This is a genomic window from Endozoicomonas montiporae CL-33, assembly GCF_001583435.1.
GTDB lineage: Bacteria > Pseudomonadota > Gammaproteobacteria > Pseudomonadales > Endozoicomonadaceae > Endozoicomonas_A > Endozoicomonas_A montiporae.
In genome coordinates, this window is sequence record NZ_CP013251.1 from 1552355 (window position 1) to 1607737 (window position 55383).

The 55383-nt window shown below is 46.6% G+C and carries 65 protein-coding genes and 1 pseudogene (2 of these 66 only partly in view); 34 read left to right on the forward strand and 32 right to left on the reverse strand.

Annotated elements, in window-relative coordinates; all coding sequences use genetic code 11:
- Positions 1 to 457, forward strand: the 3' end of a protein-coding gene (locus EZMO1_RS06790; RefSeq protein ID WP_236631993.1) for an FAD-binding protein. Its footprint begins 1388 nt before the window's first position; 457 of the gene's 1845 nt are visible here — the last part of the coding sequence; the start codon falls outside the window, past its left edge; its stop codon occupies positions 455 to 457.
- On the forward strand, positions 441 to 1304 hold the full coding sequence (locus EZMO1_RS06795) for an SDR family NAD(P)-dependent oxidoreductase (RefSeq protein ID WP_034874531.1): 864 nt from the start codon (positions 441 to 443) through the stop codon (positions 1302 to 1304). Before EZMO1_RS06790 ends, EZMO1_RS06795 begins: the two co-directional genes overlap by 17 nt.
- Before the next feature lie 57 nt (positions 1305 to 1361).
- Here the strand turns inward: EZMO1_RS06795 and EZMO1_RS06800 are convergent, their stop codons facing one another.
- Complete coding sequence (locus tag EZMO1_RS06800; protein ID WP_034874529.1) at positions 1362 to 3395, reverse strand: NADPH-dependent 2,4-dienoyl-CoA reductase; 2034 nt, start codon at positions 3393 to 3395, stop codon at positions 1362 to 1364.
- A 156-nt stretch (positions 3396 to 3551) separates the two neighbouring features.
- On the opposite strand from EZMO1_RS06800, the gene EZMO1_RS06805 reads away from it, so the two are divergent.
- The 3 genes from EZMO1_RS06805 to EZMO1_RS06815 all read left to right on the forward strand — a co-directional run bounded on the left by EZMO1_RS06805 (position 3552) and on the right by EZMO1_RS06815 (position 7197).
- Positions 3552 to 4298 (forward strand): SDR family oxidoreductase, encoded by a 747-nt coding sequence (locus tag EZMO1_RS06805; RefSeq protein WP_034874526.1) that lies wholly within the window; start codon positions 3552 to 3554, stop codon positions 4296 to 4298.
- Positions 4299 to 4341: 43 nt separating this feature from the next.
- Complete coding sequence (locus EZMO1_RS06810) at positions 4342 to 5424, forward strand: ferredoxin--NADP reductase (RefSeq protein ID WP_082211874.1); 1083 nt, start codon at positions 4342 to 4344, stop codon at positions 5422 to 5424.
- Between the two features lie 132 nt (positions 5425 to 5556).
- A complete protein-coding gene (locus EZMO1_RS06815; RefSeq protein WP_034874525.1) occupies positions 5557 to 7197 on the forward strand; it encodes an OTU domain-containing protein in 1641 nt (546 codons plus the stop codon).
- Positions 7198 to 7231: 34 nt separating this feature from the next.
- On the opposite strand, the gene EZMO1_RS06820 is transcribed toward EZMO1_RS06815, so the two are convergent.
- Positions 7232 to 7762, reverse strand: a complete 531-nt coding sequence (locus tag EZMO1_RS06820) for a hypothetical protein (RefSeq protein WP_034874523.1) — start codon at positions 7760 to 7762, stop codon at positions 7232 to 7234.
- Between the two features lie 94 nt (positions 7763 to 7856).
- Here EZMO1_RS06820 and EZMO1_RS06825 point away from each other — a divergent pair, with 94 nt between their 5' ends.
- On the forward strand, positions 7857 to 8324 hold the full coding sequence (locus EZMO1_RS06825; RefSeq protein WP_034874521.1) for a GNAT family N-acetyltransferase: 468 nt from the start codon (positions 7857 to 7859) through the stop codon (positions 8322 to 8324).
- 21 nt (positions 8325 to 8345) lie between these two features.
- Here EZMO1_RS06825 and EZMO1_RS06830 read toward each other — a convergent pair whose 3' ends face one another.
- Both EZMO1_RS06830 and EZMO1_RS06835 read right to left on the reverse strand, forming a co-directional pair.
- Entirely contained in the window at positions 8346 to 8783 is a 438-nt protein-coding gene (locus EZMO1_RS06830; protein WP_034874519.1) for a MarR family winged helix-turn-helix transcriptional regulator, read from the reverse strand.
- 97 nt (positions 8784 to 8880) lie between these two features.
- Complete coding sequence (locus tag EZMO1_RS06835) at positions 8881 to 9984, reverse strand: 3-ketosteroid-9-alpha-monooxygenase, oxygenase component (protein ID WP_051789727.1); 1104 nt, start codon at positions 9982 to 9984, stop codon at positions 8881 to 8883.
- Positions 9985 to 10378: 394 nt separating this feature from the next.
- On the opposite strand from EZMO1_RS06835, the gene EZMO1_RS06840 reads away from it, so the two are divergent.
- Positions 10379 to 11218, forward strand: coding sequence for an SDR family NAD(P)-dependent oxidoreductase (locus tag EZMO1_RS06840; protein WP_051789725.1), 840 nt, complete (start codon positions 10379 to 10381; stop codon positions 11216 to 11218).
- A 53-nt stretch (positions 11219 to 11271) separates the two neighbouring features.
- Here EZMO1_RS06840 and EZMO1_RS06845 read toward each other — a convergent pair whose 3' ends face one another.
- Positions 11272 to 12432, reverse strand: coding sequence for a MalY/PatB family protein (locus tag EZMO1_RS06845; protein ID WP_034874517.1), 1161 nt, complete (start codon positions 12430 to 12432; stop codon positions 11272 to 11274).
- Positions 12433 to 12498: 66 nt separating this feature from the next.
- Positions 12499 to 13320: a transporter substrate-binding domain-containing protein gene (locus EZMO1_RS06850; RefSeq protein ID WP_051789724.1), complete on the reverse strand. Its 822-nt coding sequence runs from the start codon at positions 13318 to 13320 to the stop codon at positions 12499 to 12501.
- A 231-nt stretch (positions 13321 to 13551) separates the two neighbouring features.
- On the opposite strand from EZMO1_RS06850, the gene EZMO1_RS06855 reads away from it, so the two are divergent.
- Entirely contained in the window at positions 13552 to 14481 is a 930-nt protein-coding gene (locus tag EZMO1_RS06855; protein WP_034874515.1) for an EamA family transporter, read from the forward strand.
- A 30-nt stretch (positions 14482 to 14511) separates the two neighbouring features.
- Here the strand turns inward: EZMO1_RS06855 and mnmH are convergent, their stop codons facing one another.
- Complete coding sequence (gene mnmH, locus EZMO1_RS06860; protein WP_034874513.1) at positions 14512 to 15630, reverse strand: tRNA 2-selenouridine(34) synthase MnmH; 1119 nt, start codon at positions 15628 to 15630, stop codon at positions 14512 to 14514.
- A 373-nt stretch (positions 15631 to 16003) separates the two neighbouring features.
- Between mnmH and EZMO1_RS06865 the strand changes: the two genes are divergently transcribed.
- A complete protein-coding gene (locus EZMO1_RS06865; protein WP_145912507.1) occupies positions 16004 to 16765 on the forward strand; it encodes a hypothetical protein in 762 nt (253 codons plus the stop codon).
- A gap of 42 nt (positions 16766 to 16807) precedes the next feature.
- On the opposite strand, the gene EZMO1_RS25345 is transcribed toward EZMO1_RS06865, so the two are convergent.
- Complete coding sequence (locus tag EZMO1_RS25345) at positions 16808 to 18358, reverse strand: transposase (protein ID WP_082211531.1); 1551 nt, start codon at positions 18356 to 18358, stop codon at positions 16808 to 16810.
- Positions 18359 to 18699: 341 nt separating this feature from the next.
- On the opposite strand from EZMO1_RS25345, the gene EZMO1_RS25350 reads away from it, so the two are divergent.
- Entirely contained in the window at positions 18700 to 19242 is a 543-nt protein-coding gene (locus EZMO1_RS25350) for an IS1/IS1595 family N-terminal zinc-binding domain-containing protein (RefSeq protein WP_222842207.1), read from the forward strand.
- Here EZMO1_RS25350 and EZMO1_RS06880 read toward each other — a convergent pair.
- A complete protein-coding gene (locus EZMO1_RS06880) occupies positions 19214 to 20299 on the reverse strand; it encodes an IS3 family transposase (protein ID WP_145912508.1) in 1086 nt (361 codons plus the stop codon). The genes EZMO1_RS25350 and EZMO1_RS06880 overlap by 29 nt on opposite strands.
- 248 nt (positions 20300 to 20547) lie before the next feature.
- Here EZMO1_RS06880 and EZMO1_RS06885 point away from each other — a divergent pair, with 248 nt between their 5' ends.
- Positions 20548 to 20769 carry a hypothetical protein gene (locus EZMO1_RS06885; protein WP_061509316.1) on the forward strand — a complete coding sequence of 74 codons (222 nt, stop codon included), beginning with the start codon at positions 20548 to 20550 and terminating at the stop codon, positions 20767 to 20769.
- A gap of 84 nt (positions 20770 to 20853) precedes the next feature.
- Here EZMO1_RS06885 and istB read toward each other — a convergent pair whose 3' ends face one another.
- Both istB and istA (EZMO1_RS06895) read right to left on the reverse strand, forming a co-directional pair.
- A complete protein-coding gene (gene istB, locus EZMO1_RS06890) occupies positions 20854 to 21615 on the reverse strand; it encodes an IS21-like element helper ATPase IstB (protein WP_034873160.1) in 762 nt (253 codons plus the stop codon).
- Entirely contained in the window at positions 21615 to 22793 is a 1179-nt protein-coding gene (istA, locus tag EZMO1_RS06895) for an IS21 family transposase (protein ID WP_034874476.1), read from the reverse strand. Before istA (EZMO1_RS06895) ends, istB begins: the two co-directional genes overlap by 1 nt.
- Before the next feature lie 132 nt (positions 22794 to 22925).
- Here istA (EZMO1_RS06895) and EZMO1_RS06900 point away from each other — a divergent pair, with 132 nt between their 5' ends.
- Complete coding sequence (locus EZMO1_RS06900) at positions 22926 to 24056, forward strand: transposase (RefSeq protein ID WP_222842208.1); 1131 nt, start codon at positions 22926 to 22928, stop codon at positions 24054 to 24056.
- A gap of 105 nt (positions 24057 to 24161) precedes the next feature.
- Here EZMO1_RS06900 and EZMO1_RS06905 read toward each other — a convergent pair whose 3' ends face one another.
- A complete protein-coding gene (locus EZMO1_RS06905) occupies positions 24162 to 24575 on the reverse strand; it encodes a transposase (protein WP_061509320.1) in 414 nt (137 codons plus the stop codon).
- A 57-nt stretch (positions 24576 to 24632) separates the two neighbouring features.
- On the opposite strand from EZMO1_RS06905, the gene EZMO1_RS06910 reads away from it, so the two are divergent.
- A complete protein-coding gene (locus tag EZMO1_RS06910) occupies positions 24633 to 25109 on the forward strand; it encodes an IS1595 family transposase (RefSeq protein ID WP_061509321.1) in 477 nt (158 codons plus the stop codon).
- Here the strand turns inward: EZMO1_RS06910 and EZMO1_RS26125 are convergent.
- Positions 25079 to 25327: a hypothetical protein gene (locus EZMO1_RS26125; RefSeq protein ID WP_145912510.1), complete on the reverse strand. Its 249-nt coding sequence runs from the start codon at positions 25325 to 25327 to the stop codon at positions 25079 to 25081. The genes EZMO1_RS06910 and EZMO1_RS26125 overlap by 31 nt on opposite strands.
- An 11-nt stretch (positions 25328 to 25338) precedes the next feature.
- Positions 25339 to 25599, reverse strand: coding sequence for a winged helix-turn-helix domain-containing protein (locus EZMO1_RS06915; RefSeq protein ID WP_034874508.1), 261 nt, complete (start codon positions 25597 to 25599; stop codon positions 25339 to 25341).
- 371 nt (positions 25600 to 25970) lie between these two features.
- Between EZMO1_RS06915 and EZMO1_RS06920 the strand changes: the two genes are divergently transcribed.
- Positions 25971 to 26327 (forward strand): hypothetical protein, encoded by a 357-nt coding sequence (locus EZMO1_RS06920; protein ID WP_034874507.1) that lies wholly within the window; start codon positions 25971 to 25973, stop codon positions 26325 to 26327.
- A 157-nt stretch (positions 26328 to 26484) separates the two neighbouring features.
- On the opposite strand, the gene EZMO1_RS25355 is transcribed toward EZMO1_RS06920, so the two are convergent.
- On the reverse strand, positions 26485 to 27765 hold the full coding sequence (locus EZMO1_RS25355; RefSeq protein WP_034873193.1) for an ISKra4 family transposase: 1281 nt from the start codon (positions 27763 to 27765) through the stop codon (positions 26485 to 26487).
- A 127-nt stretch (positions 27766 to 27892) separates the two neighbouring features.
- Entirely contained in the window at positions 27893 to 28921 is a 1029-nt protein-coding gene (locus EZMO1_RS06930; RefSeq protein ID WP_034874506.1) for an IS630 family transposase, read from the reverse strand.
- A 152-nt stretch (positions 28922 to 29073) separates the two neighbouring features.
- Here EZMO1_RS06930 and EZMO1_RS06935 point away from each other — a divergent pair, with 152 nt between their 5' ends.
- Positions 29074 to 29340, forward strand: a complete 267-nt coding sequence (locus EZMO1_RS06935) for a hypothetical protein (RefSeq protein WP_061509323.1) — start codon at positions 29074 to 29076, stop codon at positions 29338 to 29340.
- 405 nt (positions 29341 to 29745) lie between these two features.
- On the opposite strand, the gene EZMO1_RS06940 is transcribed toward EZMO1_RS06935, so the two are convergent.
- Entirely contained in the window at positions 29746 to 31047 is a 1302-nt protein-coding gene (locus tag EZMO1_RS06940) for an ISKra4 family transposase (RefSeq protein ID WP_034874099.1), read from the reverse strand.
- A gap of 145 nt (positions 31048 to 31192) precedes the next feature.
- Between EZMO1_RS06940 and EZMO1_RS28015 the strand changes: the two genes are divergently transcribed.
- The 5 genes from EZMO1_RS28015 (at position 31193) to EZMO1_RS06960 (ending at position 33792) form a co-directional block, all read left to right on the forward strand.
- Positions 31193 to 31354 carry a hypothetical protein gene (locus tag EZMO1_RS28015; protein ID WP_420809939.1) on the forward strand — a complete coding sequence of 54 codons (162 nt, stop codon included), beginning with the start codon at positions 31193 to 31195 and terminating at the stop codon, positions 31352 to 31354.
- Between the two features lie 108 nt (positions 31355 to 31462).
- On the forward strand, positions 31463 to 31711 hold the full coding sequence (locus tag EZMO1_RS06945; RefSeq protein ID WP_145912511.1) for a hypothetical protein: 249 nt from the start codon (positions 31463 to 31465) through the stop codon (positions 31709 to 31711).
- 130 nt (positions 31712 to 31841) lie between these two features.
- Positions 31842 to 32606 (forward strand): hypothetical protein, encoded by a 765-nt coding sequence (locus tag EZMO1_RS06950; RefSeq protein ID WP_034874505.1) that lies wholly within the window; start codon positions 31842 to 31844, stop codon positions 32604 to 32606.
- Between the two features lie 532 nt (positions 32607 to 33138).
- Entirely contained in the window at positions 33139 to 33435 is a 297-nt protein-coding gene (locus tag EZMO1_RS06955; RefSeq protein WP_034874499.1) for a hypothetical protein, read from the forward strand.
- Positions 33436 to 33543: 108 nt separating this feature from the next.
- Positions 33544 to 33792: a hypothetical protein gene (locus EZMO1_RS06960; protein ID WP_034874351.1), complete on the forward strand. Its 249-nt coding sequence runs from the start codon at positions 33544 to 33546 to the stop codon at positions 33790 to 33792.
- Positions 33793 to 33893: 101 nt separating this feature from the next.
- Here EZMO1_RS06960 and EZMO1_RS06965 read toward each other — a convergent pair whose 3' ends face one another.
- The gene (locus tag EZMO1_RS06965; RefSeq protein ID WP_034874503.1) at positions 33894 to 34529 is read right to left on the reverse strand and encodes a GyrI-like domain-containing protein; all 636 of its coding nucleotides are present in this window, start codon (positions 34527 to 34529) and stop codon (positions 33894 to 33896) included.
- A 123-nt stretch (positions 34530 to 34652) separates the two neighbouring features.
- On the opposite strand from EZMO1_RS06965, the gene EZMO1_RS06970 reads away from it, so the two are divergent.
- Positions 34653 to 34922: a hypothetical protein gene (locus EZMO1_RS06970; protein WP_034874501.1), complete on the forward strand. Its 270-nt coding sequence runs from the start codon at positions 34653 to 34655 to the stop codon at positions 34920 to 34922.
- 726 nt (positions 34923 to 35648) lie between these two features.
- Here EZMO1_RS06970 and EZMO1_RS28020 read toward each other — a convergent pair.
- A pseudogene (locus EZMO1_RS28020) lies at positions 35649 to 36496 on the reverse strand (ATP-binding protein).
- A gap of 58 nt (positions 36497 to 36554) precedes the next feature.
- Positions 36555 to 38087, reverse strand: coding sequence for an IS21 family transposase (gene istA, locus EZMO1_RS06990; RefSeq protein WP_145912490.1), 1533 nt, complete (start codon positions 38085 to 38087; stop codon positions 36555 to 36557).
- Between the two features lie 384 nt (positions 38088 to 38471).
- Between istA (EZMO1_RS06990) and EZMO1_RS07000 the strand changes: the two genes are divergently transcribed.
- Positions 38472 to 38699 (forward strand): hypothetical protein, encoded by a 228-nt coding sequence (locus EZMO1_RS07000; protein WP_034874492.1) that lies wholly within the window; start codon positions 38472 to 38474, stop codon positions 38697 to 38699.
- Positions 38700 to 38813: 114 nt separating this feature from the next.
- On the opposite strand, the gene EZMO1_RS07005 is transcribed toward EZMO1_RS07000, so the two are convergent.
- Both EZMO1_RS07005 and EZMO1_RS07010 read right to left on the reverse strand, forming a co-directional pair.
- Positions 38814 to 39170, reverse strand: coding sequence for a hypothetical protein (locus EZMO1_RS07005; RefSeq protein ID WP_145912512.1), 357 nt, complete (start codon positions 39168 to 39170; stop codon positions 38814 to 38816).
- Between the two features lie 35 nt (positions 39171 to 39205).
- A complete protein-coding gene (locus tag EZMO1_RS07010) occupies positions 39206 to 40153 on the reverse strand; it encodes a hypothetical protein (protein WP_145912513.1) in 948 nt (315 codons plus the stop codon).
- Between the two features lie 228 nt (positions 40154 to 40381).
- Between EZMO1_RS07010 and EZMO1_RS07015 the strand changes: the two genes are divergently transcribed.
- Positions 40382 to 40654 carry a hypothetical protein gene (locus EZMO1_RS07015; RefSeq protein WP_061509329.1) on the forward strand — a complete coding sequence of 91 codons (273 nt, stop codon included), beginning with the start codon at positions 40382 to 40384 and terminating at the stop codon, positions 40652 to 40654.
- A gap of 199 nt (positions 40655 to 40853) precedes the next feature.
- Here the strand turns inward: EZMO1_RS07015 and EZMO1_RS07020 are convergent, their stop codons facing one another.
- A complete protein-coding gene (locus EZMO1_RS07020) occupies positions 40854 to 41117 on the reverse strand; it encodes a hypothetical protein (protein WP_061509331.1) in 264 nt (87 codons plus the stop codon).
- Between the two features lie 35 nt (positions 41118 to 41152).
- Between EZMO1_RS07020 and EZMO1_RS07025 the strand changes: the two genes are divergently transcribed.
- The 3 genes from EZMO1_RS07025 to EZMO1_RS07040 all read left to right on the forward strand — a co-directional run bounded on the left by EZMO1_RS07025 (position 41153) and on the right by EZMO1_RS07040 (position 44746).
- Positions 41153 to 42553, forward strand: coding sequence for an IS1380 family transposase (locus EZMO1_RS07025; RefSeq protein WP_034873155.1), 1401 nt, complete (start codon positions 41153 to 41155; stop codon positions 42551 to 42553).
- Positions 42554 to 43096: 543 nt separating this feature from the next.
- Positions 43097 to 44204, forward strand: a protein-coding gene (locus EZMO1_RS07035; RefSeq protein WP_145912483.1) for an IS3 family transposase whose coding sequence is annotated in 2 segments (ribosomal slippage) — positions 43097 to 43365 and positions 43364 to 44204 — 1110 coding nt in all. Because the reading frame shifts where the segments join, the coding sequence is not laid out codon by codon here.
- Between the two features lie 110 nt (positions 44205 to 44314).
- Positions 44315 to 44746, forward strand: coding sequence for a hypothetical protein (locus EZMO1_RS07040; protein ID WP_034874498.1), 432 nt, complete (start codon positions 44315 to 44317; stop codon positions 44744 to 44746).
- 75 nt (positions 44747 to 44821) lie between these two features.
- Here EZMO1_RS07040 and EZMO1_RS07045 read toward each other — a convergent pair whose 3' ends face one another.
- Entirely contained in the window at positions 44822 to 45247 is a 426-nt protein-coding gene (locus EZMO1_RS07045) for a helix-turn-helix domain-containing protein (RefSeq protein WP_034874497.1), read from the reverse strand.
- Positions 45244 to 45576, reverse strand: a complete 333-nt coding sequence (locus EZMO1_RS07050; RefSeq protein WP_236631991.1) for a type II toxin-antitoxin system HigB family toxin — start codon at positions 45574 to 45576, stop codon at positions 45244 to 45246. The genes EZMO1_RS07045 and EZMO1_RS07050 overlap by 4 nt, the downstream gene beginning before the upstream one ends.
- A 435-nt stretch (positions 45577 to 46011) precedes the next feature.
- Here EZMO1_RS07050 and EZMO1_RS07055 point away from each other — a divergent pair, with 435 nt between their 5' ends.
- Positions 46012 to 46233 (forward strand): hypothetical protein, encoded by a 222-nt coding sequence (locus EZMO1_RS07055; protein WP_034874494.1) that lies wholly within the window; start codon positions 46012 to 46014, stop codon positions 46231 to 46233.
- Positions 46234 to 46360: 127 nt separating this feature from the next.
- Here EZMO1_RS07055 and EZMO1_RS07060 read toward each other — a convergent pair whose 3' ends face one another.
- Positions 46361 to 46672 (reverse strand): hypothetical protein, encoded by a 312-nt coding sequence (locus EZMO1_RS07060; RefSeq protein ID WP_145912514.1) that lies wholly within the window; start codon positions 46670 to 46672, stop codon positions 46361 to 46363.
- 198 nt (positions 46673 to 46870) lie between these two features.
- On the opposite strand from EZMO1_RS07060, the gene EZMO1_RS07065 reads away from it, so the two are divergent.
- Entirely contained in the window at positions 46871 to 48307 is a 1437-nt protein-coding gene (locus EZMO1_RS07065) for a hypothetical protein (protein WP_034872942.1), read from the forward strand.
- 20 nt (positions 48308 to 48327) lie between these two features.
- Here EZMO1_RS07065 and EZMO1_RS26130 read toward each other — a convergent pair whose 3' ends face one another.
- Entirely contained in the window at positions 48328 to 48684 is a 357-nt protein-coding gene (locus tag EZMO1_RS26130) for a hypothetical protein (RefSeq protein WP_145912515.1), read from the reverse strand.
- Positions 48685 to 48985: 301 nt separating this feature from the next.
- Between EZMO1_RS26130 and EZMO1_RS07075 the strand changes: the two genes are divergently transcribed.
- Positions 48986 to 49189, forward strand: coding sequence for a hypothetical protein (locus EZMO1_RS07075; protein ID WP_034874490.1), 204 nt, complete (start codon positions 48986 to 48988; stop codon positions 49187 to 49189).
- Between the two features lie 137 nt (positions 49190 to 49326).
- Positions 49327 to 49614, forward strand: a complete 288-nt coding sequence (locus EZMO1_RS07080) for a hypothetical protein (RefSeq protein WP_061509336.1) — start codon at positions 49327 to 49329, stop codon at positions 49612 to 49614.
- Positions 49615 to 49737: 123 nt separating this feature from the next.
- Here EZMO1_RS07080 and EZMO1_RS07085 read toward each other — a convergent pair whose 3' ends face one another.
- Together EZMO1_RS07085 and EZMO1_RS26135 are read right to left on the reverse strand one after the other, a co-directional pair.
- Entirely contained in the window at positions 49738 to 50463 is a 726-nt protein-coding gene (locus tag EZMO1_RS07085; RefSeq protein WP_034874489.1) for a hypothetical protein, read from the reverse strand.
- A gap of 7 nt (positions 50464 to 50470) precedes the next feature.
- On the reverse strand, positions 50471 to 50734 hold the full coding sequence (locus tag EZMO1_RS26135; RefSeq protein WP_145912516.1) for a hypothetical protein: 264 nt from the start codon (positions 50732 to 50734) through the stop codon (positions 50471 to 50473).
- A gap of 288 nt (positions 50735 to 51022) precedes the next feature.
- On the opposite strand from EZMO1_RS26135, the gene EZMO1_RS07090 reads away from it, so the two are divergent.
- The 3 genes from EZMO1_RS07090 to EZMO1_RS07100 all read left to right on the forward strand — a co-directional run bounded on the left by EZMO1_RS07090 (position 51023) and on the right by EZMO1_RS07100 (position 52066).
- Entirely contained in the window at positions 51023 to 51310 is a 288-nt protein-coding gene (locus EZMO1_RS07090; protein ID WP_034874484.1) for a hypothetical protein, read from the forward strand.
- Positions 51311 to 51437: 127 nt separating this feature from the next.
- Positions 51438 to 51725 carry a hypothetical protein gene (locus tag EZMO1_RS07095; RefSeq protein WP_034874484.1) on the forward strand — a complete coding sequence of 96 codons (288 nt, stop codon included), beginning with the start codon at positions 51438 to 51440 and terminating at the stop codon, positions 51723 to 51725.
- A 77-nt stretch (positions 51726 to 51802) separates the two neighbouring features.
- Complete coding sequence (locus EZMO1_RS07100) at positions 51803 to 52066, forward strand: hypothetical protein (RefSeq protein WP_034874482.1); 264 nt, start codon at positions 51803 to 51805, stop codon at positions 52064 to 52066.
- 75 nt (positions 52067 to 52141) lie between these two features.
- Here EZMO1_RS07100 and EZMO1_RS07105 read toward each other — a convergent pair whose 3' ends face one another.
- The 3 genes from EZMO1_RS07105 to EZMO1_RS25370 form a co-directional block, all read right to left on the reverse strand.
- Positions 52142 to 52519: a metallophosphoesterase family protein gene (locus EZMO1_RS07105; RefSeq protein ID WP_051789717.1), complete on the reverse strand. Its 378-nt coding sequence runs from the start codon at positions 52517 to 52519 to the stop codon at positions 52142 to 52144.
- Positions 52520 to 52585: 66 nt separating this feature from the next.
- Positions 52586 to 54013, reverse strand: a complete 1428-nt coding sequence (locus EZMO1_RS07110) for a transposase (RefSeq protein ID WP_145912468.1) — start codon at positions 54011 to 54013, stop codon at positions 52586 to 52588.
- Positions 54014 to 54164: 151 nt separating this feature from the next.
- Complete coding sequence (locus EZMO1_RS25370; RefSeq protein ID WP_082211860.1) at positions 54165 to 54533, reverse strand: metallophosphoesterase family protein; 369 nt, start codon at positions 54531 to 54533, stop codon at positions 54165 to 54167.
- Positions 54534 to 54649: 116 nt separating this feature from the next.
- Between EZMO1_RS25370 and EZMO1_RS07115 the strand changes: the two genes are divergently transcribed.
- Positions 54650 to 55383: the 5' portion of a transposase gene (locus EZMO1_RS07115; RefSeq protein WP_145912517.1), read on the forward strand. 607 nt of this gene lie beyond the right edge of the window; 734 of the gene's 1341 nt are visible here — the first part of the coding sequence; it begins with the start codon at positions 54650 to 54652; its stop codon lies off the right edge, out of view.

Below are 55383 nucleotides of genomic sequence, written 5' to 3' on the forward strand. Positions count from 1 at the left end.
TAAAGAAGGTCTTCTGAATACGGTCAGGGAGTACAACGCCAACGCTCAGAAGGGCATTGACCCTGAATTCAATAAAGGCAAGTCGCTGTTTGACCGTTATTATGGCGACCCGACCAGTCCGTCGAGCCCCTGCAATGCACCGCTGGAGAAAGGTCCGTTTTATGCCATCAAAGTCAATGCCGGCGATATCGGTACCAAGGGTGGTTTGCGTACCGATGTTCATGCCCGGGTGCTGGACAGGCAGGGACAGGCGATTCCGGGGCTTTACGCCACCGGTAATACCTCGGCCTCGCCCATGGTGCAGACTTATCCCGGTGCCGGTGCCACTCTTGGTCCGGCCATGACCTTTGGCTATCTGGCTGCTAACCATATCAAGAATGATATGCAGTTGGCCCAGGCGAATGTCAGTGTGCAACAGAACAATAAGAAGGAATCTCAAAATGCCGTTGAAGTCTGATCGTGTCGTGCTGGTCACCGGAGCCAGTCGTGGTGTAGGCAAGGGTATTGCGTTGGCTTTGGCTGAACCGGGAACGACGGTTTATGTGACCGGAAGAACCCTGCAGGAAGGCGATGCTCCTTTGCCCGGAACGTTACAGAAAACAGCAGATGAAATCACTGCCCGGGGCGGTAAAGGGGTTGCCGTGATTTGTGATCACGGTGATGACCAGCAGGTGGAACAGCTGTTCAAACGGATACAAAGAGACAGTGGTCGTCTGGATATTCTGGTGAACTCGGCCACTGCCTTGCCTGACCGGCTGGTAGAGCCGGGCCCGTTCTGGAACAAAGGGTTATCCATGCTGGATATTCTGGATGTTGGCATGCGCTCGACGTATGTAGCCAGTTATTACGCAGCACGTATTATGTCTGAACAGGGTGAGGGGCTGATGGTTAACGTGTCGTCTTTTGGAGCCCGCTGTTATATGCATGGTCCGGCTTATGGCGCTGGTAAGGCTGCGGTTGACAAGTTTGCGGTGGATATGGCGATTGATCTGAAGCCTTACAATGTTGCTTCTGTCTCTTTATGGATGGGGCTGGTCAGAACCGAGCGGACTCAGGCAGTGTTCGATGCCGAACCCGACAAGTATGCGGATATTGTGGCAACGGCTGAAAGTCCCGAGTTTGGCGGGCGGGTTGTTGCCGCCCTTGCTGAATCCGAAAACCTGATGGAGCGCAGTGGCAGAGTATGGATTGCAGCGGAACTTGGTGAAGAGCTTGGCGTGAAAGATATTGATGGCAGTCAGCCACCGTCGCACAGAGCCTTCCTGGGGGAACCGGCGGAACCTAGTCCGGCTATTGTTGAATAATTTAATAAACAGGCTGGGCAACGGGTTGGGTTAAAACCCAACTCGTTGCATTCGGTATTAAATAGCCGCTGCCAGATGACATCCCTGATTAATCGCACGCTTTGCATCCAGCTCGGCAGCAACATCAGCGCCGCCAATGGTATGCACAGGCTTGTCAGTGATGTTGTCTGCCAGAGTTCTGAGAGGCTCCTGACCGGCACAGATGATGACATGATCAACCGGCAGAATGTCTGACTTGCCTTCTACTTTAATGTGCAGCCCCTGATCGTCAATCTTTTCATATTCGCAGGAGTGCAACATTTTGACGCCGCGCTTGGTTAATGTAGAGCGGTGAATCCAGCCAGTGGTTTTGCCCAGATTACTGCCCGGCTTATGGCTTCTGCGTTGTAGCAGATAGACCTGACGTGCCGGTTGCTCAACGGGTTGTTTCGTTAACAGGCCTCCCCGGTGTTTTACGTCAAGGTCTACGCCCCACTCTTCCATGAAGGCACTGGTACTCAGGCTGGTGGATGGGCCGTTCTGGGTCAGAAACTCGCAGAGATCAAAGCCGATACCTCCGGCGCCGATAATGGCAACACTTTTACCCACTTCGGCTCCCCGGAAAGCTTCGAGATAACTCAGCACCTTAGGGTGGTCGATGCCTTCTATATCCGGTGTTCTCGGGGTGACACCGGTGGCAACAATGATTTCATCAAAGTCACTGCTGTTGAGTTCTTCTGCCGCTACTTTGGTGTTGAGCTTCAGTGTGACGCCGGTCAGCTCGATCTGTCGCTGGAAATAACGCAGGGTTTCATTGAACTCTTCTTTACCAGGTACGGTTTTGGCAATGTTGAACTGCCCGCCAATACGGTCGGAAGCTTCAAAGAGCGTGACCTGATGGCCTCTTGATGCGGCGGTAGTGGCAAATGCCAACCCCGCGGGGCCAGCCCCGACAACAGCCAGTTTTTTGGGGGTTTCAGTGGGAAGGTAGTTCAGCTGTGTTTCGTCACAGGCTCTTGGATTGACCAGGCAGCTGACCGGCTTTAGCTGGAAGACGTGGTCGAGGCAGGCCTGGTTACAACCAATACAGGTGTTAATTTCATCGGCTCTTTGCTGTTCTGCCTTGTTTGCCCAGTCTGGATCGGCAAGGAATGGGCGAGCCATGGATATCAGGTCAGCGTCGCCTCTTGCCAGTACTTCTTCAGCAGTGTCCGGCATATTGATCCGGTTAGAGGTAATAACAGGAATAGACAGTTCGGAACGGATTCGGGCTGTGACGGCAGTAAATGCTGCGCGGGGTACCATGGTAGCAATGGTTGGAATACGGGCTTCGTGCCAGCCGATGCCGGTGTTGATGATGGTGGCACCGGCCTGTTCAACGGCCTTGCCCAGCGCTACGACCTCATCCCAGGTGCTGCCACCTTTCACCAGATCAAGCATGGACAGGCGGTAAATAATAATAAAGTGTTCACCGACAGCTTCGCGTGTACGACGTACGACCTCTATAGGCAGCTTGATCCGGTTACTGTACTCGCCACCCCATTCATCGTCTCTCTGGTTTACTTCGCTGGTAATAAACTGATTCAGGAAATAGCCTTCAGATCCCATGATTTCGACACCATCGTAGCCTGCCTTTTGTGACAGTACGGCGCAGTTTACAAAGTCATCAATTTCCTGTCTGACTTCTTCGCTGGTCAGGGCTCTGGGAACAAAGGGATTAATGGGCGACTTTTTGGCACTGGGTGCAATGTTTTCAGGGTGAACGCCATAGCGACCGGTATGCAGAATTTGCATACAGATCTTACCACCTTCGTCGTGTACTGCTTTGGTCAGGGGCAGGTGGTGGTCTACATCGGCCTCGGTGCTCATTACTGCGGCTCCGGGCATACCACCGGCTGCCTGGTTGGGTGCAATACCTCCGGACACGATAAGGCCAACACCGCCTTTCGCGCGTTCTGCGTAATAGGCTCCCAGTTCTTTAAACTTGCCCTGCTCCTCAAGGTAGGTGTGCATGGAACCCATGAGAATGCGGTTTTTCAGTGTGGTGAAGCCCAGATCCAGGGGCAGGAACAGGTTTGGGTAGAGTGGGTGAACGTCGGCTGACATAGTCATTCCCCGGTGGTTATTGTTATTTTTTGTATGCAGGCAGCTTGCCGGACCCTGAGTGACGATTCCGGTTAATGGCTTAAGTGGATAGTGTTGATGGACGATGATCCGCTTGCAGTGGATCGACAAAATGCTGCATAAGCCTAGTTGCAGGATTAAACCATGGGACGAGTACAAGATAAAGTTTGTGTCATCACCGGTGCTGCCAGTGGAATGGGACGGGAAGATGCTTTGCTGCTGGCAAAGGAAGGCGCCCGGGTGGTTCTGACGGATCTGAATGAAGAGACAGGGCAGCAGCTGGCGGATGAAATAGGTGATCAGGCGATCTTTATAAAGCAGGACATTGCCAGTGAAGTAGACTGGAAACGGGTGATGGCTGCAACACTCGAAGCCTTTGGTCGTATTGATGTTCTGGTGAATAATGCAGGCATTCTGCAACTGTTGCCTATTGAACAGACGACACTGGAAATCTGGCAGACCATTCAGCGTGTAAACAGTGATGGCTATTTTCTCGGCTGTAAGTACGCTATTGAAGCGATGAAAGATTCTGGCGGATCGATTATCAATATGTCTTCTGTTGCCGCTCTGGGAGGCATGCCCATGTGTCCGGCTTATTCTGCCTCAAAAGGTGCTGTGGCGGCATTGAGTCGTTCACTGTCGGTGCATTGCAGAAACCAGGGCTATGGCATTCGAATCAATACTATTAATCCGGACGGTGTCGATACACCGATGGTTCAGAAATTCACTGGTGGCCCATTGCCTGATGAAGTGAAGCAAGACCCCAAGAGTCGTATGTGCGATCCGGTTGAAATTGCCAATGCGGTTCTGTTCCTTGCCTCGGATGAGTCCCGTTTTATCAATGGCGTTGAATTGCGGGTGGATAATGCCCAGTTAATCAGCAGTCTTTAATCAAGGCTTCCAGAAATAACGATAAAAACAGGTGAGCTGTAGTATGACAGAGGTAGAGAGTGTGATTCCGGAGGAAACAGGTTTTGGTAAAAACCGGTATCACCGTTTGCAGGTAGCTGATGTTATTGTTGAAACCCACGACAGCAAGTCTGTTGTTTTTACGATTCCAAAAGAGAACGAGGAACTGTTTTCCTACAAGGCAGGACAGTTTCTGACGTTGAAAGTGCCTTATGACGGCAAGAACCTGATTCGTTGCTACTCCCTTGCCAGTTCGCCTGATGTGGATTCCGAACATAAGGTAACCATTAAACGGGTTGTGGACGGTCGTATATCAAACTGGATAAACGACGACGTAAAACCCGGCGATTTTATTGATGTTATGCCTCCGGCGGGTATTTTCTACCTGAATGATGGTGATAACGATGTTGTTTTGTTTGGTGGTGGCTCCGGTGTAACACCGGTTATCTCTATCCTGAAAACGGCTCTGAAGAAAACCCGCCGCAAGGTCAAACTGGTTTATGCCAACCGTGACGAACAGTCGGTCATTTTTAAAGAAGAACTTGCTGCGCTTGAATCCGGACATAAAGATCGTCTGCAGGTGATTTACCTCTTTGATAACGTCGATGGTTTTTTGTCCGAGGAGCGGGTGATTCAGGAAGTAACAGGTCACGATGGCGGCGAGTTTTACGTCTGTGGCCCGGGCCCATTCATGGATACCGTTGAAAATACTCTGCTGAAGCTGGGTGAAGACAAGCGACGTATTCATGTGGAACGCTTTGTTTCCCCGCCTGACCCGGAAGAAGCCGCTGCACAGGAAGCTGCCGCACGGGCAGCAGTCAGTGGTTCAACGGTGACCGCCTTTGAGGTCTATCTGGATGGCGAAACACAGGAAGTGCCCTATGAAAGTGGCGATACCCTGTTGCAGTCCATGTTGAAAGCGGGCATTGATGCACCGTTCTCCTGTGAAGAGGGCATGTGTGCGGCTTGTATATGCACTGTTGAAGGTGGTGATACTGTTCTTGGAAACAACGAAGTGCTATCCCGGGAAGAGCTGGATGAAGGCTTGACACTGGCCTGTCAGTGCCGGCCTGTGTCCGGTCCTTTGAAAGTCGTGTTTGAAGATTAAGCGACCTTTTCGGGTTGGCTGTCTGCCAGCCCAATTCTGCTGATGGTCTATAGCTGATGGTCTATAATAGTTGCCCGAATATATAGCAAAGGTTCATATTTGGTCAGGCAGGCTCTAAGGCACTTTGCAATCGTGCTCCGTGCAACTCTACTGGTAATAGCTCTTGTTGGCAGCCAGTGGGCAACAGGTGCCAATTATCATATTAATCTGGTAGAAGTCACTCACGATGGTTTCTGTTTTTACCGCGCGGTCGAAAGAGCTTTGGGGCAGTCCGGAGACGGGCGAGCCCTGTTTAGTCAGCTGACCGGCTATTTGCAAAATGCCTCGCCTTTCAGTCACCCGATGCTTGAAGCGCATCTCAGTGATGCGGTGGTGGGCAGCAGTATTGATAGCCTGACTGCCAGGCTGATTTCAACGTCGCCGACACTGGCCAATCGTGACAGCTGGGCAGGTATGCCCGAGCTGGTGGCAATGGCTCACCATTTGAACCAGCCAATACTGGTATGGCATGTGAATCAGAATTTAGAGGTGGATGATCACAGTCTGTTGGTTACGCCTGAACAGGTTTTACCGGTTTTTTCCATTGACGATGATTCGGGTATGGAAATACCGGACATTCAGCTAGTGCATGTGGGCAGCGAATGGTGGTGGCTGGAAACGAGAGACTCGTTACAGTCATGGAGTATTGGCTGGTCGGCCTATCGAAATCAGATGGCGGGCGTTTTGCATGATCGGCTGATGGCAGGGCATACCGGTCAGGTACTGGCTGAAGCAGGGGATGACTCGTCATACCATGTTTGGGTTTACTTGCCTGATACAGCGATACCCGATGATCTGTTAATACTCGATCGCAGCAGTATAACGGCGTTGCAGAGGATGTTGTTTGCTGCCAGCTGGCGAGCATGGATGCAGCTGTATACTGACATGAAAATTGAACTCAAATATGCTGTTGCTGATGCTGATAGTTTTATCCTGCCTGACTACCAGTGGGCTCAGGAGCGGTATGACAGAGTCGTTCGTGCAATGGACAACGGATGTCGCATATTGGTTTCTGGCGCGGCCTGCAGTACCGTCGGAAACGCCATGAACGATTATTTACTGGTTGCAGGCGAGAGCCTTAAAGGCTTTATGAGATCGATTTTACCTGCCAGGTGCGGGGTATGGGATACGTTGTCTAAATTCAGACCTGTTATCGATATGTACGTCCAGAATTATGCCGGGTTGACCTTTTGCGGGTTGTTTGCAGCTTTTCTGAAGAGTACTCAGTTGAGTGATGTGACTCCTAGCAACCTTCAACTCCAATTTCCGCATTTATTATCTATACGGTTGCCATCGGGTCAGCAGCATCCGGCTCAGATTTCCTTTAGTCCGGGAAGCGTCACTATTCCCTTTGATGTTTCGAATCCTCTGCACCATATTCTGTTCAGCCTGTACATCACGGCCAGATCATATCAACTGGCCAATCAGTGCCTGAGAATTTCACTAAGATTTACTGACGATGATTTATCAAAACTGCTGGGGCGCTATGATGAGCCTGCTATCAAATCATATGTAGAAGCTCAAATGGCAGAGTACAGTAAAATTTTGTTGCGTATACGAGCGGTTATTCATGCTCTGGGCTTTCGTTACTATCCTGAGTTCTGGCAGTCTGAGCATTATCAGGCGATCACTATCTGTGATGGCAGGTCGATTGTGTTTCATAGTGATGATTTTCAACCACGGGATGGCTGGCATCATTTACAGCCACCCTCGCAGGATAAGCAGTCAAAGTAACTACTAGCTTACCAGCTTGCCCCCGGACCAAACATTAAAGTACTGTCGTCTTTCTTCTTGCCTGGTTGTGGATCATTTTACGTTTCAGGTAATCCCTGACTGCAAATTGACCGTCGGCATTGAAGGCGTCTTTTTTGGTATTGCCACGCTGATAACTCAGGTAGGCATTCGCATTGCCGGTCCAGCGCCATTCATCGCTGTCAGGTGTAATATGACTGACATTGGCTAGCTCCGTCGGGACAGCGGGGCGAATCTGGGACTGGTCAGGGCTGACAAGCTGCAGCTGCTGGTTTATGGTTTCCAGTTTCCATGGACTGAAGGCATTTTCCCCTTTGAACCGGATCCAGATCGGGTTATCAGAATCCATTGATGTGATTTCTTTCAGAGGAATGAGCAGTTTGCCATAACCGCTGTCCACCTCCAGCTTGTCATCTTTGATACTGAGCACTTGCCCGGTAATGACCGTCCCGCTGTGCAATTCGACTTTATCCGCTTTAAGATAAACGGCTGATGTCAGGCAATAGACAAAACCAACTGCTTTAAATAGATGACCAGACCTGCGCATTATCGACCTCCAATCGATAATTCAGTTAACAGGTAAAGGTTAGGTTAAAGAAAGATGGCTCGCTGATTTAATTAGGCTGTATTAGGTTTTAAAAATGAACGACAGTTATGAATTACTTATTCGTAAAGTCAATGCGACTGAACTGCCCATGGCTTTGCTGCTTGAAGCGGATCCTTCAGAAGATAATGTTCGGGCATACCTTAGTAACAGTCATTGCTATTGTGCCGAGCTGGGTAAGCAGGTTGTGGGTGTCTGTGTCTTGGCTGAGCGGTCTGAAGGTTGCCTTGAGTTGATGAATATTGCCATCGGCCCCGATGTTCAGGGTCAGGGGTTTGGCACCCAACTCTTGAATTTTGTGATGAGTGAAGCTCGTTCCCGTGGCGTTCATCGTATTGAGCTGGGTACAGGCACCTTTGGGCATCAGCTGGGTTTTTACCAGAGAGCCGAGTTTCGCGTGGAAGGCGTGGAGCGTGATTTTTTTCTGGATAATTATCCCGAGCCCATTTTTGAAAATGGTATTCAGCATAAAGACATGCTCAGGCTGGCAGTGACTTTTAATTGATGCTTCAATGCTTCATGCTCTTTACTGCAGCTCCTCACAAGCAGCCTGCTTCAGGCGATTCAGTACACTCAGGGTGATTTCCAGCTCTTCTCTCGAAATGTCGGTCAGTGTTTCATCTATGGCATGAATGGCTGTTTTGCGGAATGCACTTTTTAACTGCTTGCCGGTGGTCGTGAGCTTGGCGAGCGTTTTTCTGCCATCCTGCGGATCAGGTACTCGATTTATGTAGCCTTTTTTTTCAAGGGAGTCGATTTGCCGGGTAACCGTTGATGCTTCTTTGATACTCCAGGTGCCCAGCTCGGAGAGAGATTGTGCGTCCTTGTCCCACAACTGATTTAGCAGCGTGGCTTCTTCAGGCGTAATATTCAGACCCTGATTTCGCAGACGGAGGGTAGACAGCTGTCGCAGCAGTGCGCCGCATTTTGTGATCTGGTAGGTAATGGAATTGTTCAGGTCCATAAGTCTTAACCGTTCAGAAAAAAGCAGGGGCTGATGGTACAGCCCCCTTTCGTTCAATTAATCGCTCAATCAATCGCTTAATGAATAACCCAGCCCGTCAGGCAGGCTCTTCTTCAGGCAACTTTTCGGGTGTGGGTGGTGCCGCCAGACGATGTTCCGGGATTGGGTTAAAGGCTTTCAGAGCATGGCTTTTACGTTCTTGCCACTGCTCCGGTACATCAGCAATATCCACGTAGAACTGATCATACCAGCTGCGTAAGCGAGTCACAGGGCCGTCACCGTCACACAGAATCGGGTTATCGACCCGCACTTTGTTGTGCCAGATGGTGACATCTTCAAGGAAGGCCTGTTGTGACAGCTGAACATATTGCTCGGCCATGGCCTGATTCTGTTTATCACTGAGGCCGGGAATCTTTTTGACCATGACGCCAAAGCGCAACACAAAGGATTCTGTGTCTATGGGCGTGTGCGACACCATCAGACGACTGTGTATTTCTGTGCCGTGGAGTTCACCCTGCATTTCCGTGATCATGTAGGCTGGGCCATAGTATGTGGCTACCGTGGTGAGAATTTCATCGCCTGCCAGTCTGGGGCTGGTACCGGACATGATTTGCTGGCACATATGACGGTCAAAGACGTTTTCAAAAGACACGGCTCCGGCACAGTGAACCGGGCCAAAGTGGGCGCAGTCCGCCATGTTGTCGATCAGTTCCCGACAGTTGGTATGAATGGTGTTTGCGTCAATCACCCAGTCTGTCCATTCGCCGTTGAAACACTCTTCCATATGAGGGGGCTTTTGCTCGGGAATAGGAGGATTATCTTCAGGGTCATTCCAGATGAACAGCAGGTTGTTTTCGACCAGAGTTGGCCAGCTTTTGATACAGGCTTTGGCAGGAATTCGCTTCGCATAGGGTATGTCGTCGCACTTGCCGTCAGAACCTTCCCAACGCCAGTGATGGAAAGGACAGCGCAGACCACTGCCTTCTACCTGACCATCACTGAGGTCAGCACCCATGTGCGGGCAGTAGGCATCCAGAACATAATGCTGACCGTCGTCACCGCGATAGACGACCAGTTTTGTGCCAAAAATATCAAGCTTCTGAGGCTCCTGACCGAACTGGCTGGCAGGACCAACGGTATGCCATCCCCGTGCATAACGCTCGGGAATCTCTGCGGCTTCAATCTTTGCGTACTGGGTCATTATTATTCTCTCTTTTATATGACTGGCTTCTTGTGATTGTTGTAATTTACAACTAAATAGTAATTTAATTGTAGCTTACAAGTAAAATTGCGCAACCCCTGTTATTCCTCAGGGCTGATGGTAACGATTCGCCATTATCTGTATTAGTCTGTTCGAACGATGTTGCTGTGGTGGCGGGTTGAAACAATCCGATCGAAAAGCTTATACCAATCAAACTTTCAAACCCCGTTACGAGCAAGCCATTTGATTTCAATAGGCAAGGCGGGGTGAGAAGTCATAGCTATGGCGACGATCCCCAACGCAGAGTATTGGAATCAAATGGCTGCGCAATAGGAATTTTGAAAGTGCGATTGGTACTATTCCCTGATAATTCTAATAATGCAGCGGGAACTTCATGAAAGACTTCAAGAATAAAGTGGCTGTGATTACCGGTGCTGGCAGCGGTATTGGTCGTGAAATAGCAAGACAACTGGCCGTTGAAGGCTGCAACCTCGCCCTTGTGGATGTCAATCCGGAAGGTCTGGCAGAGACCGCAAAACAGCTGGAACCCACAGGTGTCACAATCAGTCAGCATGTGGTGGATGTGACAGACCGCGAGCGTATGATGTCACTGCCTGATGAAGTGTTGCAAACGCACAGCAATGTTAACCTGTTGTTCAATAATGCCGGTATCAGCTTTCAGAGAAGCTTTGAAGAAATGTCCATTGAGGACTGGGAACTGTCGCTGGGGATTAATCTCTGGGGGGTTATCTATGGCAGCAAGGCCTTTTTGCCGCTGTTGAAGAAGGCTGCCGGTGAGGGTGAAGAAAATGCCCATATTGTTAACCTGTCGAGTATGGCGGGTTTTGTCGGTCTGCCGAATCAGTCGTCTTACAGTTCAAGCAAAGCGGCTGTGCGATCTATCAGTGAAAGCCTCTGGACCGAGTTAAAGGCATTGGGCATTGGTGTCACCAGTGTTCACCCGGGTGCGATTCGAACCAATATTTTTAATGCTCATAAAGATAAAAACTCTAACCAGAAAAGAGCCGATGAAATTGCAGCCAAGGTGGATCGTTTTGCCATGGAACCGGATCAGGCTGCCCAGAAGATTATTCAGGCGGTGCGGAAGAATAAGCAGCGGCAACTGGTTGGTAAAGATGCGGTATTTTTTGAATTGATGAAGCGCTTTATGCCTTCCACTATTCTCAAGCCCTTTGCCAACATTTACGCGAAAGGACTCAAAGAGCAGGCTTGATCAGTGTGTTGCAGCAGGGGTTAGCTGTCCCTGCTGCAACGACGCATTACAGATTACAGACTCTCAACCGCCTGACGAATACGACGGATTCCTTCTTTCAACAGCTCTCTGCTACAGCCAAAGTTAAAGCGTAAAAAGTTCTTGTCACCAAACTGTTCACCTGGCGACAGACCAACACCAGCCTGTTCAAAGAAACCATGTGGGTCGTCCAGATTCAGTTTGCTGACGTCTATCCAGGCCAGATAAGTGGCTTCCAGTGGTGCCATACTCAGCCCGTCAATGGCATTGATTTCCTTTAGCAGCAGTTCATGGTTACCGCGCAGGTATTCCAGCAGACATTGACGCCAGGCTTCGCCGTGCTGATAGGCCGCTTTGGTGGCGGTGTAGCCGATCAGCATATTGTCCGGATCGGGCACGATGCCTTTGCGGGTGCGCTGAAACTTCATCCGCAGTTTGCCATTGGGGATCACTGCAAAGGCACAGCCAAAGCCCGCCACGTTGAAGGTTTTTGAAGGTGACATGAGCGTGATGGAGTGCTCTCTGGCATAGTCACTGATGGAAGCGTAGGGAATGTGTTCACAGGCAGGGTCAAGAATCAGGTCGCAATGGACTTCATCGGAGCAGACAATCAGGTTGTGTTGCTGACAGATGGCATCAATAGCTTCCAGTTCTTCCCTGGTCAGTACCCGACCGTTCGGGTTTTGTGGGTTGCAGAGCATAAGTAGACGGGTGTCGTCGGTCAGATCCTGTTTGAACTGTTCCAGATCCAGCTGCCACTTGTCGTTTATAAGCGTCCAGCGCAGGCCGATCATTTCCCGTCCGGATAGTTTTGGTGCAGTCAGAAACGGGTAGTACACCGGATAGGGCACAGCCACCGTTTCACCTTCGTCAGCGTAGCTACGCGTGGCGATGTTCAGTGCGGTAACCAGTCCGGGCAACCAGACCAGCCACTCGGTTTCAATGTCCATGTGATAAAGGCTGCGAAAACGTTCAACCACGACCTCTTCCAGCTCGTCACCGGCATTGGTGTAGCCAAACACGCCATGATTAATGCGTTCATGCAGGGCTTCGAGGATTTCCGGAGCGGATTGGAAATCCATATCCGCCACCCAGAAGGGCAGAATATCCTGCTGTTTGTATTTGTCCCATTTCAGGCTGGATGTGTGGGTTCGATCAATCTGTGGATCAAAAAGAGGGTTGAAGTCTCCGGACACCGTGTTGTCTTCCTGCGTTCTGATTGTGATTTTGAATGCAGAAATAGTAATCGGAATAATCGATAGCTAAAACCAGTTTTTCTTTATTTGCTCAATATTCGTCAGCTTGAGCCAGCGGTTCACTTCCCCAAGCAGCGTATGGCTGTTTTTCTGCATCATGTAAACCTTGTGGGAAAGGGTCCAGCTGAACCTGTCCGGATTAACGATGGTCAGGCTGGGAATCTGTTTGACCTGATATCGAGCCTCAATAGAGTCTGTCAGCATAAGGTCGGCCTGATGGTTGCGCAGCATCAGAAAGGGCTCCCGGTTGTTGGCAGCCATAGTAAAGGGCATGGACGACAGGTAACGTTTGGCAAAACGTTCATTGGTGCCACCGGGGTTGATTACAAGATGCAATTTGGAGGCATTCAGTTTGTTTAGTAGTGCCTGATCATTCAGCCCGCTGAACGGTGCGGCAAGTTTATTCTGCATGAGTATGACTTTGCCGCTGGGTATCACGTTATCGGACAGTAAGAACTGTTTACTGCGATCTTCAGTGCGGGTGATGCCTCCCATGGCGATATCAAAGTAATCCTGTTGCAGATCATGATGCAGGTCGGGCCATTGGGTCAGAACGAACTCCACCCGGATGTGTTTCTCGCTGACCAGTGACAGGTAAGAGGCCAGAGATTCAGCCATATCAATGGCAAATCCCTGATAACGCCCCTGTTTGCTACGCAGGGTCAACGGCGGGTAGTCACCGGTTGTTCCCACCAGAAGGGTGCCGGATCGGGCAATCTCGGGCCAGTCTCTGGCGGAGGCGGGCAGACTGGTCAGCATGCCCATACATGTGGTCAGCAGGTGCAGTGCGATGATTACCTGAGTTTTGCTTTTGTTCGGAATGCTCATAGTCTTCAACTATCTGATTAGCCGTTTGGGCACCAGACGGAATTCTGACGCTATTTGCCCATGACGGTTAACGAAAACAGGCAGTATGAAAATGGTACATAACTCTGAAAGTATCCAGTTATTCAGCCGGAAGTAGCATTATTAAAGGGGCAGGGTGATCTTGTTGACTGGCAAAACAGGGATTTGTGAACAATTCTGAAAGAGGGAACCTTCGGAGTTGTTGTAATACTGATGTCAAAAGGTTTATTTCTGCCTGTTCTTGCCAGTAGTCTGCTTGGTCTTCTGTGCATTTTGCCACTCTGGCTGATTGATTTTTCTGCCGTTGAAATCGTCTTTGGCCGTTTTCTGGTGTTCGGCCTGTTGATTTTGCTGGTGTTACCGTTCCGGCGTGATGCTCTGAAACGCTACGATATTGCAGAGCCTCGCTGTCGTTGGCAGAACGGTGTCATTCTGGCTCTGACCGGGCATATTGGTTACTACCTGTTTCTGATTCTATCCATTCGTTCACTGGGTGGTCTGGCAGCCTGCCTGCTGGTAGCGACACTCCCTGTTTTATTCAACTTCTCCAGTCGCCGGCAGGCCTGCTCGTCCACCCAAAAGTTGTCATTGCTGATCTTGTTCTGCTCATTAATATTGCTGATGTTTGATAAAGCGGCGCTGGTGGAAGACAGCACGGATAAAGATCAGTTTGCCACCGGGGTGATCTGGTTGTTGCTGGCGGGTGTTTGCTGGCTGTGTGCTGCAAACCGTCAGGTCTGGATTGTCAGAGCCTGTTCGGGGCTGGATCGTTCCAATCATTTAATGATGTCTGGTCTGTGTACCAGTCTTGCTCTTATTCTGCTATTACCGCTGACACTGTTTGGCGAAGGGGAATGGCGGCTGTTTTCTGAATCGGATGGCAGAAGCTGGTATCTGTTCTGGTTTGCCATGTTGATAGCGGGCGCGTTCTGTACATTGCTGGCGCGGGTGATCTGGAACAACCGGCTGGCTTATGGCAGCGATTCATTCAGGGCGAAGGTTATGATTTCAGAACCCTTAATGATCGGGCTGTTGTACTTTCTGCTGGAGAGCCGCTGGCCGGATACCGTTGAGTGGAGCATCCTTGTACTGACAGGGTTAGCCCTGTTGATGTTTTATCACAGGGTCTGGAAGGCTGATTAATGACAGCTTTCCACACCCTGTGATAAAGAGTCAGGCTGGCACAGCTTTCACCAGCTCCGGGTAAGCTTCCTGAATGTCTTTGTGGTTCCCCTTGAAAATCACCTTCCCTTCTTTCTGCTCCAGCTGATATTCATACATCGGGTCATAGTACTCCTTCAGAAGGTCGGCAATCAGAGGTCGGTAGCCGTCTATGTCATCGTTATCATGATGACGCTGCAGGGCATTTTCCAACAGACTGTTCAGTGCCTGATAACGAGCGCCACCCAAACGTCTGCGGATTCGATACAGACTACCAGCCAGACCTTCTCGAAATTGTTCAAAACCCGCTTCTTCGCCATAAACGGTTGTGAAGTCAGCCAGGTTATCACGTACATATTCTTGCAGGCCCACTTCTACCCGTTCTTCCACACTGGTTTCCAGCAGAATAATAGGCGACTGTTGCATTTTGTCGCGCATGGGTTGACTCAGGCTGCAGCGACCAATCAGTTTGCTTTCGTCTTCCAGCAGGGCGGCGCGTTCTGGCTTATGGTGAAGGTGTTTCATCAGGGCAATGGACAGGCGGTTCTCAAAGTCGATCTGGGTCGGTTGTCCACCACAGCGGCGGCCAAAGCTGGAACCACGATGGTTTGCCAGACCTTCCAGGTCAATGCTGTCACTGATTTTGTGCAACAGACGGGTTTTGCCGGTACCGGTTTTACCGCTGAGAATAACAAATGAACAGGCCTCTACCGAGGCTTCAAGCTGGTCAATCAGAAAACGGCGCAGAGCTTTGTAGCCACCCTTGATCAGCGGGTAGTGAACACCGGCTTCTTTCAACCAGGCTTGAGTCAGATGAGAACGCTGACCACCACGGAAGCAATAGAGATAACCATTAGGGTGTTTCTCAGTAAATGCTTTCCAATTGTTCAGGCGCGCAGCTCGGATCTCGTCTGTAGCCAGCTCATAGCCCAGAGCGACCGCTGCGTCTGAACCTTCTCTTTTGTAGCAGGTGCCGATGATCTCGCGTTGATGATTATCGAGAATAGGCACGTTCTGTGCCTTTGGGAAAGCGCCTTGTTCAAATTCTACAGGTGCCCTGACATCCATCAGGGGGGTATCGTTCAGGAACAGGGTTTTAAAGTCGTCAGTATCCGATCGCGTCTGGCTCATACAAAACAATAGTCAGAAAAAAACAGCGTAGTCTCGTATTAAAAAGGAATTGGTGCAAGTTAAGTTGTTTGCAGACAGCGTCATGATTTTTGAAAAGGTTCCGGGAACTTTTTACATGCAGTTCTCACTAAGAAGGCACCTCAAAAGATCTTGAACAGCTTCTTAATTAATACAAGATAAGGAATTGTCTCTAATGCACACGCGATATTTTTCGGCTTGTATCTTGTTTGTTTGTCTTTGTACTTTCATTTCAGTTCATGCCAGTGATGAGTCTTCAAAGCATACAGAGTCTCTTGTATCCCATGGTCTTCACGAAGTTATTCAAAAATCACAGTGGGTTGTGATGCCTATGCTGACTGGTTTGGCGGGAGGGATGGCTAACAGTGGGAAGTCTAATCCATGGAGTGTATCCGGCGGCATGATTGTTGGTATGGGCATGGGGATTGCGGATGAATTGAATCATTATCTGGCAGGCAATAATGCCTATTACCTGTCATCAGGCGTAATGGGCGCGGCTACAGCCAGCAACCTGCCGCTACCTCATTACGTGAATCAGTTGTGCGGTTTTGTTGTTGGTGCATTGGCTGCGGGTGGTTATTTAAACGGGCTGGAAAAATATGGCGGAGCGCTTGTTTCTGGTGCAGTCAATGGCGCTATTTTGGGTGGTATGGCTGGCGCAGGGGCTGGTGGGGTGGCTGGTTTGGCTGATGAGGTCATGTCAATCTGTGATCTGACGGATAACAAACCATTGTCTACCGCTTTGTCAGGCGTTACTCAGCTGAAAATATTGGGACCTATGGTGTCTTCAGGGTTGGGCCATTTACCACTTATCGGGCAGGCCTACAGCGAGATGGTTCATCAGTTCACTGTGCCTTATTTGCTGGAGTCTGCAGGGGTGGTCTGGGCTGGTTTTTGCCTGTTTACGCAGGGGCATAATGGCGTTTTATCTTACTTGTGCACGACGATGGAACCGTTCCAGCGTGAAAGCGCTCATTCTGATCTGGAATTAGTGCAAGGCATGGATGCCTCTCTGGCTGAAATTGTGGATGAGGATTTTATCCAAAAAATGTCGCGTATACAGGCATTAACCATCATCCTAAATTCAGCAGTTGAGCGATTACCCACCGCGCTCTAAGAGAGCAATGCCAGCTACTATCCTGCTAAACCTTGCTTTCGCTTAACTTGAGTTAATAAGCTGGACAGGCGTAATAATTTCACCTTTTGTTAAAAATTTCGACACAGCCCTCGTTAATATTCGGCACCAGATATCAATTGGAGTCAACTGCGCTGCAGTCTTCTTAATGGCATCAAAAAATACACAGAGATCTTCCTGCATTGTTTGGATCTTTTTTATCAAATTATGCTGACTGGTAATCGTTATTTTTTTCTTACGCCCACTCTCTGTTAACTTGCCAATAGCACTCATCAATAATGGCCTGCTGGTTATTGCTTCTTTATGCGAATCAGGATTGCTCAGTCTTACAAACAAAGTCCACCAGTTATATGCCAGTGCAACCATCCTTGATAGAATACGACATCGCTTTATATCCTTGGTTGTGTAACCTCCCCATCCCCAGTGATTTTTGATTTCATCAAAATTATTTTCACAGTCAGCTCTGTCTCTGTAATGATCTATGATGGATACAACGTCATTATCAAGACTGGTCACTAATACTGAGTACTCAAAGAGTTTGATGTTTTCAGGGTCTGAGATAAAAGCGATTTCTTTTTGCTTCTTATTATTCTCTTTCTCCAGCAACAGAGAATCACCTGATAATCTTCTTCGAACAATAATGATTCGTCTTGATTTCTCCCAACCACCTAGTTTTAATTCTGACTCCTTGCCTTCCCAATATCTGTTGTAGCGAACCCATCCCCCGCTACAGTGCGCATGGTATATGGACTTTTTGACGTTGGCTGTCTTCTTTACTTTGAATAGATAACCACAATTTGCTTGTTCGAGTTCTGACATCACTCTGTCACTGCCCCAGTCACAATCACCTCGAACAAATTCAGGCCAACACTCTTTTGGTAGACGGTTTAATAGATTTATTAAACCGGGCAATGAATGCTTACTGTTTCCTTTATCACCGGGCTGAACTTCAACATCAAGAACCAGCTTTAAATTAGCCATCATGTAAGAATGATAAGTATGTGAAGGACGCCCTTTCTTATGAGGGTTATAACCTGTTTCTGCTCCTTCCTGACTTCCGTAAATGGTTTTTATCGTAACGTCGACATCTAATATCCATGGTAACTTTAATAAGGGTTCATAGCATTCCTGCAAATGATGCTGCATCCATTCAACACCTTCTTTCTCATCTATTTTGAGTAAACCCCGACGAGCAGAATCATCACTGACTACCTTTGTCATACCCAGTAATTTGGGATTCACTCCATCCCCGGTTAACGTTCCAATATGAGCATAACGTTTGTGACCTGAGAGTATTGAGAGAAAAAGGGAACCTATTACATTAACTTTTTCAGGTGCGTTATTGCTTTTGTAAGTTAAAGGGCAATCTTCAACCCATGGTTCAAATCTACAACCTGTTTTTAAAAACTGAATAAAAAAGGGTAACTGCCCCATTGGTGTGACTGATGCGCCAGGTTCCCACTCAACATGGATTTTTCCCTCAAACGTGTCCACTTCAAGAGAGGTCGTTGAGCACTTTTTGCTGAGTTCTTTAAGTTCACCTTTTGGGTGAACAGATTTTGGTGGAAAAATCATCTGTATCCCTCTTCGCAGATGGGGTTACAGTTTAGTCGGGATTCTCAAGTGATGAATTTAGGATCATAGGCTCTCAGTTATTAGGCTCGCGGTTATCAAAGGAACTGAGCACGCGTTTTCAGGGTATAGAGACCAGCCTGGCAGGATTTAAAACCGATGATACCCACAAACTGCAGGGCGCATTCGCAGCGTTTACCTATTCATCCGCTCAGTTGGGTTTATTTTGTATTCCCTTCTTTGCTCAAAAGATGATTGATACGCTCATCAGCAGCTAGGCTCTTATCGGATTCCAGACTGCTGAGCTACACTTCATCAAAATCTTGCGAATGGCTGATCACGCAGTGAATATTTGTAAAATTTCAGAACTCATCAGCAATGTAACTTGCTTTGAAATGATCCGTGAAAACCGCTGGCCTGACGGGGTGGTTCATTGCCCCCATTGTGATTCAGGCCATGTAAAAAAGAACGGGCATGACACGGTACAAACTGAATGCCAACACTATCAATGCAAACATTGTGACCGCTACTTTGATGACCTGACTAATACTGTCTTTGCTGGGCATCATCAGCCTCTTAAGGTGTGGGTTTCCTGTCTGTACCTGATGGGACTCAATGTTTCCAACAGCCAGATTTCTAAAGAACTTGACCTTTCACTGAGTGATGTACATGAAATGACAACCTTGTTGCGAACCTCTGTCGTTAAACGCAAGCCTGACATTACTCTTGAGGGAGAGGTAGAGTTCGACGAGGTGTACATCGTCGCAGGTCACAAAGGACATCCTGAAGCTTTAAAAAAATCTATCGCGCCCTCCCCGAAAAAGAAGCGGTATTTGTCAACAAAGTTGTCGCCTCATCTTACGCAACTTCCTTTTGTTGACCAGTGATCGACCTGTCCGGATTCAACCAGACTTCACAGTCAAGATTCCAGTCTCTTGTTGAACGCTTTCCCCAACGCTCCGGATGACGCTGCTTTGCAAGTTCGTAAACCTCTTTACGATTATTTAGAAGCTCATTCGCTTCTCCCCTGTGTCTCTGGGCTGGTGTCAGAAATTTCAGCCCGCTGTGCTTATGCTCTTCGTTGTACCACTGAGTGAAGCCATGTACCCAGTTGCGTGCAGCTTCCAGATCTGCAAACGGACTTCGGGGGTAACCAGGCCGGTACTTCAATGTTCTGAATATAGCCTCAGAATATGGATTGTCATCACTGACCCGTGGGCGACTGAAAGAGGTCACCACGCCCAGACTTTGCAGCGTTGACAGCATCGTTCCGCCCTTCATTGCACTGCCATTATCAGAGTGTAAAACCAACGGTGACTCCATCGCCCCGATACCCCGTTTTATACAAGCTTTCGTGATCATTTCGGATGCATACTCAGCTGACTCAACTTCATGAACTTCCCAAGTGACAATCATACGGCTATAGATGTCTATCACGAGATACAGGTAGTAGAACTGGTCCCTTACCGGAGACCTTAAATACGTGATATCCCAGGTCCACACCTGATTAGGGCCTGTTGCACAATAAGAGGTCGGCTTATGTCGGTTAGGTCTGGCAGCCTTCCCACGGCGATTCTGCTGGCCCGCTTCATGGAGCACTCGGTAAAATGTCCGCTCAGACGCAAGGTACTCACCTTCATCAGCCAGTGCAGGAACAATCTGACTGGGAGGAAGGCTCTTGAAACGCTCGCTGTTAGAGACATCTATGATCGCCTGTCGCTCAGCATCTGAAAGCTTATTCGCTGGTTCTGGCCTGTCGGCATTTTTTCGGTTGTCAGGTATCACTGTACCCTCCTGCGTCCATCGCTGAATGGTTCTTTCTGACAGCCCGATAACCTGACAAGCTTTTGATTGGCGAGCACCATCACTGACGGCATGCTCAATCAGTTTTACTGCGTTCTGTCGATCCGGAAGGGAAACTAATCGTCCTCTGGCTCCCCCCAGATCTCTTGGGCCTTTTTTGTGAGTACCAGCAAGGCAGCAGTCTCTGCTAACGCCTTGTCCTTGCGCTTGAGTTCGCGTTCCAGTTTTTTAATCGTTTGCTTGTCTTTTTTGTGTTCGTCCAGCTAATCCCGCACTTTCAATTACAACCAGTAATCACAAGGGATTCAGCAGCGTAGAAAATTGAAGCATTCGCAGACTTTTGCGTCTAATTTTGGGGGATAGACGACCGTAATCAGTTATTCAGAGCCATGCCTGATCATAAACCACGAAAGCATCTGTGCCTCGACAGCATGATCCAGATGATCTACGACAGCTTCGACAGCATTCCAGACCACCGCCCAAACCGCCGTAAAGACAAGATTTCATTGCTGGACACCTTGATGTCGGCTTTCGCTATGATGCACCTCAAGTACCCATCCTTGCTGGAGTTTGACCGTGAGCGGGAAACTGTTAACTCCGCTTTAATATGACCTTCTTCCACCGGTTTGAGATGACCCGTTTTCAGCAATACTTTTGACCCGCTTTCAACGGTTAAGTTCACTGTGTTTTCAGGTTTATTTCTTGGCAGAAGTGCCTTTCAGTAATCCAGCTTTGCGCTTCTCTTTCAGGCGGTAACTCTCACCTTTGATATTGAGAGTTGTCGCATGATGCAGTAGCCGATCCAAGATCGCAGTGGCTATGGCTTGATCGCCAAAGATCTCGCCCCAGTCGACAAAGCTCTTATTCGAGGTCAGGATGATACTTGCCTTTTCGTAACGGCGAGTCACGAGTCGGAAGAAAAGGCTGGCTTCATCCTGATCCATAGGAAGGTAGCCAATTTCATCCAGTACCAGCAGCTTTGGGTACATCAGTTGCTGCATCTGTCTTTCAAGCCGGTTCTCCTGCAACGCTTTTTTCAGCGTAGTCATCAGCTTGTCGAGGCTCATGAACATAACCCGATGTCCGGCTTCTGCTGCCTTAACAGCCAGAGCTATTGCCAGATGTGTTTTACCAACACCTGGCGGTCCGAGTAATACGACATTTTCAGCACGATCAACAAAACCAAGACCGGAGAGTTCCCGAACCACTTTTCGGTCAACGGTCGGCTGAAAGCTGTAGTCAAACTGCTCTAATGTTTTTAGCCATGGTAACCGGGCTTGCTTTAGACGACTCTCAAGCCCTTTCTGGTGACGGCCAGCCCACTCAGTAGAAAGCACTTCTACCAGGAACTCCCGGTAATTCAGGTCTTTCTTGCTGGCTTGCTCACACAGGGTATCAAGGTTGTCAGCCAGGTGGTCAAGCTTAAGGCGATTGACCAGTGTCGTTAACTGTTCCATCACACCACCTCCTCATAATGGCTGAGGTCACGGGTTTCAACCTTGATCTCGTCATACAGGGCACGGTGGTGGGTGGCGTCGAGTACCCAGCGGTTCTTTGCGTCAACCAGCAGATGGCTGGCAACGAGGGTATCGTCCGGGCCATAAACCCGTAGCTGCCGGTCAAGTCCCATGCGGATACTGACTTGCTGACCAACCAAAGTACTGGGAACACTGTAGCGATTCGTCTTAAAATTAATGTAACCATCAACCGGCACACGTCGTGTTTCCCGGTAGCTGGTGTCATAACGAATATCCGGTAGCTTTTGAAGGTGCGGCTGTTCTTTAGCAAAGCGGTCAGCCACTTTTTCTTTCAGAGTGTCATGATGGCGTTCATCTGCTACGTTGGTCAGCCAGTCTCCCAGTTGCTGGTTCAAGTGCTCAAGGCTTTCAAAGCTGCGATAGCGCTGGAAGAAGTTTTCTTTTACGTAGCGCACCATACGCTCGGTTTTTCCCTTGGTCTGTGCTCTGTAGGGTTTGCAGGCTTTAGGCTGAAACTCGTAGTGTCGAGACAACAACAGAAAACCTTCATTAAACTTCACCTGTCCGTTACCAGGATGCTCCAGAACTGCAGCCTTCTGGTTATCAACCAGTACCTGCGCACTTGAACCCCCGAACCACTCGAACGCCCGGATCAGGCTTTCATAAGTGTGTTCCGCATCATTGCTGTAAGCAGCAAAGGCATAGAAGCGGCGTGAGTAGCCCAGAACATTAACGGAGACATAAACTTTGCGAAGCTCACCTCCAACTTCGATCTGCAGTTCTCCCCAGTCGTGCTGCAACTGGTGACCGGGAGCCGTTTCATAACGGGTGGTCGCCTTGCTTTCACGCAGGGTGCGTTTAGGGTGGATATAGTCCCGTAAAATGGTGATGCCACCGGCATATCCCTGCCCTTTGATTTCGGCAAATATGACCTCGGCATTCCAGACATTCTCAGCCAGTAACGCGTCAATGACGGATTTGAAATCATCAAGCTTACTCTGGCGAACACCGGATTTGCGTCTGGGTGGTGGCCCTTGCCTTTGCAGGGCTCTCTTGACGGTACTGACAGAGCAACCTCTCTGGCAGGCAATGTCCTCAAGATAGCAGCCTTTGTCTCTGGCTTGCTTTATCATAAGGTAGTCCTCTCGGTTGATCATGGCTCCTTTTCCTGAGTGCTGATAACACTATGGGATTCGGCCATGAAGTGGTAAATCGAGAGGTCATTTCAAACCGGTGATTTGGGGTCATTTATTGGCGGAGGTAACAAAACCGAAGAACTCAAGTTCAACTTGAAGCATCTATACCGGGTTCAAGGCAGGATACCCTGTGACACTTACATGCGCTCCACCCTTGATCCTGTAGATCCAGGGGCAATGAGAGAACCTTTCAAGCTGCTGTTCAATGAAGTACAGCGGGGTGGAGGGCTCAAGGGCTTCCGCTTTTCTTGCGCCGGCCTGAAGGATCATTACCTGTTAGCCATTGATGGGACAGGGCTTTACTACTCCGGCAAGTGCCGCTGTCAGGAGTGCTGTATAAAAAATGAAGGTAAGGCCAATGAAGCTTACTATCACCAGATGCTGGCCGCCTGCATTGTCCATCCTGACAGAGAAACCGTATTGCCTCTGGCCCCCGAGCCCATTGTTCACCAAGATGGCACAACCAAGAATGACTGTGAAAAAAATGCCCTCAAACGTCTCCTTTCAGACATCAAGCGAGATCACCCACAATTGAAGCTGGTTATTGTGCTGGACGGTCTCTACGCTGATGGCCCGACAGTTCGACTGATAAGAAGTTATGGGTGGCACTACATCATTGTTGCCAAAGATGGCAATCACACTTCGATGATTGAGGCTATGGATGCGCTGGATCAGAAGGGCGATGTCAAACGATTTGAGATGACTGACGGCAACGGTGCCAAACACTGGTGCCGTTATGCCAATGGGGTTCCCCTGAACAAGACTGAACCGGTTGAAATCGTCAATGTGCTTGATTACGTCGAAACAGACAAGAAAGGCAAACGGCACACCTGGGGCTGGATAACCGACATCCCGTTAACCGAAGAAACTGTACTCCCCACAGCCGAAGGAGGAAGATGTCGTTGGCACATAGAAAATGAAACCTTCAATACCCTGAAGAACCAAGGCTACGAACTTGAACACAACTATGGTCACGGTGAGCAGCACCTGGCAACCAATCTGGCTTACCTGACCTTCCTGGCTTTCCTGGTGGATCAAATACAGCAACTATGTTGCCCGGTCTTCCAGAAAGCCCTGAAACTAAGGGCGCGTGGAACACGCACCTATCTCTGGAAATTGATTCTGCGTTACTTTCTTTCCTGGCTGATTGAGAGTTGGGAGGAGATGTTCCAAGCGATCATTCACGGTACTGCTGCAAGAAAGATCCAGTTCGACACATCATAGCGATCATCGTAGCCGGGGTTTCAGGGTAAACAAACTGGAAAAGGAGCACGAAAAGCGTGAGGCAGTTTTTATGCGCTCATCAATTATCTGTACGACCAATCAGTTTTAATACGACTTAAGGCGTATGTTGTGCGGGATTAGCTGGTGTTCGTCAGACAGCTTTTTACGCTGACTCGACTGACTTTCAGGTTGTGCCGGGCTACGATTGATAAAGCCTTCTTTCCACTGTTGGATTTGTTCAGCAAACATGCCTTTCTTACGACAGTATTCAGCCAGTTCAGCTTGATTTAATGCCGCTGTTTCAATGATGACAGCTAACTGATTTTCAGGTGTCCATAGGTCTGGATTTTTACCGTTGCCAGGCACGGGCACTCCTTGCGATAACGCTTTTTTTCGCCAACTGTATAGAGTCCAGTTAGAGATACCTGTTTCACGAACCAACTGCGATACAGGCGTATTATTAGGTGGCATCATCTTCTGAATGACGGACTGCTTCAACTCTTCTGAATAGCTGGCCATTGATTGCTCACTGACCGCCCCCTGTGAGATTTTTAAAAATCAGAAGAGGTGACAACTATGCTGACACAGGGGGGAAGATTAAAAGGAGCTCCGGGCAGAGGAACTCTCGAAAAAGACAAGCCTCCCGTTCTGGGAATGATTCAGCGAGGAGGTCAGGTCATTATCAACATGCTGGATAATGTTCGAAAAGCCACCATAAAGCCTTTCATTACGAAGCATGTAGCCAAGGGAACCCAAACTTACACTGATGAATACAGCATTTACAACTCCCTTGAAGAGTGGGGTTACAAGCATAAATCTGTCTGTCATGGTAAAAGCGAGTACGCCCGGGATGATGACAAGGATGGTATTTATGAAGTACACGTAAACACCATGGAAGGCTTCTGGTCATTGCTCCGTTCATGGCTCAGACCTCACAGGGGGATTTCTCAGGAAAGCTTACCTTTGTACCTCGGCTTCTTTGAGTTCGTTCATAACGCCGGAATCCGGGGTAAAGGGTTACTTCAACCATTAATCAGCTTGCTGGTTACGTAGCAGTCTGGAATCCGATAAGAGCCACCAAAGATTTCACTGATTATGTATCCACCTAAAGCATGGCAAGATGATTTATGTCGTCGGATTGTTTTCTCGGAAAGATTTGATTTTTTAAGCGCTGTTAAGAAGTCTTTAAAGATAGACGTTAGTTCTTTCGATAGTTTTTCATCGTCTTCAGAACAATTCCACTCTCTTGGCCATTCGGAATATTTTTCCATGACAATTATTCCTAAAATGCTATATCTTTAAGTTCTTTCATAGGCAGGTGTGAATATTGGTTGAAAACTTTCAGAGAGAGTTTTGCATAATTTGTAGCTTTGCCCTCACCTCCGATTGCTTTGAAATTACCTATTCGATAATTCACACTGCCCGTGGAAACTCCTATGGTATCAGCAATTTCCTGTTTGTTCATGGGAGAGTGATCGAATCCAAATTTATAGACAAACATGATCTTTAAATCATCTTTTTCAGTCCAAACATGTTTTGTCAATTTTTACTCCTTAGCACATAACGCCGTTTTCAGAGGCAGCCGAAGGCTGTCCGTTGGAAAACTTTGTTAGTTTCGAACTACGGAGTGAAAATGATAATCATACAAAATGTGTCATCTGAAGATGCGCCCAGCACAGGGCTGAACGATTACGAACTGCGTATTAACCATAAGCTGATTTGTACGTTCAAGCATGAAAGATAATACGATGGACTGGCTCAATGTTTACGTGATGCTGCTAATGCTGTCGAGAAAGCAAAGCTAGATCAGATAGAAAAACTAATGGAGCTTGCTAGAAACTAACGCCGTTTTCACCTGCCGCTGCTTGCAGCGGTCTGGTGGAAAACTTTGTTAGCTGCCATTGGAGGATCAAGATGAAATGCAATAAATGTAAGAGCCAAGACACCACAATTATTTCCGCAAACCAAAGCGAACTATCCATTGGTTGTAACGAATGCGGTCACGCCTTTAAAGCCTCTACCCCAAAGACTGAATCAAAAGTGAACGGGCAAACAGTATTTTACGTGATTAAATTTGTATCAAATGGTAAATATTTCGACGGATATTACGGGGGCGATGGGAGCATTCATAGCGACGAACAAATTGTTGCTGATTTTGATATGCCTTATGTTCACGACCCCGAGCATGCCACTGAAATTGTGGTAGGTATAGATGTTCGACCCACGGTTGAGCAAGTAAATCAAATACTCGGACTTATTGAGGGCAGCTAACGCCAAATTCAGAGGCTGCGCCGGAGGTGCAGTCCGCTGGAATTTATTGTTATACGGCGATTTGCACAGAGGTTGAGTTATGGAAGAAAAGCACTGCAACAAATGTAATGAAGACTGGCCTACAACAACCGGGTGCTCTCTCAATTTGATAGTTGATTCAAAAATCAACTATCATCCTGCCTGACATAAAGCTAGACCAAAGTTGATTCCAACGCCCTTTACTCTGGATCAAAGACCTCGTTTCAAGAAGAACTTCTGCACCTGCTGGTTTCCACCTCATACCTGAACCACACAGCCGTTGTTTGACCAATGTCTTACAAGCAGCTTCTGTCACTCCAGAGCCTATCGGCCAGTTATGTTTCAGGGCTTGATGGTATTTCATCAAATGATGGTTGTTCGTAAAATAGGTCACCGCCTTGTAACGCTTCTCTATCAGTGCAGTAGTCTTTTTCGGGAGTTCGGCAGATTCAATTTCTTTCAGTATTTTTTTGGCTGCCCCTCGCTTGTTTTTCAGGTTGTGGAGCTTGTCTTCAAGCCACTGCTTTCTCTTGGCTTTACTGCTCGGAAACAACGCTTCTGCTACTCCTCCCAGATACTCTGAGGCATGAAAAAAATCGAGTATTTGAGCTGAGGTATGCTGCTTCAGGTATCGCCAGTTTTCTTTAGCTCCATCGGCTACGCCAATGTATGTTGCTTGCGGATAGAGACGTTTGAGATCCGCAATCTCATCGTCCAGCTTGTTCATAAAGCTTTGTTTACCATATTCAGGCGAACTGGCGGTGTAGATTGTGTGAAGTCTGTCGCCATTGGCAGAATAAAGGCTTAAGGTTCCACACATGGCTTCTCGCCAGCCTTCTTCGCAAAGCAGCATGCAGGTGCCATCAAGTCCTATAGCAATGGTTTCCACTGCCTCTGGTAACGGCGGTAAATCATAACGAGTCTTTTTTTGATCTTCAATTAATGCACCGACCCTGTCGGATAAGTGCTTGATATAGGAGTTTGACAACACTCTTTGATGGTTGGTTTCAAAATCTTCTTTTACTGCGGGAGCAGGCATCTGGCTGTACTTCCAGGCGAGAGTTTTTGCAAATTTGGGCGTAGCTGAGCCAACAATCCCAGAGTGATAATCAAGCGGAGCCAGAGTGACTCCACCTCTGACACCCTGATAGACAGAGCGTTCCATGGGCACGCATCCGTAAAGGGTTTCGTAGTGCTTTAGCACTTTCCCCTTATAGCTCCATTTTTGCTGGTTAAGGACAATAGGTTCGTTGTTGGGTGGTTCAAACAACTTTAATAATTCTTGAGTGCCAAGTACTCCTGCCTCATTCAACGCTCGCTGCAATCCATCTTCAAGACTCAGCATGTTGTTAGATTCAATGGGTACTTCAATTTGCAGTACGATAGTTTTTGACTGACGGGCAATGACGGATGCAGGCATGATGGCAGGATTTAGCGATAATAAGTTGTCTTCATAATAGTCGCTTAAAATGCGTACTTTTGTTTCAATCAGTCAGAGAGAGCACCCCAACAACCGAGTTCTTTTTCAGGAATATACCCAAGTGAATTCAAGATGCAGGATTTAGCCTCTGAAAACTATCGTTAATTCTGCTGACTAACGAAGCACCAATTTCAGGTAACGTAACGTCCAGAAAATGATTAATCTTTTCTCGAAATTCTTTAGCCTTGGCAAAGTATTCATTATTCCGAGCATATTCATTCATCACCTTCCATAATCGCTCAATCGGGTTCAGATTTGGGCTGTAAGGTGGTAGGTAATGTAGTTTTATACCCAATTTTTCCGCCTCCTCTACCACCTCTTTTGAACGATGATAACCAGCACCGTCAAGCACTATATGGATGACTGTCATGGATGCGTAGGATGCCCGAACTGTTCTGAAAAACTTGATAATCGCTTCGCCGTTGACGGTCTTGAACTGATCGAAAACAGCGGCAGATAGATTGTTCAGTTCAATGGCGCCAACAATGTTTAATCGGGTACGGCTCCCCGTCGTGTTGATGATCTTATCAACCCCTTTGCGAATCCATCCTGAAGTGATTTTGGTGGCCTGTGTTGGATGAACTGCATCCATGAACAGCAACACTTCATCCTCTGGTAATGAGGCCTTCAGGGCATCATAGTGTTTGACAAATTCAGCTTGTTTGTCAGCATCAGCCTTGTGCGGAACGCCTTTTGGTTTTTTATAGGTAAAGCCTTTCTGATGCAGCCACTTGTTCAGACCTGATACGGTGTATTTGATGTCCCAGCGATCAGAAATGTAGGCGACGATCTGATGCGTATGAGCATAGGTGTGTTCAGAAATATGCTCGATTAGCTGCCGGGTTTGTTCATCATTCAAATAGCTTTCGCTACCACCGTTGTCAGGCTTGAGTTTTTCCTTTTTCAGATAGTCATCAAGGTGGCGACAAATAGTGAATTCACTTTTTCTCAAGGCTTGTGCGATAGAAGACGGAGTCCAACCTTCAGATCTGAGCAAAACTGCTTTTATACGGTCACACTCTCGGGCATCCTGCGACTTTTTATGGCGGGATTCCAGAGCTGCTTTTTGCTGATCAGTCAAAATGATTTTAGGCATGAGCGAAGGATGTTAAAAAAGTACTGAAAAATCAAGCATCTTCAATGGTCACGGGTATAAAAATTCACCGGATGGTTTTCGTCATTGCTGTAAAGCTTGTTATTCAGAAACTCCATCTGTGATTAAAAGAAAAAACGCATCGAGGGTGAGTAATGAAAAGCTGTGAATCAGGTTGTGGTGGCGTGGTAAAAGTATTTGGCTGCAAGTGGTGTCCCGATTGTTATCCCAATTTCAGTCGAGGTCAGACTTTAGGAGAAAGAGCTTTTTCTGTCATTGCTGGTAAATATGAAGATTATGGAGAGAACATCAAATTCGCCAGTGATGTAATGACCTTGCCGGAAGCTGAAGCGCAACTGAAAAAGGTTAATGATTATCCGTTTGCTCGGATTGAATACACTGAACCAAGTCAAGCCGTATAACGCCTGGTTCAGCCGCGCCGCCGACGGCGGCGTCGGGTGGAGGGGCGCAGCCCCGGAACGAACTGGAACCATTTGTTATGTTGATTCTCTATTATTTGGTAATAACATTTCCCTAATTTGCGTCTTTAACTTTATGCGAACAGGTGTTGTAGTTACTTTCCAAATCATTTTTGAATCGTGATCGAATTTATCAAAATCAAGAGGTAGATTATGTTTTGTCAACTGCTTTTGATTGAATAAATCACTTGATATACTATACATTTCTTGAACTAGATGATGCTGATCTTGAAACTGCTTATTAATAGACCTTAGTGCTTTTTTAATTTCAGACTCAATATTTTCATCTATATAAATTGCATTATTCTCTAAAACAATATACGCATTGCTAATGGGTGTGCTGCCTAATTAATGTACTGGAGGAAGGTTGTGTGTGACAGGGAATCCGTAACGGCTCATTTTTGACCAAAATGCATTCCAGGATCCGGATGTGCAAACCAGTGCCCTTAACGTCAGCAACATCGATGCTCCCTGCTCCTTCCAGCGCATTCCTGAACGGCACATTCTCTGTTTCACCAATGTTTTACAGCCTGCTTCAGTCACTCCCGAACCTATCGGCAAGTTCTGCTCTCTCGCTTGCGGATAAATCATCTGATGCCAATGATTTTTGAAATACGTTCTGGCACTGATTAACTTTTCCAGAGACGCAGTACGGTTGTTGCCTGGCTTTGCACTATCAAGCTCTTCCTGAAGTCTTTTGGCTGCACCCTTTTCATGTTTCAAGTCGTGTAGTTTCTGCTTCAACCATGCATGCCTCTCCTGTGATGCTTTTTTGCCGGGATAAAGAGCCTCAGCAGCCCCGGCAACATATTCAGAGACATGGTAAAAGTCCAGCACCTGCACGGTTGTAAAGGGCTCTAAAAAAGTCCAGTTATCCGCTGCTCCGTCAGCAATTCCCACATAAACTGCATCAGGATATCGCGCTTTAACCTTGTTGATTTCTCTTGAAAATCTGCTTTTAAAGGTTCCCTTGCCGTATTCTGGTGCCTCTGCACAATAGATGGTATGGAGCCGCTCCCCTTCGTCATCATAAAGGCTTATCGTGCCACACATGGCTTCACGATAGCCTTCGTAATAAAGAAGGTTGGCTCCATCAAGGCCGATGCCTATTGTTTTTACTGCCTTAGGCAAATCGGGTATGTCGTATGCCCATTTTTCTTCTTTTGCCTGAGCGATGCTTGCTACGACATCAGCCAGATCTCTAAGCGTCGAACGACTACTCTTGCGGCCATGGTTTTGTAGTAAGTCTTCTTCTACCTGGGGAGCAGCCATTTGTGCATATTTCCAACTGACGAGCCGGGCAAAAGCAGGAGTCGAGTTGACAATGATTCGCGCATTCTGATCCAGGGGACAAAAGGTTTCACCACCCTGACTGCTTTGATATACATAGCGTGCCAACTTAACGGAACCCCATGAAGTTTCATACACTTTGGGTTCTTTTTTGTGCTTGCTGCTCATGGTAATCCCGCCTACTTTTATAGGCGAACCATCGGTGTCCATGGCTTCAAGCTGTTTTTCTACCCCAAGCACGCCTGCTTCGTTGAGGCTACCCTGAAGAGCAGTCTCAAAGTCAAGCATTGAGTCACCATGCTGGATGGTAATCAGGATCTGCGTTTCGTTGTTTTCTGAAGAGATAACTTGAGCGGGCATATGGTGAAGGCTGTAAGATTTTCAATATCTTAAAATAGACAGAAAATGTTGTTTCTTCCTACATTAATTACCGCTTACACCCGAATTTGGTAACGACCACACTACATACAGACCATCTGATAATTGGGCGCAAGGTGGACTATTACTGGAAAAGTACGAAGTGTTACTGGATATAGTTACCGTGAATGAACAGAGACTTTGGCAAGCGATGAAATTTAATGGCTGCACAGTGAGCATTAAAGTAGCAGACACACCATTAATAGCTGTAATGCTTGCCATTATTGCTGGACACAACCAAGACAGCTAACGCCGTTTTCAGAGGCGTGCCATAGGCACGTCCGCTAGAAAACTTTGGTAGGTTCACGAATTGCACAAGGCCGGAGAAAAATAATGCCAAGATTTACAAAGAAGCCAAGTGACCATAACAGCCGTACAATTCAATGGTTCATCAACTCATGCAGGGCAAATTGAAAACTGGATGAATGGTGGGGAAGAACCACCGGAAGATTCGATTCACACCAGAGACATAGGCTTTCTCCATATTGAAACACTCGAAGGAACTATGGAAGCATCACCGAGCGACTGGATAATCAAAGGTGTTAATGGAGAGTTTTACCCCTGCAAACGAGACATTTTTGAAAAGACGTATGAACCCGCTGAGTGAACATACCGCCTGCTTCAGCCGCGCCGCCGACGGCGGCGTCGGGTGGCGAAGCCACGAACTGGAAGCATTTGTTAGGCTTCGTTGCTACATCTATGCTTTGTGTTTATGGCGGAAACTCAAGCATAGATAAATGAAATATGCAAAAATCATTATCATAAAGTTATTGATATGTACCAGTCTTATATCAACTAATGCAGGATCATATTTCTTTAAGTATTTAAGTGTTGAAGAATTCTATGAATGGACAGAATTTTTAGCAATACCTGGAACTATTAGTGAGACAATAGACTACTTTGATAATCACGGTGTTGATTTTACTGTCGAAATAACAATTCGCCATTCTAAAGAATTTGCTTGTTTTAACATTAGTACTTATGGATTGGATTTGCATATGCCTGAAAATAGATGCATCAGCAGCAATAATGTATCCAATAAACCACTTGAGTTTATTGAGTCAATGACTCCAATGGTAACTACTTTACCATCTTTTGATTTAAGTTTAATTAATGGTGGTTATGGTATTTTCAACTTGGAGGCTAGTGAGTCAATTTTAATTGGCAGACCGTTATTAACGTCATTAAAGATACGAAGTTTATTTAGTTGGCTCCCATTTCTTAATAGATATTTTTATGTTAGAGCTTTACATAACCGGCAAGTTGAATTCATATCTTATATTTCAAGACAGCTTTCTAACCAGTTGATTTTCCGGTTGCATCAAGAGCAAATATGGCTAAATCATAATTCTGGCAATCAAGGATTAATGACATTATATACAGGTTATAGTGAAAGTTTGCGGATACTTTTTCAGGTTCTAATAAATGAACAAGGATATATAAGAGCTTTTTGCCTCAATATTAATCGAACATTATTGTCATTTTGGAGGAGAGAAGCCTAACGCCTGCTTCAGCCGCGCCGCCAACGGCGGCGTCGGGTGGAGGCGCGAAGCGCCGGAACGAACTGGAAGCATTTGTTATGTGGAATGGAGTAAGAAGCATAGTGAACATTTGTAGTGTTACTGAGTGCGACAAAGTAGTTTTAGCCAGAGGCTTGTGTGCAAAACATTATCGTCGCTGGCAACGTCATGGTGATGTGTTCACTATTAATAAATTACCAAATGGAACTTATGATCCTGTCTGTGAGATTGAGGGGTGTAACAGAAAAACGCATTCCAATGGTTTATGCGCTACGCACCAAGCACGATTAAAGAAAATCGGCAGTCTTGCAACTAACCACCCAAAAAAACCATACAGAGGTTGTAAAGTAGAAGGGTGTATGGGGACGCATTATGCAAAAGATTTATGCCGCAAACACTATAGACGCATGACTCCACATAACGCCTGCTTCAGCCGTGTGCCGTAGGCACATCGGGTGAGCGCAGCGAACGAACTGGAAGCATTTGTTAGCTGACGATTAGTAAGGAGCTTTTGATGGTAAATGACAATGATTTAAAACCATGTCCACTCTGTAATGGGAAGGCTCGTTATCAGGTAGGTGGAGAACTCTATACAATTGGTTGTATCGGCTGTCTTATTGAAACAGACACATACGACGACCCAGAACTTCTTGCCGTAGATTGGAATAGCAGACCAGAAGTTGATGACCTAAAACGTTTACTGTCTGAGTGTAAGCATAGGTTCAAATCATATCAGATGGATGTGGATATGAGTCCACCTGATCATCACAGGGATTTTATGAGGCGGATTGAAGCCGCTTTAGACAGCTAACGCCTGTTTCAGCCGCCGAACGAAGTGAGGTCGGGTGAGCGCAGCGAACGAACTGGAAGCATTTGTTAGGTGCTTTGGCACGATGCCTGAAAATTAACGGAAAAAATTATGTTTGATCTTGATCTTGAACCCGTCGAAGAAGCATCTATCAATGAGGATGCCGCTAAAATCATTATGCAACTTGAAGCATGGTTTGAGTCTCGAACTGACAAACTTCAGGAGATTGCCAGAAGTCAGCCAGACACAGTAAGGATCAATGACTTTGAAAACAGCGACCCTGATTTTATCAATGGTTTTAAAGCTGGACTCATTGCAGCAGTGGAAGTTATGGGAAAATTCCCTGTAAACGTGGAGTAGCGGGAGGCACATAACGCCTGCTTCAGCCGCGCCGCCGCAGGCGGCGTCGGGTGGAGGGGCGTAGCCCCGGAACGAACTGGAAGCATTTGTTATGTGTAACTTTAACTCTTGACTCTCCGAACCTTGAAGCGAAGATTCGTTTTTAATTTATCAGTTTGAGTTTTCCTGAAATCAGAAAGATAGATCTCTCTGTGTTGCATTGAAGATCTTTCAAGATTATTTTGAGAACAAAACTCTTCCATTATTTTAAATGTTTCAGGTTCATTATCAAAGCTACCAACATGAAGCATTTGAACACACTGCCCATCTTCTAGTGAGATAAATTGAAGATCACGAATAAGAGGATTGTCCTTTTTTTTTGATGCTCTTTCTATTGCTTCGGATGCAAATTCTTTTGTTACAAAGCTAGGCTGCCTTATCATCAGAGTGTAGATAAGAGCATCTTTGTTCAAAACCCCATTAACTTTTTGTTTTTCATCATCTGATATATCCCAAATACCTTCAAGTGGATAAACAGTATATTCAAAAAAGTCACTTAGGGAAAAGCCGGATTTATGTGACATTCTCACGGAATAGGATGCTGCATATAATGCTTCAATATACTTAATAAAATAATCACTATTTGGATTTCCTTTTCCGTTAATTGCAAAATAGTTAAATTTTGGAATATCAATTAGCTGCGGTTTTGTTTTAGGTATATATAATTCTTTTTCTGATTTTCGCCATTCATTTTTCATTATTATTTACTCCTAATTATCTGGTTACACATAACGCCTGCTTCAGCCGTGTGCCGTAGGCACATCGGGTGAGCGCAGCGAACGAACTGGAAGCATTTGTTATGCGGACGACGGGAAGGAACCATGATTAACCCAATGTTTAAAGACAACTTCTTTGGTGGTGTCCAGCTCATACCTGACCCGTTTCAGAAAGAGTTTATTATTGAACCAGCAAAGAAGCATGAAAGAAAAAACTGGATGAAAGGTCGTCGTTATCATGGTCGCATCCAGAAGAAATGGAACAAGCGGTTCGGGATTAAAAAAGAACGGCAAATGTTTCAGATGGGTGATCGAATCTTTGCTCACCCGAACACAATCGAGTGGTTAAAACAGAACTTGGATAAGTACGCATAACGCCTGCTTCAGCCGCCGAGCCGGAGGCGAGGTCGGGTGGCGAAGCCACGAACTGGAAGCAATTGTTATGTTTTGGAGTATAAATACATGACGAACATGGAAAAAAGAACGGTCTTAAAAATCAGAGATAACCTTGTCAGCCTTTGCGTGTCGATAGTGATGATGTTCGGGTACTGGGTAGGATTGCTAATTGATGTAGTGCCACAACTGACTTTGATTATTGTCTTACCTGCATTCGTTATCTGGCAACTGTGCAATATTGCATTGACCAGTTACTACTTGAAACCTTCCATACTCGCAGCAAGGGAAGAAACATAACGCCTGCTTCAGCCGCGCCGCCAACGGCGGCGTCGGGTGGAGGCGCGAAGCGCCGGAACGAACTGGAAGCATTTGTTATGTTGAATGGAGTAAGAAGCATAGTGAACATTTGTAGTGTTACTGAGTGCGACAAAGTAGTTTTAGCCAGAGGCTTGTGTGCAAAACATTATCGTCGCTGGCAACGTCATGGTGATGTGTTCACTATTAATAAATTACCAAATGGAACTTATGATCCTGTCTGTGAGATTGAGGGGTGTAACAGAAAAACGCATTCCAATGGTTTATGCGCTACGCACCAAGCACGATTAAAGAAAATCGGCAGTCTTGCTGCATATTCCGGTCAAAATGAACACCTATTCCGGAAAGCGTGAACACCTCCGCTTCCCTAAGCATTGCCTCTCTTAATTTTTAGCTTGGGTGTTCACGATCATCCAGTTTTGCCCTTGTTTTTCTCATGGACTCTCCTTTGAGTTTTATCCGGTGGGCGTTGTGGGCCAGTCGATCCAGAATGGCGTCGGCCAGGGTGGCATCACCAATACTGTCATGCCACTTTGAGACCGGTAGTTGACTGGTTACGATGGTAGAACTGTGGTTATGACGGTCATCCATAATTTCTAGCAGGTCATTACGCTGGTTCTGGCTGAGTGGCTCCAATCCCCAGTCATCAAGGATCAGAAGGTCAACCCTGGCTAACTGTTTGAGTTGTTTACTGTAACTGCCATCACCATGGGCAATGGTCATTGCCTCCGGGTGCAATTAAAAGTGTTCCGAGAATGCTGAAATCATGATTTTTCGGAATTTTGTTCCGAGCATTTCTGCAGGGTTAGGGCTTTAAAAAATGGAAAACCTAACATGTCAGGAACACTTTTAATTGCACCCATTGCCTCCAGTAATCTTGACGTACGGAAATAGCGAGTACTCAGGCCTCGCAGACAGGCACCATGTCCGAAGGCACAGCTCAACCAGCTTTTCCCTGTGCCGCAAGGGCCGGTAATCAGGAGGTTCTGTTTTCGTCTGAGCCAGTCACAGGTGACCAGTGTCGCCATCTGTGATTTGGTAATGCCCCGTGGCTGCTCATAGTCAATGTCTTCCAGCGTGGCAGACAGTTTGAACCGGGCTGCCCTGAGCAGTCTGGCCAGCCGTTTGTTGCTGCGGTCAGCGTCTTCCTGGTCGACCAGCAGGGCCAGTCGTTCTTCGAAGCTGAGTCCTTCGTAAGTGCCGGGTTGCTCCTGTTGCAGGGCAAGGGCTTCGGCCATGCCGCTCAGTCGCAGGCTACGTAACCGGGTCATCGTTTGATTGATCATATCCTGCACCTCACTGGAAGAAGCCTGCGCCACGGATGTTTTCATGGCTGCGTGTAACCCGTTCATTGTCGCTTTCCTGTGGCAACTCAATGGGTACCTTGTCCAGCCCGGATTTCAGGATGGAGCGTACATTGCCTACCCGACGGCCTCCGGTTTTGATAGCCCGGTCGCAGGCGGCGTTCAGCCGCTGTTGTCCGTATTCACGCTCAAGGTTTAACAGTCCAAGGCAAGCCCGGTAAGCCTGCTCCTGGTGCTGCTTGCCGTCCAGTAACTGTCGGGTAAACCTCAGAACATCCGGCCCCAGCTTTTGCGCCCAGCGCAACAGCCGCCCCGGTGTCCACTGTTGCTGTTTCTGGTGGCGTTTCGGCATATGCTCCGGCTTGGTGGTGAAACCTCCGGCTGCGTATTGCCGGACATGGCTGGTGACCGGCTTGCCTTTGTAGAGGATCTGGACAGTATTATGGCTGCCACGGATTGCCACCTGCTCCCTGACCAGCTGGTGTGGCACGGAGTAGTAATGGCTGCTGAACTGCACGTGATAGTCAATGTTGACCCTGGCCATCTTGAACTCAAGGTACTCATAAGGCTGCCTGGGCAAGGGAGACAACGCAGGCCTGTCTAGCAACTCAAACTGGCTGCGCCGGCAACCGGGCAGCTGTTTGAATGGCCGGTGGTTCAGGTCTTCCAGCAGGCGTCGTATTTCCCAGTTCAGTTCTGACAGGGAGAAGAACGTTGTATGACGCAGACGCATTAAAATCCAGCGTTCCACCAGTTGTACACCGGCTTCTACCTTGGCCTTGTCTTTTGGCTTGTAAGGGCGTGCAGGCAGAATGGAGCAGCCGAAGTGTTCAGCCATGTGCTGGTAACTGCGGTTAATCTCCGGATCATAACGGCAGGCCTTGGTCACAGCACTGCGCAGGTTGTCCGGTACCAGCATTTCGGGAACTCCGCCAAAGAACTGGAACGCCCGGACCTGAGAACCAATAAAGTCTACCGAACCCTGGGTCCAGGTGGCTTCTGCGTAGGTATAATTGGACGCTCCCAACACCGCCACAAAGATCTGGGCAGGTGATGTCTCGCCCGTTTCCTTGCTGGCAATGGGAACAGTCAGCCCGGCGTAATCCACAAACAGCTTCTCGCCGCCCTTATGCTGTTGGCGCATAGAGCGTTTCTGCTTCTTGCACCACTCGTTGTAGCGGTGGCAGAACTGACTGTGGCTGTAGGCATTGTGGGGGTAAACTTCGCAGTACTCTTCCCAGAGCAGCTGTTTGGTCATGCCCTTACGCTTAAGGCTGCTGTGAACCTCCGTCCAGTCGGGTTCGATAAAGCCCTGGTGTTTGCGGTTTGATGTCTCAGGCGACAACCGGTTTATCAGGGCAGAGTCGTCCATATCGTCTGGCAAAGGCCAGGACAGCCCGGACTTTTCAAATAACTTCAGATACTTGCTGACCGCCCCGGTACTGACTCTGGCGCTGGCGGATATTTGCCGGGTAGACAGGTTGCACTCGTGGCGGAGTCGAAGGATTTCCCGAATTTTTCGCATTGATAGCCTCTTTTCCTTTGGCATGGCCGTTTTCCCTGTTGTTGTGGAATAAGGAAAAGCGGCACAAGTTGAATGAAATCAATGCTTAAGGAGAGGATTTTGGTTCTTTCCGGGGATGATTCCGGTGTCGTGAACACTTATTCCGGCTTCGTGAACGGTGATTCCGGAAATTCGCAAAAAGTGTTCACGATAAAGCGGAATGGGTGTTCACGGTTTTGCGGAAAGAGCGTTCACGATAAACCGGAGTGGGTGTTCACGGGAGGCCGGAATATGCACCGCTGCCGCTTGCGGCAGTCGGGTGGAGTGGCGAAGCCACGGAACGTACTTGATGCATTTGTTATGTTTGCGCCCATCATATAAACAAAAAACTAAATAGAGGTTGATATGAATAATGACGAAAATGAAAAACCAAATGCGCTTGAGCCAGAACACCTAACGTACCTTGATGAACTCAGGGAGTCCGGTGTAACCAATATGTTTGGTGCGAGCAGTTATCTTGAAGCTGAGTTTCCAGAGTTAGGAAGAAATGAAGCCAGAGATATTCTCATGTACTGGATGGCTACATTTGAAGACCCTCATTCGCCAGCAATTCCCGACAAATATACGCCTTAAGACGTATACCCTGCTGCAGGGTGAACCATTTTTCGGATTTGCAGCAAACAACCTTCAGCCCAAAGCTGACATTCTGGATGAATTTTTCGCTCAGACACAGGCTCACCCCGGCAGCTATGAAGTATCTGGAATAACAGAACGGATATTATGACCAACTCCTTCAGAGGTTCTTGAGATTATTGCCATAAAAAAGTCTCGCCAAGAGTCAATGAAAAACCACTGAAACAGGCTTCTCATATGCTCCCAAAGCGCTTTTTTAGAGTGGCTTGCCGTCCAGGCTTTCTGAAACAAGCAACACCCTAACTGTTCTATCTGATCAATAAGGAAGGCGGTAAACGTCAGGCAGGCAAAGTTTGTAGCCAAATGCTCCTTGCCGTGTCCGTAGTTGTGTTCGAGGTGGTAACCCTGTGTCTTGAGCGTGTTGAAGGTTTCATTTTCAATCTTCCATTTCGCACGGCCTCCGCGCATCACTCTGGTGACGCTGTCGTCAGTCAGTTGGATATCTGTTACCCAGACATTGGTGTATTTCTCGCCTTGGGGCTAATCTCAACATATTCCAGATAGTTGACCAGAACATCCTTGTGACTCTTGTTGATGGGAACGTTGTTGACGTATCTGAACCAGTGCCGGTAGCCGTCCTCATCAACGTATTCATAACGGTTAACCTCACCCCTGGCATCCAGAGTATCAACCGCCTCAACCAATGACGCATGGTCGCTGTCCTTGGCCACCATAATGAAGCTGTACCCATAAGACTTGACCATTTTTATCGTCGGCCCATCTGAATACAGGTCATCAAATGTCAGTACCAGTTTTAGTTTGGGATGTTCTCTGTAGACGTTTTCCAGCAACCGCTTTAGTGCGGTTTTTTCGCAATCGTTTTTAGAAGCATTGACCTGCTTGGTAATAGGCTCTGGCATCAGAGGCAAGACCTCTTTTTGTCCGGGCTTGACCAGACATATAGCCAACAGTTGGTGGTAATACTGGGGGGTATCAGTATCGGCTTTTTTGATACAACATTCAGGGCAGCTAATCTTGCCTGAAGCGAAATGCCCTGTACCATCCACTGGAGCCAGATAGCCTTCTTCAAAATACTGAAACTTTTTTAGCCACTTCGAACTCTGGACGTAAGAGAAGAGTGACTTGAAAAATGGCCTGAAATGATCAGTTTCAATAGGGTCAAGTATCTCCCGCAGATGGGTGTCACTGGGAATACGCTGAACGCCGTACATCTGGCGCAGGTTGTGAACAACCCTTGGATTTTTACATTCATGCTCAAAGCTCAGAAGTGAAGGGCATTTCATGTGCATCACAGCCAGACCGGACATTATTGCATCAGAGAGAAGAATTTTTTCCTTGCAATTATTGGGACGATGATCAGGTATTAGGGATGCTTGCTGGCGAACAGTATTGATTAACCGATCGACCAAAATTTTGTCTTGCTTAGCAGGCATAGAAATACGACAGTGAATGAGTACTGCATGAAATTTAGCTCAAAGTTCAGGAATTTGCTTTTTTATGGGTCCTTCTCAGACCTTGGTACTGTTGGGCTGAATTAATTCGTCGGGAATTGCTGCTCATTCGCAGTGAGCAACATAACGCCGTTTTCAGAGGCGTGCCGTAGGCACGTCCGCTGGAAAACTTTGGTAGGTTCACGAATTGCACAAGGCCGGAGAAAAATAATGCCAAGATTTACAAAGAAGCCAGTGACCATAACAGCCGTACAATTCAATGGTTCATCAACTCATGCAGGGCAAATTGAAAACTGGATGAATGGTGGGGAAGAACCACCGGAAGATTCGATTCACACCAGAGACATAGGCTTTCTCCATATTGAAACACTCGAAGGAACTATGGAAGCATCACCGAGCGACTGGATAATCAAAGGTGTTAATGGAGAGTTTTACCCCTGCAAACGAGACATTTTTGAAAAGACGTATGAACCCGCTGAGTGAACATACCGCCTGGTTCAACCGCGCCGCCGACGGCGGCGTCGGGTGGAGGGGCGAAGCCCCGGAACGAATTGGAACCATTTGTTAGCTTCTGGTTATATCCGAGCTGGCAAAACTTTTGTTGTGATACTGAGATCTTCAGTTAAAGGCATATAGCTTACAACCGTTTGCTCTTTTGTGGCTTCTTCAATAGTAAGCCCTCTCATAACGATGCGACCAGCACCTTTGCAACTTTAATACCTGTTCCAACTAGTTCGATACCCTCACCACCGATGGTTTGGAAGTTGGTTAACTTAGGGGTTTTGAATTGCTCTGGCTCTATAAGAATGCCTGTAGTAGAACCGTATGATTCTAAGTATTCAATACCAAAATAATGTTCACTATTTTCAGTTATACGTCCTAACCCGAATATTTCATAAAAGGAGGCAAGTTCCGCCCAATCACTTGATATAATTGGGTCGACCAAAAGAAAGCTTCGGAAGAAGCAAACCGGAACTTGCCATGCCCAAATCTACACAAGAACAGCTTCGTTTTCATCCCTCAAATGGAAAAACCATCCGGGCAGACTTCAATGGTGGGGAGTTATCTTCTGACTTTGGCACTCTGCTGCTACGGGAAACCATTCTGCAGAGCGGTCTTATCTGCAAAATGACTGATGCCATCAATGACAGACGCCATCAATCCTATATCGACCACTCCCTGAAAGAACTTCTGGTTCAGCGGGTTCTGCAAATGGCCTGCGGCTATGAAGATGCCAACGACAGTAACCGTTTGCGTAAAGACCCTATGTTCAAACTGGCCACTGGTCGCAATCCGTTGGACAGCGATAACCATCTCGCATCAGCGCCCACTTTTACCCGGCTGGGACAATCTATGACCCGCTCCGACATTTACAGGATGGCTGAAGCATTTGTGCATCACTTTATCAGCAGTTACAAGCTGCCACCTCCGGTGATCGTTATCGATCTTGATCATACACCGGCCATTACTCATGGTGGCCAGCAGATGAACCTGTTTAATGCCAAATATCAGGACTACTGCTACTTGCCCCTGATGATTTTTGAGGGACTCAGCGGCAAGCTGATTACGGCGATTCTTCGTCCGGGGAAAACCCCAACGGGCAAGGAAAATGCAGCCATTCTCGAACGGGTCATTCGGCTGCTTCGGAAAAAGTGGCCGAAAACCCATCTACTGGTTCGGGGAGACAGCCACTTCGCTCAACCAGAGTTAATGTGGGTGGTTCAGAATGCCCCTCATTCGGATTATGTCCTGGGCAAAGGTGCAGGCCACAAAACGGCTTTGCGGCCAAAAGCCAAAGAGTTGTTGGATGAAGCGCGTCAAGCTCTGAAGGTCAAGACTGAGCTGGCAAGACTGAACAACATGCCAGAACCTGATCGGCTCAGACTTTACGGGGAAGCAGAATACCAGGCCAAGAGCTGGAAAGGTCTCGATACCCGGATAATTTACAAGGCGGAGGTCAACCAAAAAGGCGACAACCCTCGTTTCATTGTGACGTCGATGAAGGAAGCTTCTCCAGAGGTAATTTATGAAGAGCTTTACTGTCCAAGAGGACAGGATGAGAACTTCATCAAACATCTGAAAAGTGATCTGTCCGGCGACAGATTGTCCGATCAGGGCTTTTTGGCTAACCATTTGAGAATGTTTTATGCCTGTGCCGCTTATGTTTTGCACTATGAGTTAAGAACCAAGACTTTGAAAGGTACGGAGCTGGAAAAAGCGCAGCCATCAACGGTGATCATGAAGCTCTGTAAAGTTGCAGTCAAAGTGGTTGAATATAAAGACCGAATTAAACTTCATCTGCCGCGTAGCTGCCCATTCAAGAGGCTTTTGCAGCATGTGACAGAAGTCTTTTACCAGATGCCGATACTTCGACCGGGGTAGCAACTTTCATAAGACTCAATCAAGGTACATAGCAACCAGATGAAAGAGCCTTGGGGCTTTCCGTTATCCTGAAATAGCAGGATTCGTTGATTAGCGTCTAATCTGTAAGCAAGTATGGGCTGCAATGTCTTTCACATGGTTAACAGAGCAGCAGGCTTGCGGAAAAGTCCAAAATTAAGAGGATGGGATGGTAGTTGCTGCTTGTTTATGAAATATCCGGGCTAATGAAAATGAACCGTTTTTACATGACAAATGACAACCATCAATTTTTATATCTAATGTTACGATCTCAATTTCATGAGGAGGATTTACCTTCAGTTTTAATGCTATTTTCCTTGGTTCACTTCTAATCGTAAGCTCGCTACCTGAAAATTCAACATCCCAATAATCTGTTGAACCTTTCCATTCATTGTTCTCTATTCTGAAAATTTCATTTCCATGTTCATCACTGAAAACGCCACTAATACTATGATGGACCCCATAAACTGGACAGGTAGCTAAGTTAAGTTTTCTGGCTGTAAGATGACCCTGCAGGAGGGAATCATGACAGCAAAAAGAAAACGACATAAGCCCGAATTTAAGGCACAGGTAGCACTCGAAGCCTACAAGGGCGAAAAGACCATAAACCAGCTGGCAAGCGAACACGAAGTTGCAGCCGTTCAGGTTAGCCAGTGGAAGCGACAGCTACTCCAGGGGGTTCCAGAAGTCTTCGGCAGGGCACGGCCAGAGGTAGATCCAGATGTGCTCACTGCCCCCCTGTATCAGGAGATCGGACGGCTTAAAATGGAGCTGGACTGGTTGAAAAAAAAATCTGGCAATGTCCATTGATGACAAACGGAGATGCATAGACCCGGATCACTCGAAGATCAGCATTCAGCGCCAATGTGAACTGGTTGGGTTAAGCAGGTCAAGCTGGTATTACCAAGCTTCTCCAGCTTTGGAAAGCCCTGAGAATCTGAATCTGATGAGGCTCATTGATGAGCAGTATACACGTACACCGTTTTACGGCAGTCGTAAGATAACTGCATGGCTGAATGAGCAGGGCTTTCCGGTCAACAGGAAGCGTATACAGCGACTTATGAGGCTGATGGGCATACAGGCTGTCGGACCAAAACCGGGCACAAGCCTGAGAAACAAAGAGCATAAGGTTTACCCGTACTTGTTGAACGGCGTTGATATTGTGAGACCCAATCAGGTCTGGAGTACTGATATTACGTACTGCCCGATGCCTCAGGGGTTTATGTATCTGGTTGCCATTATTGACTGGTACAGCCGTTACGTGGTCAGCTGGGAGCTGTCGAACACACTGGATGCAGACTTCTGTATTCATGCGCTGGGTCGAGCTTTGGAACAAGGTGAACCTGATATATTCAACACTGACCAAGGGTGTCAGTTTACCAGTAATGATTTTCTGGCACCTCTTCAGGAACGGGAAATACGTATCAGCATGGACGGGAAAGGGCGAGCACTGGATAACATTTTTGTCGAGAGGCTGTGGCGCTCCGTCAAACATGAATGGCTGTACACGCATGAATTTCAGACTGTTCCAGAGCTTTATACTGGGCTGGATGAATACTTTGAGTTTTACAACACTGAACGATTACACCAGTCGTTGAGTTATAAAACGCCTAAGGCAATTCACTTTGCATGAGGGCTTTGGACCACTGCCAGGACTTAACTTAAATTTGTTGGTTTACTGTCTTGACAGTGGGGTCCACCATATTTGTTAGGTAGCTGGTACACACTGGATAAGGAAACACAATGAAAACTGAACAGGAAATGCAAAAAGAAAAAGCCCCTACATTGGAAACAATGGACGAGCTTACAACTTACATTAATTCGCTGACTGAACGTGAGCATGATTACGGTACATGCGTTTACGCTATGAGTCTTGCTGCGACTGCCGCATTCAATCATGTTGCGAGCAAACTCGGAATAACTGGCTTTCAGGCAAGCTGCGCTGATATGGATATTATTCGTCGAACCCGACACATCGAAAGTCCGTTTGCTTTGATAACGGCTGAGAAAGCATTGTATCCACAGTACGATATAAAATCAGATGTCGATGGTTATTTAAACGACTGGCAAGACTGGTTAAAAAAAGCAGCCAGAGACAAACTGAAAGAAAGCGAGAAGGAATCCGTCCATACTGACGTTTGGGCGCATTGGGAAAGACTAGCAGAAGCTACCTAACGCCTGCTTCAGCCGCGCCGCCGACGGCGGCGTCGGGTGGAGGGGCGAAGCCCCGGAACGAACTGGAAGCATTTGTTATGCCCCGTTGAAGAACACAGATGGTGAGATTTTGAAGCGTTGAGAAAGTGCCTGTATATGATCTCTGGTAAGGTTTCTTGAGCCACTAAGAATCATGGATACAAGACTTTTGCTACCCAGCTCATTTTTCAAGTCATCAGCCTTGAGCTGATACTGATCCATTATTGTTCTTAGAATTGCCACACCATCATCAAGATTTTCAATTCTTTTATTGAATTCAGAAAACTGCTCCGATTCATCCTCCCATTTTTCGATTGAGACAGAAAGTACCTCAATCAGTGGGAGATACTTATCGTAGTCTTCAATGAGTTCATCCATTAACTCTAGGGCTTGTTCGTATTCGGCCTCATTATGAATACGCCCAACAAAACTAGCTTCAGAGAAGAAGTCTACAGCTTTTTGCTTTAGATTTGAGAATCTCATGAACCTGCCTCCTTTACGTACTTCTTGCATAATTTGTCGTATTCAGCGTGAGTGACAATATGTTTTACATACATGCGGCTATCTCTGAACTCAATGAAAGCAATGAGTCGGAGGTTGTTGCCACCAATATCAATCACCCACCATTTATCTTTGTACTTGAAGTTATCCAAGCTTGGGAAGAGTGATTTCAGTTCGTTAGGGCTATGAAAATCACCATTCCTCAATGACTTATATGCAGCATCAATAGCAGCTGCATCATTCGGGTACTTCTTTGCAGCTTCGTTAAACGGCTTTCTTGAGATAACGTGCATAATAGCCTCTACATTCACTTATTGTGAACTTTAGCACGCTTTAGAGAGGTCTACAAATTGTGAATCGCAGATGGGGGTTAGGGGCATAACGCCTGCTTCAGTGGCGTGCCGTAGGCACGTCCATTGGAAGCATTTGTTATGTTCTATGCACGAAGTAAGGAGAAATATTTGAGTAAACACAGTACAACAGGCGAACTAGCAGATCGCTACAGGCAACAGATCAATGCTGAGTTTAATAAAACAAAGCGGCAAACCACCAATCAGTCATTACAAGACAGACGCAAGAGATTACGACACCTCAGCAAATTGTCCAGAAAGGTGCATGATAGAGGGTATATTGTTTTAAAAATCGAAGGGTTGGTTTAGCAACATAACGCCGTTTTCAGAGGCGTGCCGGAGGCGCGTCCGCTGGAAAACATGGTTATGTCTGCGCCCATCCGACAGGAACGGATAATGAAAACACCAAATGAAATTTCAATGACACTGGCTGATGTACTTAAAATCGTTGATGAACAAATAGACGAGGTGGCAGAACTCTATGCTGACTATGGCAATAAAAAAGGTGAACCATTATTCGACCCTGCTACCCAAATGAAATCAATGCTTTCACACTTGAGCGTGAAAATAATGGCGGCTGGGGTTAGAAAATCTACAGAATCAGAGAGCGCAACATAACGCCTGGCTCAGGGGCGCCGCCGCAGGCGGCGTCCCTTGGAGCCATTTGTTATGTTGGCAGCCCCGCCACACGGGGAATGATTACAGGTGCAGCGGACAAACCAATACTTTTTATACAAGCCTTCTGTTACATCTCTCTTTTCTGAAACGTTACTTGCTGAATTCCTTCGATCCCCCAGTTAGTAAAGGAAATCATTTGAAATGGACCGAATGGTGCTGTAGCTCGACCATAAAATGTACCATCCGCGCTACAGCTATCAGTCCCCGAAAAGTGAAAAACAATTCCCATGTTAGTAATCGTGCCATTCAGTTCACAACTATTACCATATCGCGCCTCCACTTTACCATTTGTGATCGAGGCAAAGGAGTCAGGCTCAGATGAAGAGCCAACATAATCACCATCAAATACTTCTACTGGTGAGCCGTCGCTATTAGGCATCTCTACCATCTCAACAGCTTCTTCGAAATCACCACCACTGATTGTAAGGGTGAAAGTCTCATACTGACCATTTTTTCTGGGCTTGCCGTCCGTGGTTTATACAGCAGCTACAAATTTTCTCTGGACTTACATAGGAACGGCCAAACACCGCTATGATGGTTACTGTAAAAGATACCGCAACAGTGAAAGGCCGCCCCGATGCAAGTATGTCAGCCACTAGCTGAAGCCGCCAATTTTTCTTGTCATGCTATCCAACAGCTTGAGCAAAAACTGGCCGTTCTTCGTCAGGAACACAGCCCAATCAAGCACTTTGAAGACTATGAAGGTGAGATCCATAAACTCTTTATCGAAGCAGAGCAAAGCGTTCTGGCAGAAGACCTGACCGGGCTTGATATTGACGTTCCTGCGATTGAGGTAAGCGGTGTCTGTTACCATCGGGTGTTGCGATCTTCAGAAACTTATCAATCCGCTGTCGGCCCTGTCCGGGTTTTGCGTACGCTCTATCGTAACGGTAAGGATCACTCTATCATCCCTTTGGAGCTACAGGCAGGTATTGTAGAGGGGTATTGGACACCAAAAGCAGCTAAACAAGCTGTCTGGATGGTTGCGCAAATGCCTCCCGGAGAGGCTAAAAGCCTACTTGATCTGATAGGGAACATGACGCCCTCGGAAAGCTCTCTGGCCAGACTACCCAAAAAGTTCAATGCGCAGTGGGAACCCAATAGGGAAGCCTTTGAAGACTTTCTCTGGGAAAGCGTCAAGGTTCCTGAAGAAGCTGTGACTGCGGCCGCTTCTCTTGATGGCGTCATGTTGCCGATGAAAGATGGTAAACGTCAGGAAAAGCGGGAACAGAATAGAGTCGATGGCAAGCGAACCCGTGGCCCTGCTGGCTGTCAGGAGGCCAGTTGTGGAACATTGTCGTTTTACGATGCACAGGGTGAACGCCTCTCAACGGTCAGGATGAGTCGAATGCCTGAAAGCAAGAAAGTGACTTTGAAACAATCACTCTCCGCACTCCTGAGCGAAGCTCTTCGACAGAGGCCAGATCTGACGCTTGTTAAAGTCGCTGATGGGGCAAAAGACAACTGGACCTACCTTGCCAATGAACTCCCTGAAGGTCACGAGGTTGTAGACTTCTATCATGCCGCAGAGCACCTGAAGAAAGCGTTTGACCTGTCCTATGGTGAAAACAGCAACAAATCCAGAGAAAAGTTCATCACCTATCGCCACATCCTCAAAGAGGAGCCCGAAGGTGTTGAAAAAGTCATCAAAGCTCTGGCTTACCAGCATAAACGACACCCTCGTCGATCGAAGTTGAAAACAGAGCTGGAGTACTTCAGAAGTAATCGAACCCGCATGAACTATGCTGAACACTTGTCGCACAACTTGCCAATAGGCTCAGGGGTTATTGAGGCTACTTGTAAAACCTTGGTAACGCAGCGAATGAAGTGTTCTGGAATGAGGTGGCGGCATCCCGGAGGCCAAGGTATTTTGACAGCAAGGTCATTAATTCAGAGTGGCATGTTCGACAATGGCTGGAAGTTACTGGCGGTGACCTACTGCGCCAAGGTCACGGAAGTGGGTATGGACAATGTCATCCCATTCCCCATGCAGAAAGGTGACTTGGAATTATAGTACCAGTCAATATGAGACTTTCACCCGATTGTAAAGCTGATATTTTGACCCTGAATCTGACCTGTCAGATAGGCATCATTAACTCGTACACGGTCATAATACAAGCTACCATTGCCTGAAAGACTTTTTTCACCATTTCTCTCAAATGTAATACGTGCATTGTAGCCTTCCGAAGTTTGAATCGGTAGTGTAAGAAGGCCTTCATTATCTGGAAACCACATTAGACTTCCGTACATATCCTGTGGATAGCGGTACACCTTCATTTCGCCAACAATATTATCGCCACCGCCACTATCGCTATTACTACTATCAGATGAATTACAACCAGCTAAAGGCATAATCATACAAACTAAACAAGCTGCTAGTTTTTTATTCATTAATTTCACCACTGTTAAAACAGCGCTTAAAATAGCTATGTTGTCATTAGAAAACTTTGACTTTAGTCAGTGTTTGAAATGAACTCCGTGTAGTATCAAGAAGACATTAAGACTAATGACTAAATAATAATCACATTGCTAAAGTTGATTAAATTGTTAACATATTTAATTAACCAATAGAAAAACCTTTTGATGTGTCGCTGCAACATAACGCCCCAATGAGCCGCAGCCGAAGGCTGTCGGTTCGATTGGTTTGTTATGTTTGCGGTTGGCACAATCTATAAAGCAGGAACTGAATGACATGCCAAAGTTTAAATTTAAAGCGGCTGTGACTGTAAGCTGCTGGACAGAAGTAGAAGCAGAAACACTCGAAGAAGCAATGACGGAAGCTAAACAAAGATCATTAGCGAGTTTGCCCTATCAGCCGTTTTCTTCGCCAGTGAATGAGAGCTGGCACTTTGATAATGACGGAGAACCGCAAGAGATTGAATCGGAGGATGATTAGCGCAACATAACGCCTGCTTCAGCCGTCGCCGTAAGGCGGTCGGGTGAGCGCAGCGAACGTACTGGAAGCATTTGTTATGTTGCGAACTTTCAACACTGAACACACAAGAAAACTAAAACCAGAATGGAGAAGTAACCATGACTAACTTTGAAAAACTTGACCTTGCATTCAGGCAGGCATCAGCATTTATTGTTGGTGGTAACGTATGTGGAGATTACTCATTGTCCTATTTGGATGACCCTGAAGACGAGAACATTGCTTTTTATATCTATGGTGAGCGAGGACTTTACAGAGAGTATTTTGTCAGTAAAGAAATGATTAACAATGGAACGATAAGAACTTGTCATCAACTAACAGTTACCTACTATGAAGGGAAACCACTCACTATTCAGCCATTATTCCCAAGGCTGGACTCAGCCACATAACGCTTGGTTCAGCCGCGCCGCCGACGGCGGCGTCGGGTGGAGGGCGAAGCCCGGAACGAACTGGAACCATTTGTTAGGCCAAAGCTCCGAGCTTTTTTGAGATGACAAATATAATAAGCAGAATCAATTGACTATTTTGTTCGCGTTAAGTTTCCTTAATTCATTAATGCGTAATTCATTAATTGATTCATATACAGCCTTACGATCAGTAAAATCATTCGAAGAAAATTCTAGTAATTTACCATATCCACCAATCACCAAAGGGTCAAATTCAGTATAAAAACATAATCCTGTATCTTTATGTAATACTGATACGTGTGGGCTATATCTGGCAATATACTGCTGACTATGACTTTTATATTCGATATAAAATGGATCAACAAAATTAACCAAAAAGGTAAAGTCTGTTCCTTCATACTTTGTATAGCTAGAGCTATATGGTGAACAATCTTCTTCAGATAAAATTACATATTGTATTTCAGAAGTTGGAATGTTAGTAGTATAACTTTCATTTAGTGTAGGGTTATAAAGCTCAAGACTAGAGCTACAATCTTTCCCCCGCTTGCTGCAAAGGTCCCTAGCTTCATTTACATAATCAGAAATTTCTTCATCAGAAAGAGGCTCTAGTTGCTTAACTTTTTCTTTACTAGCCAGCGAAATCCAACCAGTCCCATCATTCCCTTGAAATTGACCATTTTGAAAACGCAAGGTTCCTTCCGCACTTACTGCATCAGAGCCTATTGTTATACCTTTTCTAAAGGTTGCACCAGAATCATCAACAACAAGATTACTTGCAAATACATTTGTTGAAAGGGCTACGATAGCTAAAGCAAAAATTTTCTTTTTCATATACAGCTTAATTAATAGTCAGAGTTCCAGTATTATTGACAGTAAGGCTTGAAACAGAAACAGATTGGGCATTTGAAATGGTTAGTTTTCCGCCAACTGTTGAAGGATTTAATATCACTTCTTGGTTTTGAGCATCGTGATGAAGTTCTTCACCTGCTGAAACATTACCATCAATTCCGCTTGACGGTGGTTCAGATGGTGAGTCTTTAGAGCTACCACTATTACACCCAACTATTGCCACTACTATTAGCAGTGGCAGATACTTCCTCATAGCTAATATCCCCAAAATACAGCAAGAGACTTCTTGCAGAACCAAGAATATAAGTTAATTCACCCTAAAAAAATAGTATTAATATTTATTTCTTCTTCTATTGCCCAAAAAAGAGACATTAAAATCATTAACCTATTTGCATAGGTCTTTGTAGGGCCTAACGCCTGCTTCAGCGGCAGCCGAAAGGCTGTCCGGTGAGCGAAGCGAACGAACTGGAAGCATTTGTTATGTTGCGAACTTTCAACACTGAACACACAAGAAAACTAAAACCAGAATGGAGAAGTAACCATGACTAACTTTGAAAAACTTGACCTTGCATTCAGGCAGGCATCAGCATTTATTGTTGGTGGTAACGTATGTGGAGATTACTCATTGTCCTATTTGGATGACCCTGAAGACGGGAACATTGCTTTTTATATCTATGGTGAGCGAGGACTTTACAGAGAGTATTTTGTCAGTAAAGAAATGATTAACAATGGAACGATAAGAACTTGTCATCAACTAACAGTTACCTACTATGACGGGAAACCACTCACTATTCAGCCATTATTCCCAAGGCTGGACTCAGCAACATAACGCCTGCTTCAGCGGCAGCCGAAAGGCTGTCCGGTGAGCGAAGCGAACGAACTGGAAGCATTTGTTATGTTGCGAACTTTCAACACTGAACACACAAGAAAACTAAAACCAGAATGGAGAAGTAACCATGACTAACTTTGAAAAACTTGACCTTGCATTCAGGCAGGCATCAGCATTTATTGTTGGTGGTAACGTATGTGGAGATTACTCATTGTCCTATTTGGATGACCCTGAAGACGGGAACATTGCTTTTTATATCTATGGTGAGCGAGGACTTTACAGAGAGTATTTTGTCAGTAAAGAAATGATTAACAATGGAACGATAAGAACTTGTCATCAACTAACAGTTACCTACTATGACGGGAAACCACTCACTATTCAGCCATTATTCCCAAGGCTGGACTCAGCAACATAACGCTTGGTTCATCGGCTGCCGGTAGGCAGTCCGATGGAACCATTTGTTATGTGTCGAACCGACAGAGGAACTGAGCCATGAAAGAATACAACTCAGAAAATGAGATATATCTGGTTGTTTTAAATCGACAATCAGGTGATTGCCCAAAAATATGTAAAGCATATAACAACCAATTTTTTGAAGACTTGCAGCAAGCATGGGATTTAGCGCAAGATTTAAACCACGAACACCGGACAAGCAAAGGTATTGATAATGACTTGTGGACAGTAGTTAATTTCCACGGACAAATCACCAATGAGTTTGAGTCCCAAGAAGATGTTATTAAATTCTTAGACACATAACGCCTGGTTCAGCCGCGCCGCCGACGGCGGCGTCGGGTGGAGGGGCGCAGCCCCGGAACGAACTGGAACCATTTGTTATGCAGCCCTGCCCGATTTGAGTGAAAAAGCCCAATCATTGCGACGTCTTGCTTTCGCTGCATTCACTGCACTATTGAGTTCATATGGTACTTTAATAAACTCAATGCCCCAGCCTGTAGAGCACCGTTCAATCATTGCGTATGAAGCATGGGAGCAATAATTTTGCATGCTATGCACTACTGGCTCTTCATCTTTGTATGCAGGCAAACCAACACTACCTGGATTTACGACAAGCTGCTCATTTGTAAGCTCAACAGCTCTTGGAATATGTGAATGACCACACAGGACAAGCTTTTCTGGCACGTTACTGAGAAAGTGCCTTATTTCAGGTTCATTCCTGACCGTTGGTACGCCAGATGATATATCTTCGACCATATACACCAGATCATTATCACTCGATGCTGCAGTTTTACCTAAACAAGTAACGTATTTATCTCGATTCTAAGCTGCATCTAAAAGTTTAAACTTCCGGGCGTGTGCTTTGAGTGAGTCAGTTGCCTTTTGTTCTCCCAGGTCTCTACCAGCCATATGCCTGCTCGACTCCCGCTTGGGCAAAGTATGCTCTAAGGCTAAGGCCAGAGCCTTAAGCTCGGTATCTGGATCTTCCGATTCAACCACTGATTTCACCGTAGCAAGCAAGGCTTCTGCATTGAGGCGTTCGATCAGACAGCCTGCGGGCATTCCGGCCTGTTTGTTTTTCAGTAGGACGAATTGCTCAGGGTGCAGTAACAGCATGTGTTCGCACAGCAGGCTCAGGATCACGCCGCGCTGCGATCCGTCAGCACCTTGCTGTTTGCTCAACCTGTTCCAGCCACAATGAGCTTTCCAGTCTTGAATGAAAACCTCGACCAACCACCTCAAGGTGTAAATCCTGGCTATGTCGGTATGCCGCCATGACATATCTGAAGCCACCAGATAGCGATAATCCTCTTCACCCTCATACTTCAGGGCAATAACAAAACGTCTTTTCCCATGAGCCTTAACATACAGCCGAGCAGCCAGCATCGTGACCTGCTCTTCTTTGCCACCGCGTATTATGAGTTGAGTTTCAGCGCCTTTCTGGCGCGAAAAGTAAGCTTTGAGAGTCGCTTCCGAGTGGTTTCGGTTGGATACTTTCTGATTCGAGCGCAGTTGGCTGACAACCTGGGCTCCGCCTGTTATTTCCGCAGCCTTATCCATAAAGTCTCCTGTGCCATACAGTGCATCAGCGAGAATTGCTTTGATCGTAATGTTGGGAAACGAATCAACAAATTCTTGCAGCATAACCAGCGTCAACGACTGCATGGTGGGGTAACGAACATGATCTGGCTCAGGACGGTTCGGTCGTTCTTTTTTCTGAATGCCTTGCTTCCTGAGCGCCTTGTCTTTCTTCCTCCATGCAGATAACTCAGGGTCAGGAATATAAAAGCGAAACCCTACTGGAAAGGTAGCTACTTCAGTAACGAGCACCATAAACACCAGTTCCTGCCCATTAAAATAACCACCTGTTGATTTGTCTTTTATCTTATGGGCACCGTCGATTTTTGAAGTCCTTTTAGTGCGCTTTTTTCCTGTATCGTCGATAGCAAGGGTTCCACTTTGTATTCCATAGCGTAGAAGAATATTTCTGACGCTGGCCTGTAGCAGGCTTTGCCATGCAATTTCTGCTTGATAAAACATCCAGCACAGACGGGTCGCTTTGAATCTGCCTAAGCTTCTGCGCTCAAAAGCAGCCCAGTTAATAGTTTTAGTTACCACGATTCCCATGATAAAAACGCCCAGTGCCACTTTCTGGGATCTACTCAACTGCGCAGAGGAATTGATGGACTTGAGCGAATCATTCAAAGCATCCAGAAAGGCAGTGACAACGGGTAATGGGCGAATTAGCAAGATACGACACTTGACGGTTATTAAGTTCCTATGAGATCTTACCTCCAACCTGCTGCTGTGGCTATGATGGAATCTCGCAAGGCTTGAATTCGGAGCTGCAGTAGTAGTCTGCTCTTATGCCACCCTGCCATTTCCTGCTCTCCCTCAAATATCAAAAACTGCAGCATCGAGTATCAGGGACTCCATGACACAAGAAAATACCTTCTGGGAGAGATAATGTAGAAGGTAAAGACTTCATCCATGGCAGAGCTTCATTTGGTAATTCTGCAAGTATGAACTGCATTGTAGGATTATCTGATATTTCCTCTGGAGTAGCCTCATAAATTTGGCGATCCTGATTCCCCCTGATTGTAATCATTTCTTCGGATCGTAAAAGTTCATAAGTTTCTTTGGGTGCGAGAGGACCATATAAGATATCGCCAAGATTTATGAATTTCCTCGCCCCTTTCTGTTTTGCATCTTTGATTACTGATTCTAATGCCCAGATATTGCTATGAATATCTGATAAAACTGCCAGCAATTCCCGACGAATTAATTCAGCCCAACAGTACCAAGGTCTGAGAAGGACCCATAAAAAAGCAAATTCCTGAACTTTGAGCTAAATTTCATGCAGTACTCATTCACTGTCGTATTTCTATGCCTGCTAAGCAAGACAAAATTTTGGTCGATCGGTTAATCAATACTGTTCGCCAGCAAGCATCCCTAATACCTGATCATCGTCCCAATAATTGCAAGGAAAAAATTCTTCTCTCTGATGCAATAATGTCCGGTCTGGCTGTGATGCACATGAAATGCCCTTCACTTCTGAGCTTTGAGCATGAATGTAAAAATCCAAGGGTTGTTCACAACCTGCGCCAGATGTACGGCGTTCAGCGTATTCCCAGTGACACCCATCTGCGGGAGATACTTGACCCTATTGAAACTGATCATTTCAGGCCATTTTTCAAGTCACTCTTCTCTTACGTCCAGAGTTCGAAGTGGCTAAAAAAGTTTCAGTATTTTGAAGAAGGCTATCTGGCTCCAGTGGATGGTACAGGGCATTTCGCTTCAGGCAAGATTAGCTGCCCTGAATGTTGTATCAAAAAAGCCGATACTGATACCCCCCAGTATTACCACCAACTGTTGGCTATATGTCTGGTCAAGCCCGGACAAAAAGAGGTCTTGCCTCTGATGCCAGAGCCTATTACCAAGCAGGTCAATGCTTCTAAAAACGATTGCGAAAAAACCGCACTAAAGCGGTTGCTGGAAAACGTCTACAGAGAACATCCCAAACTAAAACTGGTACTGACATTTGATGACCTGTATTCAGATGGGCCGACGATAAAAATGGTCAAGTCTTATGGGTACAGCTTCATTATGGTGGCCAAGGA

Coding starts and splice junctions, on each gene's coding strand:
- EZMO1_RS06795 (WP_034874531.1), top strand. CDS start 441: ATGCCGTTGAAGTCTGATCGTGTCGTGCTGGTCACCGGAGCCAGTCGT.
- EZMO1_RS06800 (WP_034874529.1), bottom strand. CDS start 3,395: ATGACTATGTCAGCCGACGTTCACCCACTCTACCCAAACCTGTTCCTG.
- EZMO1_RS06805 (WP_034874526.1), top strand. CDS start 3,552: ATGGGACGAGTACAAGATAAAGTTTGTGTCATCACCGGTGCTGCCAGT.
- EZMO1_RS06810 (WP_082211874.1), top strand. CDS start 4,342: ATGACAGAGGTAGAGAGTGTGATTCCGGAGGAAACAGGTTTTGGTAAA.
- EZMO1_RS06820 (WP_034874523.1), bottom strand. CDS start 7,762: ATGCGCAGGTCTGGTCATCTATTTAAAGCAGTTGGTTTTGTCTATTGC.
- EZMO1_RS06825 (WP_034874521.1), top strand. CDS start 7,857: ATGAACGACAGTTATGAATTACTTATTCGTAAAGTCAATGCGACTGAA.
- EZMO1_RS06830 (WP_034874519.1), bottom strand. CDS start 8,783: ATGGACCTGAACAATTCCATTACCTACCAGATCACAAAATGCGGCGCA.
- EZMO1_RS06835 (WP_051789727.1), bottom strand. CDS start 9,984: ATGACCCAGTACGCAAAGATTGAAGCCGCAGAGATTCCCGAGCGTTAT.
- EZMO1_RS06840 (WP_051789725.1), top strand. CDS start 10,379: ATGAAAGACTTCAAGAATAAAGTGGCTGTGATTACCGGTGCTGGCAGC.
- EZMO1_RS06850 (WP_051789724.1), bottom strand. CDS start 13,320: ATGAGCATTCCGAACAAAAGCAAAACTCAGGTAATCATCGCACTGCAC.
- EZMO1_RS06855 (WP_034874515.1), top strand. CDS start 13,552: ATGTCAAAAGGTTTATTTCTGCCTGTTCTTGCCAGTAGTCTGCTTGGT.
- mnmH (WP_034874513.1), bottom strand. CDS start 15,630: ATGAGCCAGACGCGATCGGATACTGACGACTTTAAAACCCTGTTCCTG.
- EZMO1_RS06865 (WP_145912507.1), top strand. CDS start 16,004: ATGGCTAACAGTGGGAAGTCTAATCCATGGAGTGTATCCGGCGGCATG.
- EZMO1_RS25345 (WP_082211531.1), bottom strand. CDS start 18,358: ATGATTTTTCCACCAAAATCTGTTCACCCAAAAGGTGAACTTAAAGAA.
- EZMO1_RS06885 (WP_061509316.1), top strand. CDS start 20,548: ATGCCTGATCATAAACCACGAAAGCATCTGTGCCTCGACAGCATGATC.
- istB (WP_034873160.1), bottom strand. CDS start 21,615: ATGGAACAGTTAACGACACTGGTCAATCGCCTTAAGCTTGACCACCTG.
- istA (WP_034874476.1), bottom strand. CDS start 22,793: ATGATCAACCGAGAGGACTACCTTATGATAAAGCAAGCCAGAGACAAA.
- EZMO1_RS06905 (WP_061509320.1), bottom strand. CDS start 24,575: ATGGCCAGCTATTCAGAAGAGTTGAAGCAGTCCGTCATTCAGAAGATG.
- EZMO1_RS06910 (WP_061509321.1), top strand. CDS start 24,633: ATGCTGACACAGGGGGGAAGATTAAAAGGAGCTCCGGGCAGAGGAACT.
- EZMO1_RS26125 (WP_145912510.1), bottom strand. CDS start 25,327: ATGGAAAAATATTCCGAATGGCCAAGAGAGTGGAATTGTTCTGAAGAC.
- EZMO1_RS06920 (WP_034874507.1), top strand. CDS start 25,971: ATGAAATGCAATAAATGTAAGAGCCAAGACACCACAATTATTTCCGCA.
- EZMO1_RS25355 (WP_034873193.1), bottom strand. CDS start 27,765: ATGCCTGCATCCGTCATTGCCCGTCAGTCAAAAACTATCGTACTGCAA.
- EZMO1_RS06930 (WP_034874506.1), bottom strand. CDS start 28,921: ATGCCTAAAATCATTTTGACTGATCAGCAAAAAGCAGCTCTGGAATCC.
- EZMO1_RS06935 (WP_061509323.1), top strand. CDS start 29,074: ATGAAAAGCTGTGAATCAGGTTGTGGTGGCGTGGTAAAAGTATTTGGC.
- EZMO1_RS06940 (WP_034874099.1), bottom strand. CDS start 31,047: ATGCCCGCTCAAGTTATCTCTTCAGAAAACAACGAAACGCAGATCCTG.
- EZMO1_RS06950 (WP_034874505.1), top strand. CDS start 31,842: ATGAAATATGCAAAAATCATTATCATAAAGTTATTGATATGTACCAGT.
- EZMO1_RS06955 (WP_034874499.1), top strand. CDS start 33,139: ATGGTAAATGACAATGATTTAAAACCATGTCCACTCTGTAATGGGAAG.
- EZMO1_RS06960 (WP_034874351.1), top strand. CDS start 33,544: ATGTTTGATCTTGATCTTGAACCCGTCGAAGAAGCATCTATCAATGAG.
- EZMO1_RS06965 (WP_034874503.1), bottom strand. CDS start 34,529: ATGAAAAATGAATGGCGAAAATCAGAAAAAGAATTATATATACCTAAA.
- EZMO1_RS06970 (WP_034874501.1), top strand. CDS start 34,653: ATGATTAACCCAATGTTTAAAGACAACTTCTTTGGTGGTGTCCAGCTC.
- istA (WP_145912490.1), bottom strand. CDS start 38,087: ATGCGAAAAATTCGGGAAATCCTTCGACTCCGCCACGAGTGCAACCTG.
- EZMO1_RS07000 (WP_034874492.1), top strand. CDS start 38,472: ATGAATAATGACGAAAATGAAAAACCAAATGCGCTTGAGCCAGAACAC.
- EZMO1_RS07010 (WP_145912513.1), bottom strand. CDS start 40,153: ATGCCTGCTAAGCAAGACAAAATTTTGGTCGATCGGTTAATCAATACT.
- EZMO1_RS07015 (WP_061509329.1), top strand. CDS start 40,382: ATGCCAAGATTTACAAAGAAGCCAGTGACCATAACAGCCGTACAATTC.
- EZMO1_RS07025 (WP_034873155.1), top strand. CDS start 41,153: ATGCCCAAATCTACACAAGAACAGCTTCGTTTTCATCCCTCAAATGGA.
- EZMO1_RS07040 (WP_034874498.1), top strand. CDS start 44,315: ATGAAAACTGAACAGGAAATGCAAAAAGAAAAAGCCCCTACATTGGAA.
- EZMO1_RS07045 (WP_034874497.1), bottom strand. CDS start 45,247: ATGAGATTCTCAAATCTAAAGCAAAAAGCTGTAGACTTCTTCTCTGAA.
- EZMO1_RS07055 (WP_034874494.1), top strand. CDS start 46,012: ATGAAAACACCAAATGAAATTTCAATGACACTGGCTGATGTACTTAAA.
- EZMO1_RS07060 (WP_145912514.1), bottom strand. CDS start 46,672: ATGCCTAATAGCGACGGCTCACCAGTAGAAGTATTTGATGGTGATTAT.
- EZMO1_RS07065 (WP_034872942.1), top strand. CDS start 46,871: ATGCAAGTATGTCAGCCACTAGCTGAAGCCGCCAATTTTTCTTGTCAT.
- EZMO1_RS26130 (WP_145912515.1), bottom strand. CDS start 48,684: ATGAATAAAAAACTAGCAGCTTGTTTAGTTTGTATGATTATGCCTTTA.
- EZMO1_RS07075 (WP_034874490.1), top strand. CDS start 48,986: ATGCCAAAGTTTAAATTTAAAGCGGCTGTGACTGTAAGCTGCTGGACA.
- EZMO1_RS07080 (WP_061509336.1), top strand. CDS start 49,327: ATGACTAACTTTGAAAAACTTGACCTTGCATTCAGGCAGGCATCAGCA.
- EZMO1_RS07085 (WP_034874489.1), bottom strand. CDS start 50,463: ATGAAAAAGAAAATTTTTGCTTTAGCTATCGTAGCCCTTTCAACAAAT.
- EZMO1_RS26135 (WP_145912516.1), bottom strand. CDS start 50,734: ATGAGGAAGTATCTGCCACTGCTAATAGTAGTGGCAATAGTTGGGTGT.
- EZMO1_RS07090 (WP_034874484.1), top strand. CDS start 51,023: ATGACTAACTTTGAAAAACTTGACCTTGCATTCAGGCAGGCATCAGCA.
- EZMO1_RS07095 (WP_034874484.1), top strand. CDS start 51,438: ATGACTAACTTTGAAAAACTTGACCTTGCATTCAGGCAGGCATCAGCA.
- EZMO1_RS07100 (WP_034874482.1), top strand. CDS start 51,803: ATGAAAGAATACAACTCAGAAAATGAGATATATCTGGTTGTTTTAAAT.
- EZMO1_RS07105 (WP_051789717.1), bottom strand. CDS start 52,519: ATGGTCGAAGATATATCATCTGGCGTACCAACGGTCAGGAATGAACCT.